Annotated in this window: 48 protein-coding genes and 1 tRNA gene (2 of these 49 running past the window's edge); 28 read left to right on the top strand and 21 right to left on the bottom strand. The window is 38.7% G+C overall.

Annotated features, from left to right (window positions below; genetic code table 11):
• On the bottom strand, positions 1–1,260 hold the 5' portion of the coding sequence (locus B4Z90_RS04425) for a GMC family oxidoreductase (RefSeq protein WP_070569252.1). The gene continues 477 nt to the left of window position 1, outside the view; only the first 1,260 of its 1,737 coding nucleotides appear in the window; the start codon lies at positions 1,258–1,260; its stop codon lies off the left edge, out of view.
• 288 nt (positions 1,261–1,548) lie between these two features.
• Entirely contained in the window at positions 1,549–3,144 is a 1,596-nt protein-coding gene (locus B4Z90_RS04430) for an ABC-F family ATP-binding cassette domain-containing protein (RefSeq protein ID WP_070569254.1), read from the bottom strand.
• Between the two features lie 228 nt (positions 3,145–3,372).
• On the opposite strand from B4Z90_RS04430, the gene B4Z90_RS04435 reads away from it, so the two are divergent.
• Positions 3,373–4,710, top strand: a complete 1,338-nt coding sequence (locus tag B4Z90_RS04435; protein ID WP_112374412.1) for a sigma-54-dependent transcriptional regulator — start codon at positions 3,373–3,375, stop codon at positions 4,708–4,710.
• Complete coding sequence (locus B4Z90_RS04440; RefSeq protein ID WP_286801460.1) at positions 4,707–6,452, top strand: sensor histidine kinase; 1,746 nt, start codon at positions 4,707–4,709, stop codon at positions 6,450–6,452. Before B4Z90_RS04435 ends, B4Z90_RS04440 begins: the two co-directional genes overlap by 4 nt.
• Before the next feature lie 99 nt (positions 6,453–6,551).
• Here the strand turns inward: B4Z90_RS04440 and yiaA are convergent, their stop codons facing one another.
• Entirely contained in the window at positions 6,552–7,019 is a 468-nt protein-coding gene (gene yiaA / locus B4Z90_RS04445; protein ID WP_046675653.1) for an inner membrane protein YiaA, read from the bottom strand.
• A gap of 141 nt (positions 7,020–7,160) precedes the next feature.
• On the opposite strand from yiaA, the gene B4Z90_RS04450 reads away from it, so the two are divergent.
• Positions 7,161–8,663 (top strand): hypothetical protein, encoded by a 1,503-nt coding sequence (locus B4Z90_RS04450; RefSeq protein ID WP_115047854.1) that lies wholly within the window; start codon positions 7,161–7,163, stop codon positions 8,661–8,663.
• Here B4Z90_RS04450 and B4Z90_RS04455 read toward each other — a convergent pair whose 3' ends face one another.
• Together B4Z90_RS04455 and B4Z90_RS04460 are read right to left on the bottom strand one after the other, a co-directional pair.
• Positions 8,664–9,287 (bottom strand): murein L,D-transpeptidase catalytic domain-containing protein, encoded by a 624-nt coding sequence (locus B4Z90_RS04455; RefSeq protein ID WP_201639462.1) that lies wholly within the window; start codon positions 9,285–9,287, stop codon positions 8,664–8,666.
• Between the two features lie 61 nt (positions 9,288–9,348).
• Complete coding sequence (locus tag B4Z90_RS04460) at positions 9,349–10,452, bottom strand: DUF695 domain-containing protein (RefSeq protein WP_286801461.1); 1,104 nt, start codon at positions 10,450–10,452, stop codon at positions 9,349–9,351.
• 235 nt (positions 10,453–10,687) lie between these two features.
• Between B4Z90_RS04460 and B4Z90_RS04465 the strand changes: the two genes are divergently transcribed.
• From B4Z90_RS04465 to B4Z90_RS04485, 5 genes are all read left to right on the top strand, one after another.
• A complete protein-coding gene (locus B4Z90_RS04465) occupies positions 10,688–11,194 on the top strand; it encodes a BON domain-containing protein (RefSeq protein ID WP_112374389.1) in 507 nt (168 codons plus the stop codon).
• A 12-nt stretch (positions 11,195–11,206) separates the two neighbouring features.
• Complete coding sequence (locus B4Z90_RS04470; protein WP_112374388.1) at positions 11,207–11,626, top strand: SH3 domain-containing protein; 420 nt, start codon at positions 11,207–11,209, stop codon at positions 11,624–11,626.
• A gap of 228 nt (positions 11,627–11,854) precedes the next feature.
• Positions 11,855–12,694, top strand: a complete 840-nt coding sequence (locus B4Z90_RS04475; RefSeq protein WP_112374387.1) for a hypothetical protein — start codon at positions 11,855–11,857, stop codon at positions 12,692–12,694.
• Between the two features lie 239 nt (positions 12,695–12,933).
• The gene (tyrS, locus tag B4Z90_RS04480; RefSeq protein ID WP_286801463.1) at positions 12,934–14,133 is read left to right on the top strand and encodes a tyrosine--tRNA ligase; all 1,200 of its coding nucleotides are present in this window, start codon (positions 12,934–12,936) and stop codon (positions 14,131–14,133) included.
• 133 nt (positions 14,134–14,266) lie between these two features.
• Positions 14,267–16,024 (top strand): aromatic amino acid hydroxylase, encoded by a 1,758-nt coding sequence (locus tag B4Z90_RS04485; RefSeq protein WP_286801465.1) that lies wholly within the window; start codon positions 14,267–14,269, stop codon positions 16,022–16,024.
• 105 nt (positions 16,025–16,129) lie between these two features.
• On the opposite strand, the gene B4Z90_RS04490 is transcribed toward B4Z90_RS04485, so the two are convergent.
• Both B4Z90_RS04490 and B4Z90_RS04495 read right to left on the bottom strand, forming a co-directional pair.
• Positions 16,130–17,029 carry a flavin reductase family protein gene (locus B4Z90_RS04490; protein ID WP_070569284.1) on the bottom strand — a complete coding sequence of 300 codons (900 nt, stop codon included), beginning with the start codon at positions 17,027–17,029 and terminating at the stop codon, positions 16,130–16,132.
• Between the two features lie 10 nt (positions 17,030–17,039).
• A complete protein-coding gene (locus tag B4Z90_RS04495; RefSeq protein WP_286801467.1) occupies positions 17,040–18,014 on the bottom strand; it encodes a fumarylacetoacetate hydrolase family protein in 975 nt (324 codons plus the stop codon).
• A gap of 317 nt (positions 18,015–18,331) precedes the next feature.
• Between B4Z90_RS04495 and B4Z90_RS04500 the strand changes: the two genes are divergently transcribed.
• From B4Z90_RS04500 to B4Z90_RS04535, 8 genes are all read left to right on the top strand, one after another.
• Complete coding sequence (locus B4Z90_RS04500; RefSeq protein WP_070569289.1) at positions 18,332–19,489, top strand: homogentisate 1,2-dioxygenase; 1,158 nt, start codon at positions 18,332–18,334, stop codon at positions 19,487–19,489.
• A gap of 30 nt (positions 19,490–19,519) precedes the next feature.
• Positions 19,520–20,647, top strand: coding sequence for a 4-hydroxyphenylpyruvate dioxygenase (hppD, locus tag B4Z90_RS04505; protein WP_070569291.1), 1,128 nt, complete (start codon positions 19,520–19,522; stop codon positions 20,645–20,647).
• Positions 20,619–21,899, top strand: coding sequence for a Glu/Leu/Phe/Val dehydrogenase dimerization domain-containing protein (locus tag B4Z90_RS04510; protein WP_236586100.1), 1,281 nt, complete (start codon positions 20,619–20,621; stop codon positions 21,897–21,899). Before hppD ends, B4Z90_RS04510 begins: the two co-directional genes overlap by 29 nt.
• 825 nt (positions 21,900–22,724) lie before the next feature.
• On the top strand, positions 22,725–23,504 hold the full coding sequence (locus tag B4Z90_RS04515; RefSeq protein WP_201639456.1) for an N-formylglutamate amidohydrolase: 780 nt from the start codon (positions 22,725–22,727) through the stop codon (positions 23,502–23,504).
• Positions 23,494–25,326: a flavohemoglobin expression-modulating QEGLA motif protein gene (locus B4Z90_RS04520; protein ID WP_053003900.1), complete on the top strand. Its 1,833-nt coding sequence runs from the start codon at positions 23,494–23,496 to the stop codon at positions 25,324–25,326. Before B4Z90_RS04515 ends, B4Z90_RS04520 begins: the two co-directional genes overlap by 11 nt.
• Before the next feature lie 13 nt (positions 25,327–25,339).
• On the top strand, positions 25,340–26,344 hold the full coding sequence (locus B4Z90_RS04525) for a glutathione synthase (RefSeq protein WP_201639455.1): 1,005 nt from the start codon (positions 25,340–25,342) through the stop codon (positions 26,342–26,344).
• Between the two features lie 129 nt (positions 26,345–26,473).
• Positions 26,474–27,457 (top strand): lipoate--protein ligase, encoded by a 984-nt coding sequence (locus B4Z90_RS04530; RefSeq protein ID WP_201639454.1) that lies wholly within the window; start codon positions 26,474–26,476, stop codon positions 27,455–27,457.
• Positions 27,458–27,499: 42 nt separating this feature from the next.
• Positions 27,500–28,267, top strand: a complete 768-nt coding sequence (locus tag B4Z90_RS04535; RefSeq protein WP_286768303.1) for a methyltransferase domain-containing protein — start codon at positions 27,500–27,502, stop codon at positions 28,265–28,267.
• 1 nt (position 28,268) lies between these two features.
• Here B4Z90_RS04535 and ybaK read toward each other — a convergent pair whose 3' ends face one another.
• Together ybaK and B4Z90_RS04545 are read right to left on the bottom strand one after the other, a co-directional pair.
• Positions 28,269–28,745, bottom strand: a complete 477-nt coding sequence (gene ybaK, locus B4Z90_RS04540; RefSeq protein WP_286801469.1) for a Cys-tRNA(Pro) deacylase — start codon at positions 28,743–28,745, stop codon at positions 28,269–28,271.
• 12 nt (positions 28,746–28,757) lie between these two features.
• Positions 28,758–30,410, bottom strand: a complete 1,653-nt coding sequence (locus tag B4Z90_RS04545; protein WP_286801471.1) for a DNA polymerase/3'-5' exonuclease PolX — start codon at positions 30,408–30,410, stop codon at positions 28,758–28,760.
• 261 nt (positions 30,411–30,671) lie between these two features.
• On the opposite strand from B4Z90_RS04545, the gene B4Z90_RS04550 reads away from it, so the two are divergent.
• Positions 30,672–31,796: a lipid II:glycine glycyltransferase FemX gene (locus B4Z90_RS04550; RefSeq protein WP_286710309.1), complete on the top strand. Its 1,125-nt coding sequence runs from the start codon at positions 30,672–30,674 to the stop codon at positions 31,794–31,796.
• 3 nt (positions 31,797–31,799) lie between these two features.
• On the opposite strand, the gene B4Z90_RS04555 is transcribed toward B4Z90_RS04550, so the two are convergent.
• Complete coding sequence (locus tag B4Z90_RS04555) at positions 31,800–33,002, bottom strand: hypothetical protein (RefSeq protein WP_236586181.1); 1,203 nt, start codon at positions 33,000–33,002, stop codon at positions 31,800–31,802.
• A 342-nt stretch (positions 33,003–33,344) separates the two neighbouring features.
• On the opposite strand from B4Z90_RS04555, the gene B4Z90_RS04560 reads away from it, so the two are divergent.
• Positions 33,345–33,773 carry a nuclear transport factor 2 family protein gene (locus tag B4Z90_RS04560; protein WP_083296087.1) on the top strand — a complete coding sequence of 143 codons (429 nt, stop codon included), beginning with the start codon at positions 33,345–33,347 and terminating at the stop codon, positions 33,771–33,773.
• A gap of 63 nt (positions 33,774–33,836) precedes the next feature.
• Here B4Z90_RS04560 and B4Z90_RS04565 read toward each other — a convergent pair.
• From B4Z90_RS04565 to B4Z90_RS04575, 3 genes are all read right to left on the bottom strand, one after another.
• Positions 33,837–33,910: transfer RNA gene (locus B4Z90_RS04565), tRNA-Ala, on the bottom strand.
• Between the two features lie 220 nt (positions 33,911–34,130).
• Positions 34,131–34,859: a BlaB/IND/MUS family subclass B1 metallo-beta-lactamase gene (gene bla, locus B4Z90_RS04570; protein WP_070569933.1), complete on the bottom strand. Its 729-nt coding sequence runs from the start codon at positions 34,857–34,859 to the stop codon at positions 34,131–34,133.
• A 96-nt stretch (positions 34,860–34,955) separates the two neighbouring features.
• Positions 34,956–35,294, bottom strand: a complete 339-nt coding sequence (locus B4Z90_RS04575; RefSeq protein ID WP_070569321.1) for a cupin domain-containing protein — start codon at positions 35,292–35,294, stop codon at positions 34,956–34,958.
• 215 nt (positions 35,295–35,509) lie between these two features.
• Here B4Z90_RS04575 and B4Z90_RS04580 point away from each other — a divergent pair, with 215 nt between their 5' ends.
• Positions 35,510–37,423 (top strand): AAA domain-containing protein, encoded by a 1,914-nt coding sequence (locus B4Z90_RS04580; protein WP_070569327.1) that lies wholly within the window; start codon positions 35,510–35,512, stop codon positions 37,421–37,423.
• An 82-nt stretch (positions 37,424–37,505) separates the two neighbouring features.
• Here B4Z90_RS04580 and B4Z90_RS04585 read toward each other — a convergent pair whose 3' ends face one another.
• Positions 37,506–39,026 carry an acyl-CoA dehydrogenase family protein gene (locus tag B4Z90_RS04585; RefSeq protein ID WP_201639451.1) on the bottom strand — a complete coding sequence of 507 codons (1,521 nt, stop codon included), beginning with the start codon at positions 39,024–39,026 and terminating at the stop codon, positions 37,506–37,508.
• Between the two features lie 176 nt (positions 39,027–39,202).
• Positions 39,203–40,069, bottom strand: coding sequence for a helix-turn-helix domain-containing protein (locus B4Z90_RS04590; RefSeq protein WP_172462352.1), 867 nt, complete (start codon positions 40,067–40,069; stop codon positions 39,203–39,205).
• Between the two features lie 224 nt (positions 40,070–40,293).
• On the opposite strand from B4Z90_RS04590, the gene B4Z90_RS04595 reads away from it, so the two are divergent.
• Both B4Z90_RS04595 and B4Z90_RS04600 read left to right on the top strand, forming a co-directional pair.
• Positions 40,294–41,508, top strand: a complete 1,215-nt coding sequence (locus B4Z90_RS04595) for an exo-beta-N-acetylmuramidase NamZ family protein (protein ID WP_286801473.1) — start codon at positions 40,294–40,296, stop codon at positions 41,506–41,508.
• A gap of 24 nt (positions 41,509–41,532) precedes the next feature.
• Entirely contained in the window at positions 41,533–42,786 is a 1,254-nt protein-coding gene (locus B4Z90_RS04600) for a PQQ-binding-like beta-propeller repeat protein (protein ID WP_070569336.1), read from the top strand.
• A 33-nt stretch (positions 42,787–42,819) separates the two neighbouring features.
• On the opposite strand, the gene B4Z90_RS04605 is transcribed toward B4Z90_RS04600, so the two are convergent.
• Positions 42,820–43,170, bottom strand: coding sequence for a DUF2200 domain-containing protein (locus B4Z90_RS04605; protein WP_070569339.1), 351 nt, complete (start codon positions 43,168–43,170; stop codon positions 42,820–42,822).
• 190 nt (positions 43,171–43,360) lie between these two features.
• Between B4Z90_RS04605 and B4Z90_RS04610 the strand changes: the two genes are divergently transcribed.
• Together B4Z90_RS04610 and B4Z90_RS04615 are read left to right on the top strand one after the other, a co-directional pair.
• Positions 43,361–44,110 carry a ThiF family adenylyltransferase gene (locus B4Z90_RS04610; protein ID WP_070569344.1) on the top strand — a complete coding sequence of 250 codons (750 nt, stop codon included), beginning with the start codon at positions 43,361–43,363 and terminating at the stop codon, positions 44,108–44,110.
• A 118-nt stretch (positions 44,111–44,228) separates the two neighbouring features.
• Positions 44,229–44,921 (top strand): hypothetical protein, encoded by a 693-nt coding sequence (locus B4Z90_RS04615; protein ID WP_070569347.1) that lies wholly within the window; start codon positions 44,229–44,231, stop codon positions 44,919–44,921.
• Positions 44,922–44,923: 2 nt separating this feature from the next.
• Here the strand turns inward: B4Z90_RS04615 and B4Z90_RS04620 are convergent, their stop codons facing one another.
• Positions 44,924–45,685 carry a response regulator transcription factor gene (locus B4Z90_RS04620; protein WP_070569349.1) on the bottom strand — a complete coding sequence of 254 codons (762 nt, stop codon included), beginning with the start codon at positions 45,683–45,685 and terminating at the stop codon, positions 44,924–44,926.
• Between the two features lie 799 nt (positions 45,686–46,484).
• Here B4Z90_RS04620 and B4Z90_RS04625 point away from each other — a divergent pair.
• From B4Z90_RS04625 to B4Z90_RS04635, 3 genes are all read left to right on the top strand, one after another.
• A complete protein-coding gene (locus tag B4Z90_RS04625) occupies positions 46,485–49,622 on the top strand; it encodes a GH92 family glycosyl hydrolase (protein ID WP_115047891.1) in 3,138 nt (1,045 codons plus the stop codon).
• Positions 49,623–49,978: 356 nt separating this feature from the next.
• Positions 49,979–52,264, top strand: coding sequence for a GH92 family glycosyl hydrolase (locus B4Z90_RS04630; protein ID WP_201303499.1), 2,286 nt, complete (start codon positions 49,979–49,981; stop codon positions 52,262–52,264).
• A 34-nt stretch (positions 52,265–52,298) separates the two neighbouring features.
• Positions 52,299–54,545: a GH92 family glycosyl hydrolase gene (locus tag B4Z90_RS04635; protein WP_115047893.1), complete on the top strand. Its 2,247-nt coding sequence runs from the start codon at positions 52,299–52,301 to the stop codon at positions 54,543–54,545.
• 87 nt (positions 54,546–54,632) lie between these two features.
• On the opposite strand, the gene B4Z90_RS04640 is transcribed toward B4Z90_RS04635, so the two are convergent.
• The 3 genes from B4Z90_RS04640 to B4Z90_RS04650 form a co-directional block, all read right to left on the bottom strand.
• A complete protein-coding gene (locus tag B4Z90_RS04640; protein WP_083296089.1) occupies positions 54,633–55,193 on the bottom strand; it encodes a GNAT family N-acetyltransferase in 561 nt (186 codons plus the stop codon).
• Positions 55,194–55,307: 114 nt separating this feature from the next.
• The gene (locus tag B4Z90_RS04645; RefSeq protein ID WP_197084131.1) at positions 55,308–55,538 is read right to left on the bottom strand and encodes a hypothetical protein; all 231 of its coding nucleotides are present in this window, start codon (positions 55,536–55,538) and stop codon (positions 55,308–55,310) included.
• A gap of 7 nt (positions 55,539–55,545) precedes the next feature.
• Entirely contained in the window at positions 55,546–55,794 is a 249-nt protein-coding gene (locus tag B4Z90_RS04650; protein WP_046675688.1) for a hypothetical protein, read from the bottom strand.
• 387 nt (positions 55,795–56,181) lie between these two features.
• Between B4Z90_RS04650 and B4Z90_RS04655 the strand changes: the two genes are divergently transcribed.
• Together B4Z90_RS04655 and B4Z90_RS04660 are read left to right on the top strand one after the other, a co-directional pair.
• Positions 56,182–56,682 carry a hypothetical protein gene (locus tag B4Z90_RS04655; protein ID WP_070569355.1) on the top strand — a complete coding sequence of 167 codons (501 nt, stop codon included), beginning with the start codon at positions 56,182–56,184 and terminating at the stop codon, positions 56,680–56,682.
• Between the two features lie 26 nt (positions 56,683–56,708).
• Positions 56,709–57,584, top strand: a complete 876-nt coding sequence (locus tag B4Z90_RS04660) for a hypothetical protein (RefSeq protein ID WP_139145081.1) — start codon at positions 56,709–56,711, stop codon at positions 57,582–57,584.
• Positions 57,585–57,649: 65 nt separating this feature from the next.
• On the opposite strand, the gene B4Z90_RS04665 is transcribed toward B4Z90_RS04660, so the two are convergent.
• On the bottom strand, positions 57,650–57,671 hold the end of the coding sequence (locus B4Z90_RS04665) for a glutaminyl-peptide cyclotransferase (protein ID WP_070569358.1). The gene runs 1,088 nt beyond the window's last position; only the last 22 of its 1,110 coding nucleotides appear in the window; its start codon lies beyond the right edge, outside the window; the stop codon is at positions 57,650–57,652.

The following is a 57,671-nucleotide window of genomic DNA, read 5'->3' on the forward strand; positions in this document are numbered from 1 at the left end:
GCTGCGGAAATCTTCTTTTAATGCAGTACCATAACCGCCTTTGGCCTTTGACTTTCCAGCTGAATTTTTTGCATGGTCATTTACTTTCGGTACCCAATTCAAAAATCCATAAGATGGCATATGTAAACCACCGCCGTATTCGATGTGGTAACCTCTAGGGAAGTTCAATTTGGCATTATCTTCCCACCATGGTGAATAAATATGGACACTTCCAACGCCATCTTCATTATAACGCTTCCGGTCGAGTAGCTGTGGTAAAAAGCCCGATAAGCTGGCTCCCGTAGAATCGTGGAGATATTTTCCGACTAAACCGCTGCTATTACCAACACCACCAGGATGTGATTTTGATTTGGAGTTTAACATGATCCGCGCACTTTCACAGGCACTAGCACCCAAAATAACGGTTTTCCCCTTAACGGTATATTCCTGCAAATCCTTGGTGTTAACATAAGAAACACCAACTGCAATTCCTTCATCATTTGTAATGACTTCTCTTACCATTGCATTGTCTATCACCTTCAGGTTACCCGTTTTCATCGCTGGAATAACCAGACAAGATGAAGAGGAAAAGTCTCCATAAACTTTACATGCACGACCACATTGCCCACAGTAGAAACAGGTACCTCGATCTTTAATATCTTTTGATACTTCGGTTAATACCGCCCCTCTTCCGGGAATCACTGGAACTCCAGCTTTTTTTGCACCTTTTGCAATATATAGTTCGTTTAAGCGTGGCTTAGGTGGTTTCATAAAAATACCATCGGGTTCGTTATGAATACCTTCTGCCGTGCCATATATTCCGATCATTCGATCTACACGGTCATAAAATGGCTTAACCTCTTCATAAGTAATAGGCCATTCATCCGTTACTCCATCCTTTGGCTTGAAATCGTCAGGTCCCATACGCAATGAAATTCGACCCCAGTGGTTGGTTCTGCCGCCCAGCATGCGTGCTCTAAACCATTCAAATTCAGTTCCCGCTACTTTGCTGTAGGGTTCGCCTTCGATTTGCCAACCACCAAAGGCTGCGTCAAAATCCCCGAATGGTCTTGTGGTACCCGCACCTCTTCTTGGGGATTCCCAAGGCCAGCGTAGTTGTAACGAATCTTTTGCTGGGTCATAAAAAGGACCTGCTTCCAGCATCAATACTTTAAGCCCCGCATGTGCAAGTATATAACCTGCCATACCACCACCTGCGCCGGAACCAACTACGATGGCGTCAAATAATTCGGGATTTTCTTTAATTTGATAATCTGACATAATTAAATGAAGTAATTAATTGAGAGGCCTGTGCGATACATTTGCCTGAAGGCTTACTATGTAAATGTGGAGGTTCAATTAATTTAATGGTTATTGTTTCATGTTTAAAATCATCGTGAATATATCGATAAAAATTTGTTTTTTTTAATTTAATTTATCGATTTAGCAGATTTTAAATAAAGAATATGGGATTGTTACAAAAAATACCCTGTTTTATTAAAATTTTATGGCGAGCGATACTTAAATATTCCGTGTATTTCGTTGCAGCGAAATACACGGCGTTATCTTTTAGAGGTTTTTTAATTTGATGACTTTGTTTATATGGATTTCTTGTAGAAACACTTCATCGTGTGAAATGACGAGTAGGGTACCTTTATAAAGCTGAATCGCTCTGGTTAGCATCAGTATATTTTGAAGATCTAAATTGTTTGTAGGCTCATCAAGGATAATCAAATCGGGAGACTGTTGCTGGATGGTGAGACAGCATACTATCAGACGCATTTTTTCACCGCCACTCAATAGTTGGCAGGGCTTGTCCCAATCGTCTTTTCCAAATAAGAACCGATTGAGTCTAATTTTGATTTCATGTTCAGGTAGCGCGGCGGTATTGAATTGCTGCGCTTGCTCATAAATACTTAAATGTGGAGATAAGATGGAATACGTCTGATCTAAATAGATTGCGCGAAATGATTGCCGCTCAATTTTTCCTTGTTCAGGCATTAGTTGGTTGAGAAGGAGTTTAACTAATGTTGTTTTCCCAGATCCGTTCGGGCCTTGGAGTGCGATACGATCCCCACTGAATAATTGAACGTTTATATTATCTTTCCAAAGCTGTTTTGCGCCATAGCTGAAATTGATGTTTTCGGCCTTGATCATACTTTTTCCTGTTGGAAAATTACTGTTTCCCAAATCTATTTTAATTTCATCCAATGCGGATTGTGAACCACGAAGTTCTTGTAGATCCGATCTGATATCTCCAATTTTGTCCTGGTGTACATTTTTAATTTTGGCGGTACTCTTTTCAGCATTATTACGTAGCGTATTCATCATTATGCGAGCTACACCTGCCTTCTCCTGCTTTTTTTGACCACGGTTGTTTAGTCTGTTTTGGCGCTCGATTGTTTCTCTTTCTTTCTCTTTTGCGATTTTGATCGCTCTTTCCTTGTGGTGGATATCGTGTTGCAACGCATGGCGTTCGATCTCCTTTTGAGCCTCGTAAAAGGTATAATTACCCCCATATCGCTTGATGCCATTTGGGGCCATTTCAGCCATGTCATCCAGTAAATTAAGCAGGGTTCTATCGTGGCTGACAACGACTATAGTGTTTTTGCTTGATTGAATCCAATCGTATAGTTGTGTTCTGCTGTCCATATCCAAATGGTTGCTCGGTTCATCAAGAAGAATAAGCTCGGATCGATGAATCTGGATTCCGGACAATAAAACTTTCGTTTTTTGTCCACCACTAAGGGAAGACATTTGCTGAGCCAATTGTATGTTGGGCAGATCCCATTGTTTGAAAGCCTCTTGGCAACGTTCTTCCAAAGCCCAGTCATCTTGAAGTCTATTGAAATTTTCCTCAGACGCATCACCGGCCAATATGGCATAAAGAGCATTCAATTTTTTATCGATTCTAAGTGCTTCAGCCACCGTCTTATGCTCGAATTGTCCAACAACCTGAGGGACATAATAGGTGCTAGCGCTATTATGTATGCTCCCACTGGTCGGCGATAATTCTTTGGCAATCAGTTGTAGTGCCGTTGATTTTCCAACGCCGTTATGACCGATCAGTGCGATTTTCTCTTGCGCGTTTATGTGCAGATTTATGTTCTCAAACAATAAATCTTTATTTGGATGTATATAGGAAAGTTGTTGTAATGAAAGCATGTTGAAATTCTTTAAATGTTAGAAAAGACCATTTGGACAGGTATCGTCAATGGATGGTATTTATTTCGTTCTAAAGAATTTTAATCTTACATGCAGTTTTAACGATGTTGAGCGCTACAAATATAGCGTTTTTATTTTGATGTCGGGAAATTTTTTGAGGAATAGTCAAATTGTTTATTTTTCTACTATTTGCTTGGGACAAATTGTACTTTTGAAAAAACGAATATTGTGAATAGAGTTCTACTTATAGATGACGAAGAGAAGCTTCGGAAATTGCTGGCCAAAATTATTAGCCTGGAAGGTTTTGATGTGATCGAGGCTGCTGACATTAAATCGGGGTTAAAAAAGCTTGAAGTCAGTGATGTAGATGTTGTACTTTGTGATGTGAAGCTACCTGATGGTAATGGAGTTGAAACGGCTAAATTAATTAAAGAGCGGTATCCAATTGTAGAGATTATCTTATTGACGGCATACGGGAATATTCCGGATGGCGTTCGGGCGATAAAAAATGGTGCTTTTGAATACATTACGAAAGGAGATGACAATAATCGCATTATACCGTTGCTTTATAAAGCCTGTGAAAAGGTTGCATTAGCTAGAAGGGTGGAGCAGTTAGAAAAACGATTAGGCGACCGACTTTCTTTTGATAAGATTATTGGGAAATCCAGTGCAATAAAAGCGGCCATCGGCATGGCACAAAAAGTTGCTGTTACAAATACAACGGTCTTGCTAACGGGCGAGACCGGCACAGGTAAGGAGGTTTTTGCACAGGCAATCCATCAGGCGAGTTCAAGAAGAGATCGTAGTTTTGTGGCGATTAATTGTGCCGCATTTACAAAAGATTTGCTGGAAAATGAGTTGTTTGGCCATAAATCCGGTGCTTTCACTGGTGCGACTAAGGATCAACGTGGTTTGTTTGAAGAAGCGCATTTGGGGACTATTTTTCTGGATGAAGTCGGGGAGATGGCTTTGGAACTTCAAGCTAAAATTCTTCGTGTTTTGGAAACTGGCGAGTTTTTAAAAGTTGGGGACTCCAAACCAACGAAAGTGGATGTGCGCATCATAGCAGCAACCAACAGAAATCTCGAAACCGAAATTGCATCAGACCATTTCAGGAGTGATCTATTTTATAGGCTTTCTGTTTTCACGATTGAATTACCGCCATTGCGCGAGCGCATTGAAGATATAGCGACATTGGCGCAATACTACGCTGATATCTTTGCTTTAAAATCCAACTTGAAACCGTTGCAGATGACCCCTGAGTTTGTGCAGGCTTTGGAAGGCAACTTATGGCGGGGAAATATCCGTGAACTGAAAAATGTGATTGAACGCAGTGTGATTTTGAGTGAGGGTGGCGTATTAGGTGTGGAGAGCCTTCCTTTTGGTGAACGTGAGTATAGGGAAGGGGCAAACGTCTTGTCAAACTTTGCAATGTCCAACATGGAGAGGCAGCATATACAACGTGTATTAAAACATACGAATGGAAATAAAGCTGAAGCAGCTCGATTGTTAGAAATCGGCATCGCTACTTTGTATCGAAAAATTGAAGAATATCGAATCCAATGAAACTTAAAGCAAAGCTGACATTCGGGGTAGGATTTTTATTTTCTATGATCTTGCTGCTTGCGATAGTGAGTGGGTATTATGTTTATCGATTAAAAAAAGATACCAATAATATTTTAGTCGACAATTATAATACGCTGCATTATTCCAGAAATATGTTGCTGGCTTTGGAAGACCTTCATACGAATGGGAAGAGCATGGCGCTATTTGAAGATAATTTAAGACTCCAGAAGCGCAATGTAACCGAGCCTGGAGAACGGGCGGTGACCGAACGTATAGATCAACACTTTTTGAGTTTAAAGAAACAGGTGAAAGATGCAACAATTGCTGCTGACCTGCACAAAGATATATTTCAGTTAATGTATCTTAATATGCAGGCGATTGAACACAAAAATAATATTGCCAATGCAACAGCTGAAAAAGCAATTTTGGCCATCTCCATTGTAGGTTCGCTTTGTTTTATGATGGCATTTGTATTGCTTGTGAACCTCCCTCTAGCCATTGCTGGCCCAATTGTACAATTAACTGATAGTATTAAACAAATTGCTGCTGGGAACTATAAAAGGAGACTTCACTTTAAGCGAAAGGATGAATTTGGAGAAGTGGCGCATTCGTTCAATACAATGGCTCAAAAGCTCGAGGAATATACAGAAAGTAAATTGGGTAAGATCTTGCAGCATAAAAAGAGAATTGAAGCGCTTATTGATAATATGCATGATGCCGTTATAGGGATAGATGAGGAAAAAAGAGTGCTTTTTGCAAATGAACCCGCTTGTTTGCTCTCGGGGTTAAAACACGCAGAATTTGAAGGGCAAAAATTAGCGGAAATAGCATCTTCCAATGATTTACTTAATAAGCTTCTCGATAAGATTGACTCTTTAAATCAGAAATCTGAGCGTCTGGATTTAGTTCAGATCTTTGCCTATGGAAAAGATAACTACTTTGAACTGGAGGTTATCGACATTAATGTTGTACCAACGGGAGAGGAGAGTTCGCAGTTTATTGGACAATTTATTTTGTTGAAGAACGTGACAAGTTTTAAGGAACGTGATGTCGCAAAAACAAATTTTATTGGAACGGTATCTCATGAACTGAAGACTCCAATCGCATCAATACGCATGGGGATCCAATTGCTCGAGAATAAGCGGATTGGAGCGTTGAATGAAGAACAAAAAGACTTGCTTGAAGGAATTGCTGATGATACAGAGCGACTTCTGAAAATTACGGGAGAACTTTTGGATATTGCACAAGTGGAGAGTGGTACCATTCAGATGAAGCTGAATCCGGCGACAATCGGACCGATTATAGATTATGCCCTGTTAGCCAATCGTTCAATGCTTGACCAAAAGAAAATTCGACTACAGGTTGAACTGGAAGAGGAACTGCCGATGGTTTTTATTGATAACGAGAAGACCGCATGGGTATTGACGAATCTACTGTCCAATGCAATTCGTTATTCCGATGAAGGGGGGGCGATTTGTCTTGCTGTCAAAAGAATGGGCGCCAGGGTGCTTTTGCGTGTTGAAGATCAGGGGCAAGGAATCCCGGTACAATATTTAGCGAAGATTTTTGATCGGTATTTCCGTGTTCCGGGGGGTACAAAGGAAGGAACAGGCTTGGGGTTAAGCATAAGCAAGGAATTTATCGAAAGCATGGGGGGAGAGATTGATGTGCAAAGTGTTTTTGGTACTGGAAGTGCATTTTTCGTTTACCTTCCTATTGCACCGCTTAAACAATCCACTTAAAAAAAGGAAGAGCTCCATGAGAAGCTCTTCCTTTTTTGCTTTACGAGAGATTGAAAGATCCTGCAGCTTGCTACGCAGAGGCTGCAGGATCGGCACCCGCTAAAGTTTTATTTCATTGTCATCGATAAGTTTTGCATCACGTGTATTTTTTTGTACTGCGATAGCTGAAAAAATACTCAATGAGAAGGACATGGCATAGAATCCTTTTTCACTTAACAGCAGATCCGCGTTCCATAGGCCTACAGTTAATAGCACGACCGCAGCAATTGTTGCAAACCAGCTTAAACCATAGTACAATTCGGTAACAGCTAGTCCTTCTGCTTTATCTCTTACACTTTTTTGAACGGAGATAACCGCAAATAGCGCAAATAGTAAAATTGTAAAATAATACCCTTTTTCATTTAATGCCATTGTTGCATTCCATAAACCTACACAATAGCCAACGGTACCAACCAATAATGCAGTCCAGGAGGCTCCGATAAATGCTCCTGTTGGTTTAAATGGGTTTCTTTTGTCTAAATTTCTTTCAGCCTTTTTTTCTTCAATCATGTTTTTTAGCGGTTCCATAATTTTCTTGTTTTAGTTTTAATTTGTTGTTGTTTTATGATTCAAATATCGATAGGAACTAATTATTTTAAAACTTGAATTTATAAGAATACTGACGATATAATTTTGTTTAATATATTTGTTTAATTCTAAATTTTAGCTATGGCGGACGCGATATCGGATCTCCTATTATTATTGAATAAAGATGATATTAGGGATTTTAAAACCTTTTTGAAACAAAAGAATAAGCGAAATGATGTGAAAAATATCAAGTTACTTGATATTATAGAAACTGATGATATAAATAAGCTAAAAAAGTTATATGATCCCATTAAAAACCGGGATGCTTATCACGCATTGAGGAAAAGACTTCATGATAGTCTTTTGTTTTTTCTTTCAAATAAGGTTTTTGAACGAGACAACAGTGAAGCCCACGAAGCGTTGAGATTATTTGTTGTGGGCCGTTTTCTATTGGAAAGTCAGTTCATTAAGATTGGATTCAAATGCCTTCAACGGGCTGAGGACAAGGCTCTTGTTCTGGAGCAGTTTAGTTTGCTGAACGAAATCTTGCAAATCAGACTACAATATGCACATTTAGATTTGAATGTCAATTTGGAATTGCTTATCGATCGTTTTACCGAAAATCAGCAAAAACTGCAGCAAGAAGCAAAATTTCAGATTGCTTATGCGCTATTGCGTTCAGCATTGCAGGATATTCATTTGAAAGCAAAAATAATTGATATCAATAAGTTGATTTTGAGTGTACTGAGTAAATACAGTATTTCTTTGGATGATCTCTTATCATTTAAATCACTCTATCAACTTCTGTATATTGCAAATGAGTATGCCGCAATACATCAAAACTATACACTGGTTCATTCTTTTTTAAAAACAGCAGATAATTTTTTGATGAAGTACGATGAACCATCGGCGCATCAGCTATTTTACTATCTTCATATTTTGTATTATCTGGCCAATTTTAATTTGAGGAACGGATTCTTTAACGAGAGCATCGGGTATTTAGAACGCTTGAATGAAGTTTTATCTCAAGGAAATACGGTTTTTCGAGTCCAGTTTCAGCTGCGGTGCCATTTGTTGATGGCATTGAATTTCCATTACCTTGGCGATGGAGTAAAAGGTCTTTCCGTGTTAAGGGCGGGGATTAAGCAAGCCTCACCAAAATCAAGTGAGGTTGATCTTGCGGATTTACAGTTGTGTTTAGTGATGTTTTTAACGCAATTTGAAGATAAAACAGCATTGATTGAGCTTCGGCAGTTGATTCGAACAGATGCTTGGTACGAGAAGAAAATGGGCATGTTGTGGACGATTCGGAAGAGTCTGCTTGAAATTCTGATCCATATTCAATTCGATCACATCGATTTGGCAACCTTGAAATTAAAAAGCTTTGTCGGTAGGTATAAAAAATACTTGCTGAATGTCAAGGAAAACAGAGTGATTGATTTTGCCAAATTGGTAGAGAAATATCTTTTAAATCCAGCAGTTATTCAAGGGAAATCCTTTCGGGCAGCTGTTCAAACTATGGCGGAGGACAAAGAAAATAAAGATTTATTTATTATGGGATTTATTGCTTGGTTGAAAGCTCTTATTGTATCTCAAAGTCCGTATCAGGTTTTATTGAATTTGATCAAAGAGGATAGCCGGTGATCAATAATAAATATGTAAGACGATTTGTTTCTTTGAGGAGTCAATCAGGTTCTGTAGTCTTTTGTAGAATTCGACGTTTACCATAGGACAGCCTTCACTGAGACATATTGGATCTACTTGTTCATCGTAAGGCATGCGGTCATATTTGTGTAGAACGATGTTTCTAGCATATGCATTGCTATTGGAGCTATCTAAGCCATATAATTTATATGCTTTTCCAAATTTACCGTTATACGAGCTGCCGATAGCATAACTACCTAGCGATGTCGCATGAGAGTTATCCGTATTACTAAATTGCAAAAGATTCTTTTTTCCGGTTTCGGAGCCGGATCCATGTGCCACTAGCCCTTGATCTAGAATCCGATCTGTTTTTAGATCGACGACAAAAAAACGATTTCTTCCCGAGGGTCTTTTCATATCCAAGAGAAAGGATATGTCACTATTATACTTTTTGTTGTTTATGATGCGTTTTTTTACGTTCGTTATTGCCATCGTATAGCGAAAGGCGTCTGAAGGAGCATTTTCTTCCTTATCAACAACGGCTAAAAGCGTGTTTTTTTGAATGGTTTTGTATGTGATAAGGCCAATTCCAAGGATAATAACCAAAAGAATGATTTTATTCATGTAAATAAAGCATAATTCATCAAGTACTTTTAGTAGAACTTATGGCAGTTGTACGGGAGACCTATTCTATTTGTTTATAAAATCGTTCGAAGGTTTTCCAGTATTTATCTTTGTAGATGCTATAATCAATTTGAAGAATTTCCCTGTATTGTTCAATTAATCGATCGATCACTTGTGAGGCTTTTCGGAATTCTGTACAAGCCAGGTAAATTTCCCTTAGGCTATCGGCAGTTTCTCGACCGATATTAAGAAATCCAATATCATTTGGAAGACTATTCATTAATTCTTCTTCATATTTATCCATTAAATCGTAGGTCTCCTGATCGGGCATACCATTGGTTGTTGTTCCGTCATAACTAATCTTTAATGTAACTATCCAGGGGTGAGAAGCTTTTCCATCCCAGTCTAATAAGGTCGTATTTATGATGGCAAATATGGGTAAGTCATTCTCCAGGGTGCCCTCAAAAGCGGTGTATGTATCATCTGCAGTTAGGTGTCTAACGTCGGTATATTTTTCCACAAATTCCTTTTCCCGCCAGATCAAATAGTCTTTTAATTTAATTAGTGGAATCAGCTCTTCTGTTGCAAGCTCTTTTGAGGTTACATTCAGGTTGTCTATGGCTATGATCGAGTTCAATTCACCAATGTAATTTTCGAGAAATATTTCTATACCATGGGAAATATTGGCCTTATGCTCTTCCGTATAATCGGGGTGAACAATAACAATATCAACTTCATCCGGATGGTATCTATGTTGAATGGGATAAAAGAACATATCCTTGATGTCAAAAGTGAAGCCATACATCGTGATTTTGAATTTTTCCATATCCGCAATAGCGGGTTTTAATGCGGTAAATTTCCAATGCGCTAATGCTGGAGCAGAAGCGATCAGATGTTCTACGAACGCAATGTTTTTGATGACACCGTCAGGGGTGATTACAAGTTCTGCGGTGTTATCATCGTACATTCCCGTTAAAAAATACAGCTCCTTGCGAAGAGCATCGATCTTCGGCGAAAGTTTGCTGAAAAAATGCTGATCAATTTGTTCTCCAGCCTTGACGATTTGAAAAAATGCCTGTTCGTTTTTTTTAAACCAATCCCAAAACTCCGTTATACTGTCCTTTTTATTTTCTTTTTTACCAAAAATAGTGTTCAAAAATCCCATAATTAATAGCTGTTTGATTGAATAATCAACGTGCGTATCTGTTACTCAAAGCGTTTTTTATAACCGTAGCGGAGAAAATGATCCGAATGAAACCATCATGAATACCTCTGCTCCTAAATTTAATTATATAATTACGATCCGGCAAGGGAATTTAAGTTTAAAAAAAAATGAACAAACAATTGTGTAGGGAGTTTGTTAGGATTATTGTTGGAATTAATAAATTAAAATTGGTCTTATGAAATTGAGCAAATTAACATTTTGTCTATTGGCAACCACGGTTGTACTTTCCTTCACGGCATGCAAATCAGGTTTGTCTGATGATAAGTTGGAAGAAAAGATCGAAAATGCACTCACGGGGCGTAAAACAGTCGACGTTGAAGTTGAAAAAGGGAAAGTTATCTTAAGTGGTACAGTTGCTTCCGAAGAAGAAAAGCAACAAGTGGAATCGATTGCTAAAACAGCAGGTGATAAAGACGTCAAGTCTATTCAAAACAATATTATCGTTAGCGCACCAGTGTCTTCAACGCCAGCTCCTATTGAGGTATCCAATAATGATGCGGTACTTGGCGCAGCAGTGAATACGTTTATGAAGGATTTTCCTACAGTACAGGCCAGTGTAAAGGACGGTGTGATCGCAGTTACAGGTACTATGGAGCAAGCTAAGATAATTACTTTAAAACAAGGTTTGGATAACTTAAATCCCAAAAAAGTAGATTTAAGCGGTATTGTTGTCAAAAAATAAACTAGTGAAATTATGTCATTGCAGGAAAAATATAAGGTTCTTTTAGATACGGCACAGTCTTCAGGTGTAAATGACTTGAACTATGCCGAAATGGATGGCGTATTACAAATTCGTGGTACCGCACCAACAGCAGATGTGAAAAATAAGCTCTGGGAAATCTACGGTAATATAGATCGTAATTTCCAAACCGGAGATGTGGTCTTAAATGTAGATGTGGCTACAGAAGTGCCCGGAAGCCAGGTGAAAGTTATAACAGAAAATAGCAATTTGAACATTCGAAAAGGTCCCGGTACAGACCAGCCTATCGTGGGAAAAGCTGCTAAAGGAGAAATCATCACATTGATTAGTAAGGCTAATGATCAATGGTGGTTGGTCAGAACCAAAGATAATGAAGAAGGGTATTGTTATGCACAATATTTAGAGTCTGTTTAGTTCTCGAATGTTATTCATACGATGGGTACCAGTACCAATTGGCTTTGAAAAAAGGGGAGTTATTGATAAATAACTCCCCTTTTTTCATTTCACGATTAAGCTTGTCTGTTCTGCAATATGAGGGTACTACAGCATCTATCGTATTGGGGAATTGTTTGGAAAATCAACTGTACTTTAATTTTTGGTGTAATAATTGTATTACTATGATTGCAACAATTTTATTACATTATGTCGAAATCACGCTTTATCCTATTATTATGCTTGTGTTTAGCTGTTCAGTTGGGAGTTGCGCAAGAGTATGTTCGCTTGGACAAAGATCGTTATCAATTGCATTTGTCGGAATATCCAAAGGATACCATCCGGATACTAGAAAAAGGTAAGGAGACGAAATTGAAACAGGGTAAATATATTCTGCAGAAGAATCAATTTATGGGACTTTCCAATGCATTTATTACCATTAATCAGGATGGCATTGTCGACGGTGATTTTAAAATTGAAAAAGATGGGCGTACCGGTGATGTTATCGTACGGCATGGTGTGCTGGAGCAAATGAATGTGAGATCTGCTGCCTTGCCAGACTTTCAATATATGATAACGGATAGTTCAAGTGTGCAGCGTAATTTTAAGAATGGGAAAATCAGTCAGGAAAAGACGGTATTCTACCGAGCTGCCAATAGGGGTAAAAAAGTGACAAAAGTCTTTTTTGATAATTATTACACGGTTGAAAATGATTTTGACCATACCAGAGCCGACTATCGATTAGACAATACGTTGATGTACAGTGCCAAATTGAATTGTGGTGGTCAGGTACAGGAATCAAAGTCATTTGATGCCAATGGTCAATTACTAAAACATACCTATCGGAAAGCTAAAATTGATTACACGGATCTATATCAGAATAATAATCTTGTTGAGCGGAAATATAGCGTTAATAACTGCTTTTACCATGAGTATTTTAAGAATTCATTGTTAGTGCAAAAGGTCGTGGAGAAAAAGGATAAAGGGAATACAGAAAAGTATGTTTATAATGGAGCGGGAAAATTGACGGGTAAAAATACGGGTGGATAATCTAAAAATGCATATCCAAGCAAGTGTGGATGCGAATATTTTTGAATTTAAAAAATATAGCGCTACCTTTGTCAAACAATGAAGAAAATGAACAACATATTACGTCTTCCATTTTTCTTTAATTATTATCGCCCGATAATCGTTCGGGACCCCTATGCCTATTAAATTAAGAAATTCAATTATTATTTATAGCTAAGCCCGAACATAACGTTCGGGCTTTTTTTATTTTATATCACACCATGTTAAAAGAGTTAGCAGAAAATATCGAGATTATTTTACCGAAGGAGGGACTTGCATCGAAGTTGAAGGAGGCTGAAGAAAAGAACCGACCACTGATTATAAAACTTGGTTTTGATCCAACAGCTCCGGATCTTCATTTAGGGCACGCTGTTGTGTTAAAGAAACTACGGCAGTTTCAGGAACTGGGGCACGAAATCGTGATCCTCGTTGGTAGTTTTACAGCCCGTATCGGCGATCCTACAGGAAAAAATAAAGCCCGTAAGCCTTTGCGCCAGGATGCGATCGCTCACAATGCGGCAACCTACATTGCGCAACTGTCTAAAATTATTGATGTTTCAAAAGCGAAAATTGTTTTTAATGGAGACTGTTTGGATCAATTAAATTTTGCAGCTGTTATCCAGCTGGTATCGAAAGTCACTGTTGCACAGTTGATGCAACGACATGATTTTAATAAGCGTTTTAACGAAAACCAATCAATAGCCATTCATGAATTGCTTTACCCGATATTGCAGGGCTTTGACTCCGTACATGTCAATAGCGATATCGAAATGGGGGGAACGGACCAGCTATTCAATTGCGCGATGGGCCGGCAGCTGCAGGAATCATTTGGACAGGATCCGCAAATCGTGCTGTGTATGCCGTTATTGCGCGGGCTGGATGGAAAAGAAAAAATGAGTAAATCATTAAACAATACGATCGGTCTTTTGGATGAACCGAATGAAATGTTTGGTAAAACCATGTCTATTCCTGATCATTTAATTCCGGAATATATTGACTTGACTACTGATTTCAATCAGGAAACCAAACTTAGCATGAAAACCCGTATTGAAATGGGGGAAAATCCAATGGAAATTAAGAAACTTATTGCACAGAATCTAGTTGCTCAATACCATGGCGACGAGTTTGCGACCAGTGCTGTTGATTATTTTGTCAGGCAATTTCAGCGCAAGAAATTGGAAGAAAAGGTCTTTGAGGAGGTATCGGGTCAACTATTGCGCGACCAGTTTGGTGAACAAGTTAAGCTGGTCGATCTATGTCATTTCCTAAAGGGGGGAACAAAGTCAGCTATGCGAAGATTGATTATGGGCGGTGCGGTGCAGATTGATACGATAAAACAGCTGAATGCGGAGCTAATGGTTGACTTGAATGTGTGTTTTAAAATTAAATTAGGAAAAAGAACTTATTTTAAAGTTATTTAGTAAGGTTTGTGAGGGTATACTTTTGTAATATTTTGCTAAAAGCCGTAAATTAACGTAAAGATTCTTTCTTAAACCATAAATAATTTCTACCTTCATATAGGAGTCTCATACTTTATTTTCATACCAATTATAGATGGAAACATATAATAATATTGTTTTGGAGCGGTTGCCCAAACATTTGAAACGCTATGTAGTAGCCCAACGATATGAACGTTACACCGCGCTGGATCAAGCATTGTGGCGTTATGTCATGCGTCAGAATTATTCTTTTTTAAAAGATGTAGCCTATTACCCCTATATTCCTGGATTGAAGAAAGCGGGATTATCCATTGCGACCATCCCGAACCTACAGGACATGAACGATAGTCTAAAATTAATTGGCTGGGGGGCAGTGACAGTGGATGGATTTATTCCGCCGGCTGCTTTTATGGAATTTCAGGCACATCGCGTACTTGTTATTGCTGCAGACATACGTCAATTGGAACATATCGAATATACACCGGCACCAGACATTATCCACGAATCTTCGGGACATGCACCTATAATCGGTGAGCCAGATTATGCGACATATTTGCAGTATTTTGGGGAGGTTGGCACGAAAGCACTTTCTTCGGGCAAAGATTTTGAACTCTACGAAGCTATTCGTCACCTATCTATTTTAAAAGAACACGCTACAACAACGGCGGCTGAGTTGGCGGAAGCAGAGAAAAATTTGCAGATCATTCAAGATAATATGGGCGAGCCTTCGGAGATGGCATTGTTGAGCAGGTTGCATTGGTGGACTGTGGAATACGGACTTATTGGAGATCTTCATAACCCCAAAATTTATGGAGCTGGTTTACTGTCTTCCATTGGAGAAAGCGCAAGCTGCATGCAGAAAGATGTGCCTAAGTTGGCGTATGGTTTAAATGCAATCGAATATCCTTATGATATTACCAAACCACAACCACAGCTATTTGTTACACCGGATTTTGAACACCTAAAGCTCGTATTGGATAAATTTGCTGATACCATGGCTTTTCGCGTAGGGGGCAAACAGAGCCTTGACAAGGCAATAGACTGTAAAGCTGTTTGCACTGTGGAATATAGTTCCGGTTTGCAGGTGTCGGGCGTTTTTAAGTTGGCCAACGCGGATAAAAATCTCTCTTATATTCAAACACAAGGACCTACAGCTTTGGCTGTAGCGGGTAAACAACTTGAAGGCCATAGTATAAATTATCATAGTGAAGGGTTTGGCTCTCCGGTGGGACACTTGCTAGGTGCCGATCGTAACTTAGCCGATTTTGATGAAACAACATTGATTCAATATGGTATAGCGGAAGGGCGGCAGTGTTCGTTAAACTTTGCTTCTGGGATTATTGTATCAGGAATTGTTCAAGGAGTTGTACGTCATTTGAGTAAGATTGTTTTGATTTCATTTACCGGATGTGAGGTATACCGTAGCAATGGGGAAGAGGTGTATTTTAAACCTGAATGGGGAACATACGATATGGCTGTCGGAGCAGAAATTGTATCTGTATTTGCGGGCGCTGCAGATAAAGATGCCTATGATTTGGTTGAGGAGCATTTGGATCAGGCTCTATCTTCAGTACCTACCGAAACGGAAGATGTTAAACTAGTGAAGTGTCATGCTGCGATACGGAATTTGCGGGACAACGGATTTAATCAAAAGATCTGGCTGGAAATTTTCAGTCAATTGGGGCCGGAAAATGCAGATAATTGGTTAGGTTTGGTTGAATTATTTGAAATTGCCTGGGCTAATGATGAAGCGCAATTATCTACTCAGGCCGAACAGAGGCTCTTGGAATTTATTACCCTATATCCAAATTTGAAAAAACTGATTCGCGATGGACTGCGTGTTGCTAAAGAGGAGGCTTTAAATAATCACTAAAATATCAGCTGAGCAATAGGAAAACTAATTGGCCTTTAGCATTGAGTTCTAGAAAATAGGACGGTCTAAGAGTTTGAACGTACTATTTTCTGGAACTTAATTATACTAGCCCCTTAATAAAATTTGCCACGCTTCATGAAGTTTGCCCGCATCTAATAGTTGGGCAGCGTATTCATGAACTTTTTGCGTGAATTTTGATGGGCTATCTTCGAAATTTAGCTTCAGATAGTTGAAGTATTTATCTTCTTGCTGTGGGTCTTTTATTGTTGGTTGTGTTTCAACATTAGCCAGCAAGCCCAGGTGATTTCCAGTTAGTACATTCGAAAATCTAATTTTTTCTGGAAGTTGATCTATGCCAATTCCCAAGCTACGGAGGGGCTTCGGGACAATAAATAAGTTCTCGTCGGTTACACGACAATACCAATCACCACCGAGCCTTGCTACCAAATCCAAATCTTTTTGTTGAATGGTATTGTTCTCGCCCAATAAGTGTTTATGAACATGCATATAGAGGATCTCGGCGATAACGAGATTGCCAGCTCCTGGCTCATTGCTTAATGCGACAACCTCTCTGACCTGGCATTCCAGCTGGACTGGCGATTCGGCTACACGCGGTGGTGCCACCTGAATAGAGGGGATAGGCGTAAAACCCGACTTATCAAATTCATTTATTTCCTTGGCATATTCGGTGCTGGCAAGGGATTGTTGCTGGACCATAGCGTAGTTAACGATATTGATGACAACTTCATTAACCTCCTGGATATTATCCAATGTATGTTTGGTACTACCATCACGCATCCTTCGCAATGGAGAGAAAACACAGATGGGCGGCTGATGGGACATCAGGTTGAAATAGCTGAAGGGGCTTAAATTTATGTTTCCATTGCTATCGATCGTGCTTGCAAAACAAATTGGCCGCGGTGCAACAGCGTATTTAATTAAATTATCTATAATCGCTTTGTCTTTAACAGATTCAAAGGTGATGGTTTCAAAGGAAGAGGTCATATCCGTATATTTATGAATGGTATAATACAATAGAATTGGAAAGTTTTCCGAGCGCCGTGATTTCTAGCTCAATCTCATCGCCAAGGTTGAGCCATTGGTCTTTATGATTAGGGTCGGCTATGCGTGCCGTACCATTGAGCTCAAGAAAGCAACCTGTTCCGACTGTCCCAGAGCCGATTATATCACCGGGGTAAAGTTGTACACCATAGGAAACCCGCTCAATAATTTCTGCAAAAGTCCAATGCATGCTCGCAAAATTGCCCGCTGAGACTTGCGCGCCGTTTACTTTACAAGTCATATTGAGCGAATAACAGTCGCCAATATGTCCTGCTGCAGGTTGAACCTTATAAGGTTCCAATTCATCCTTTGTCACCAAGTAAGGTCCAATTGCTGTTGCAAAATCTTTGCCCTTGGCAGGGCCCAAATTCAATTTCATTTCCTCCATTTGAAGTTTTCTGGCACTAAAATCATTCATAATCATATAGCCAGCAATATACTCATCCGCCTGCGCAGCGGGAATATTGATTCCTGGTTTATTGATAACTATTGCGATTTCTAGTTCGAAATCCAGTTGATTTAAATGCAGGGGCATGCATTGAACGGGGCCAGGTCCCTGTATAGACTGATGGTTGGAGAAATAGAAAACAGGAAATTCATCAAATTCAGGGATCATATCTAATCCGCGGTTTCTTCTCGAGGTTGCGACATGCTGTCGAAAAGCGTAAGCATCACGAAAAGATGTTGGCTGTGGCACAGGGGCGATAAGTTGGATATCGTCTAGTAGGCGATAGGGCCTGTTCATAGCGCCGCGACGCAAAGCTGTTTCAAGGATTTGTAGCTGATTCATGGTCTCTCCACCACCCTTGAGGAAGTCCGACATCGTTGTGGGAAGGTTTTGATCGATGACTGAGCAACTATAAAAGCGGTCGTCTATAACAATGCCCAATTCTTGTTGACCATTTTTAGTGCTAGTGACAATTCTCATATATGAAGTGTTCTATTTGGTTATTCAATGTTGTTAGCATTCGACACAAATATATTGTATAAGATTTGAAAAAAATATTTCTTCTCTTGAAAATAGAAAAATATTATTACCTTTATTAAAGCATTATAAACTATAAAAAATGATCAATCGTGGTGTACATCGCTTTGCGTCCTCCATGCCCTATGTTGCTTTTAATAAAGCAATCATAGCTGATATCGTTTTTGCACAATACTAATCTTCCCTTTTACTACTTGCCGATCATTCTATTGGCAATTTGGATATTCATTTAATTTTATAACCGTTTAAATCGTAGAATTATGCCATTTTATGTTAAACAAGGGCAAATTCCAATGCAGCGACATACTGTTTTTAGAAAGCCCGATAACACGCTTTATGCCGAGGAATTAGTATCCACACATGGTTTTTCCAGTCTTTATTCCTTAGTGTACCATTGTCATCCACCCACACTCGTTAAACAAATCAGCGAGCCTTATGATGTGTCTCCCCGGATTGCCCGCGACAAACATCTTAAACATACCAGTCTAAAGGGATTTCAGGTACAGGCAAAAGATGACTACCTCGAAAGCAGGACCCCTGTGTTGGTTAATCAGGACTTACATATATCCTTAGCAGCTCCCCGTCGGTCGATGGATGACTATTTTTATAAAAATAGCCAGGCAGATGAGATTGTCTTCATCCATCAGGGGATGGGAAAACTCAGGACTGGATATGGGAGTATCTCCTTCAAGTATGGAGATTATTTGGTAATCCCCCGAGGAACGATTTATCAAATGGAATTTGAACAGGAAGATAATCGGCTGTTTATTGTTGAATCATTTTCTCCTGTACGTACGCCCAAACGTTATCGCAATGAATTTGGTCAATTGATGGAACATGCGCCCTTTTTTGAGCGGGACATTCGGGTACCTCAAAATTTGGAAACTTTTGATGAACTGGGTGACTTTGAAGTGAAGATCAAGAAGCAGGGTATGATTTATCCGTATGTTTATGGGAGCCATCCATTTGATTTTGTTGGTTGGGATGGCTATCATTTTCCATGGGCATTTTCGATTCATGATTTCATGCCGATAACAGGCAAATTGCATCAGCCACCACCCGTTCACCAGACCTTTGAAACAGACAATTTTGTATTATGCAGTTTTTGCCCTCGTATGTATGATTACCATCCGCATTCGATTCCAGCACCATATAACCATAGTAATGTAGATTCAGATGAAGTCCTATATTATGTGGATGGCGATTTTATGAGTCGAAAATCTGTGGAAAGGGGACAGATAACGTTACATCCAGGTGGTATACCACATGGACCTCATCCAGGGACGGTGGAAAAAAGCATTGGGCAAGTGAAAACCGAGGAGTTGGCCGTGATGATCGATCCTTTTCGACCACTGATGTTGACCCAAGAAGCACTCGATATAGAAGATCCAGATTATTATAAATCTTGGATGAGTTAGGAAAATAAACGAATAACCTTTATATAAATTATGGCAAATACATTTGCAGAAAAAATTGCCCAAGCGCAAGATTTTCTACCGATTAATGGCACAGATTATATTGAATTTTATGTTGGCAATGCCAAACAGGCCGCACATTATTACAAAACAGCTTTTGGATTCCAGTCGGATGCGTATGCCGGACCGGAGACAGGTGTTCGAGACCGTGTATCCTACGTGTTAAAACAAAATAAAATACGTTTAGTGCTTACCACGGCATTGAAATCTGACCATCCTATAACAGCGCATGTTAAAAAACATGGTGATGGTGTCAAAATATTGGCTCTTTGGGTCGATGATGCACGAAAATCATTTGAAGAAACAACAAATAGAGGAGCGAAAGTCTATCAGGAACCACAACTTCTGAAGGATGAAAATGGAGAAGTTTGGACAGCAGGCATTTATACCTATGGCGAAACCGTTCACATGTTTGTTGAACGCCGCAATTATTCTGGTCCATTTATGCCAGGATATGAAAAATGGGAAAGCGATTACAATCCAACGGAAACCGGACTGCTTTATGTTGATCATTGCGTAGGTAATGTCGGATGGAATAAGATGAATGAAACCGTAAAATGGTATCAGGATGTAATGGGCTTTGTCAATATTTTATCTTTTGATGACAAGCAGATTAATACAGAATATTCTGCTTTGATGAGTAAAGTGATGAGCAACGGAAATGGCTTTGTGAAGTTTCCGATCAATGAGCCTGCCGAAGGAAAGAAAAAATCGCAGATAGAAGAATACCTTGAGTTTTATGAGGGTGAAGGTGTACAACATGCGGCTCTGGCAACCAAAGATATCGTGGCAACCGTGCGGGAACTTAAAGCAAGGGGAGTAGAATTTTTGGGTGCTCCTCCCGAAGCATACTACGATATGTTGCCCGAGCGAGTTGGAAAAATTGATGAAGAGATACGGATCATCCAAGAACTGGGCATTCTAGTTGATCGTGATGAAGAAGGTTATTTGCTACAAATTTTTACAAAACCGGTAGAGGATAGACCAACTTTATTTTATGAAATCATCCAACGTAAGGGGGCACAAAGTTTTGGCGCAGGAAATTTTAAGGCTCTTTTTGAAGCAATTGAACGTGAACAAGAACGCCGAGGAAACTTATAGCAGTATGGAAGGGATGAAGGAATTATTGGGCGCTTTTGAGCATAAAAGCCCTGAAATTGTTTTCGAATGGAAAGATAGTGAAACTGATGCCAGGGGATGGATTGTTATTAATTCCTTACGTGGAGGTGCCGCCGGCGGAGGTACCCGAATGCGGGCTGGATTGGACAGGCATGAGGTAGAATCTTTGGCAAAAACAATGGAGGTCAAATTTACGGTATCTGGACCTGCAATAGGGGGCGCAAAATCTGGAATTGATTTCGATCCACACGACCCAAGGAAAAATGAAGTGTTGGAACGTTGGTTTAAAGTTGTCACACCGCTATTGAAAAACTACTATGGAACCGGTGGAGATCTAAATATCGATGAAATTCATGATGTCATTCCGTTAACGGAAGAATATGGACTATGGCACCCTCAAGAAGGGATTTTGAATGGTCACTTTAAGGTGAATGAAAGCAACCGTATTCATCAAATTGGGCAATTGCGTTATGGGGTCTCCAAAGTATTGGAGGATAGTTCCTACAGTCCGGATCTGAAGCGTAAGTACAAAGTGGCAGATATGATCACGGGTTATGGGGTGTCAGAGTCAATTCGTCATTATTATCAACTTTTTGGTGAAAATTGCTTTGGGAAGCGAGCGGTAATTCAAGGTTGGGGTAATGTTGCTGCCGCAGCGGCATTTTATCTGTCTAAACTTGGTGTAAAAATAGTTGGTATAATTGATCGCGTCGGCGGACTTATCAATCCGGAAGGATTTGGAGAGGAAGAGATTACCCGTTTGCTTTTAGAACGCAAAGGCAATGAGCTTTGTTCTCCGGATTTGATTTCTTTCGATCAGATACAGAAAGAAATATGGAGTCTGGAAACGGATATTTTTGTGCCTGCTGCGGCCTCCCGTTTAGTGTCAAAAGATCAGATCCAACAGCTGATAAATCATGGGCTTGAGGTGATCGCGTCAGGTGCCAATGTACCATTTGCAGATCAGGAGATATTTTATGGTCCTGTGATGGAATTCGCAGATCAGCATGTTGCGGTTATACCAGACTTTATTGCCAATTGTGGTATGGCGAGAGTATTTGCTTATTTAATGCAACGGAATATCGAAATCAGTGATGATGCAATTTTTTCGGATGTTTCCAGCGTAATTTTTGAAGCACTAAAGAAAATTAGGTCGGTTTCTTCTAAAAAGACTCATATTTCATCGAGAGCATACGAAATTGCATTAAAACAGTTGGTAGAAGCCGGAAATTAACCGTAAGAGGCTAAATTCTAATTTGCTTTTGCCGCAACACTATAAAAAAAACACTTGAAGCGGGGAACTTCAAGTGTTTTAACTAACCAATTATTAACCTAAATTTATGAATGCTTAAAACAGTGCAATACCTATGCCAAAACTTATTTTCTTAGCATGAACATATTGTCATTTTTTTGTTATTAAAATTTCTGCCTGAAATTCGATTTTTTTGAAGTTTAGTTGAGAGATCAAAACAGCGTAGACTAAAAAAAACTCGTTGTACAGTTTTCAAAAACTGATGCTCTGAATGATTTTTTTTGTTTTGTATTTGTCTTAACGTGTTGATAAACAAAAACTCCTGAAGCGGGGAGCAACAGGAGTCTTCCTAACCAATTATTAACCTAAATTTATGAAAAGTACCTATATAACGTAGTAAGTTCAAAAAATGTTTCAGCTGATTGTGTATTTTTTTAATTTTTAACATTTTTTGACTATTTACTGTTGAATTTCAATAAAGTGTACTACTATTTATTTTGTTTTCTTTTTAGGGGAAATAAAAAACCTGTTAGCGGGGACTAACAGGTTTTTTATAAACTAACTAAATTATTAACCTAAATTTATGAAACTATTGAACAATATTCAAGAAAGATGCCAATGTGCTGGATCCGTTGGCTGTTTAACGATTTTTAACAGCTGCTTTTCCGACAAGAAGGGGAGCCTCTAATTCTGCAGGACAATCCATTTAATTTTCAAACCTTTTATTGCTCATAAGCGTTTATCTAAGCAAAAGGGGCAGCAATCCATGCTGTCTATTTGACACAAACTGTTTAAAAAAAAAGGTACATGTCTTTAACATATCGCTATCAATTTGAAAATGACGATAGCCCATTTTGGGCTTTTGCCATTCATGATGGCCATCAGGTCGATGCGCATTTGATGCCCTACATGAATATTGCAGAAGAGGAACGATTACGCGAAGAGGATCCTTATACAGCTATTTTGGCGGAATTACCTTGTAATCGATTTGTATCTGGAACTTCCAGGTTTCAATTGGATCTTAATCGAAAACGAGAAGATGCTATTTATCTTTTGCCTGAGCAATCTTGGGGGATACAGGTATGGCGAAGAGATCTACCCAATGAACTAAAAGATCAGCTGTATGCTGCCTATGATAGCATGTATGAGGAAATAAGCCAAGCGATTCAGCGTACGATTGATCGTTATGGTTATTTTATCGTGTATGATATTCATAGTTATAATATGCGTCGCGGGGGACCTCAAACTAGTGTGAATAATGCCGCCGACCCTCAAATCAACATTGGGACACAACATAATCACGAAAAATGGCGAATGCTGACTGATCAGGTACTGGAAGTACTACAGACTGGAAAAGATGGACAAGTTTACGACGTACGCGAGAATGTGAAATTTAAAGGCGGATTCCTTTCTGCGTATTTGAATGATAAGTTTGGCGATAAGGGCTGTATTTTTTCTATCGAATTTCGGAAAGACTTCATGGACGAATGGACCGGAGAAGTATTTCCGCAAAAGCTTCAGGAGTATAAGCAACTTCTCTTGCACAGCATTGGAACACTGGAAAATTATTTTGCCTATGAAAGATAATGCGAAACAACTTGCTGGCATTTTAAAAATGATCAAAAATAAGGAGGTTTTCCACGTACAGATTCCCCCAAAAAACAAACTGGTCTTTAATCAAGTTGTTCCTTATCTGTTTTTATACAGACAGTTTTTCAGTCAAGACCCTATGCTGGCAGAGTTGGTTAAATCAGAACCAGCTTATTTTAGGGTAAGAGATCCGCAGATGAATGTTTCTGAATGGATCGCTCCAATCCTCAATCAACTTGTCGAAGAGTTTGGTGCTTGTTTGATTATTGAAGCTTGGGCCGCAGATCCGGCACAGGAGGAAGATATCCAAATTCATATTGCGCGGAAAAATGTACAGGCTATCGCTCAGTATCTAGGCAAGCAACTGCTCACAGAAGAATCGATTTCCAACGTGGAAATACTGACAGATTCCAAAACAAATGCAACGCAAAGTTTATCTCCTTCGAGCGTACAGTTGGATAACCTGAACACCAATATATTTTATATGGGGCTGGAGATAAAACCGAAATACCTTTTAGGGATAAATCAGCAAATTTTACCGATTGATCTGCGTCATTTCCGTGAGGCCATATCCAGGAGTCTGTCGAAAACATTCTTTGAATTCATTCGCATACATACCTTATCTAAACCTACAGCATTTAAAATAAGCCAGCCTAAAAAGATGCTTCCTTTAGCTTGGGAGATTGATCAGAAATTAGCACGGGAAAGCCAACGATTTGATTTTTTATTATTGGTTACGCCAACAAATTCGTATGATGCCTGGCAGCAATTCAAGAAAGGAAATTACCGAAAAACCCCTGTTTTTCGATATAGACCCATGCCCATTGATCCAGATATTATCAAGAGAAACCTCTATAACTTGCATATCGAAGATTTATTTGATCCTTCCATTGCTTATTTGTTTCGTGATAAACGCAAGGAGCTTGATCAGATGATGACCATGCTGAGTGAGCGGGGAAAAGAAGGATTTTTGTTGGGCAGCATGCAGGTCTTTGGTACTGTCAATGAAAAATTACTAGAAAAGGCACAAGCAATTTTGACAATTACAACAACGGATCGAGAAGTGAGAACGAAAGAAGAGGACATTGTCTATGCCGAGGAATTTGCCAAGCTTGCCCAGGAAGAATTCGATTATCTGAAAAACCAAGATCCAAGCTTTGGCACCACAGTGAGGCTACGGGATGATATTTATGGTGTGATGGTCAATCAAGGTGTACTCAATATAAGTAAGCAGTATAGTTTGCCGCGGAATAGGGTCAAGGCACTGATTCAACATGAGGTCGGTACACATATCGTTACGTACTATAACGGCAAGCAACAGCCGTTCAGTCTCTTTCGATTAGGAGTTCCCGGTTATGAAAAACTTCAGGAAGGCCTCGCCGTACTTGCTGAATATTTGGTAGGGGGCCTGACAAATAATAGACTACGTATTCTGGCAGGCCGAGTTATCGCTGTCCATCAGATGCAGCAAGGCGGTTCATTTATTGATACATTTTCCGTCTTGGTAGACAAGTATCAATTTTTGCCAGAAACAGCTTTTCAAATGACGATGAGGGTCTATCGAAGTGGCGGGCTTACCAAAGATGCATTATACTTGAGTGGTTTAATCGAATTGACCAATTATATCAAGAGTGGACGAGATCTATCCCTATTGACGATGGGTAAAATCCGCGAAGATTATATACCAATCGTAGAAGAACTTATGTTAAAGGGGGTATTGAAAGCCCCGACCCTAATCCCAAGGTATCTAATGGATCCATACAAGGATGCCTTGTTACATCTCAAAAAAAGTAATGGAATATTTCAAATGATTCAGTAATCAGATATTTTATATGAAGATAGCATTCGTGATCAACCAAACCCATAAAGAAACTGCTCGTTTCACGACAACCCTTTTGGCGTTGAAGGCCCATCAAATGGGGCATGAAATTTATTATATTGGCTTGGCCGATTTCTACTATGAGTCAGCCTATATTGCCGCCCATGTACGAAAAGTACTTCCTGATCAGATGCTTACTTCTGCTAATCAACTCATGGAGGTATTGCGCACAACGGAAAAAACTAAAATGATTTTGGAAGATATGGATGTGGTCTGGCTACGATTTGACCCAGTCCTGGATATGGTTAACCGACCTTGGGCTGCAGCATCGGCCCTACAATTTGCCGCTCTCCTAAAAGAAAAAGGTGTATGGGTTATCAATGATCCCGATAGCCTTAGTCGGGCTAGTAATAAGTTGTATCTTGAGGGATTTGATGAATCTATTCGACCGAAAACAATTGTAACCCGAAATTATACCGATGTCATTGAGTTTTTTGAACAACAGAATAAACTTATTATTTTAAAACCCTTGAAGGGCTCCGGCGGTAAAAACGTGTTTTTAATCAATAAAGATAATCAGCAAAACCTCAAGCAAACGGTAGAGGCTATTGCCCGGGATGGTTATGTGATTGGCCAGGAATATCTTCCGGAAGCTTCCCGCGGTGATATCAGATTCTTTTTATTAAATGGAGAACCTATTTCGATCAATGGTAAATATGCTGCTGTTCATCGTGTACAACAAGGGGACGAGATTCGGAGCAATGTGCATCAAGGCGCAAAGACCCAAGCAGCCATTATTTCACCGGAGTTATTGGTTATGGTCGATAAGATCCGAGATAAATTAGTTCAAGACGGAATGTATTTTGTCGGTTTGGATGTGGTGGGAGATCGTATTATGGAAATCAATGTGTTTAGTCCGGGGGCATTATGCCAGACGGAAGAAATTGTAAAAGAGGATTTTTCGGCGCTTATTATAAAAAAAATAGCGGAGAGGGTTGCTTTCAGGGAACGAGGTTGATGAGAGTTGACTTTAGGAAGACTGTGTTGTAGAAATCCGATGGAGTATTGTAATGGCGATTTTCAGTAATTATGAATTTGAAATGAATTACATGGATTAAATTCTTGTTATTTTTGAAAAAAGAAAAATATGCTGATTATCGATTCTCCATCCCACAACGCCTATTTTAACATCGCTTCAGAGGAATATTTATTGGGTAAATTTCCTAAAGAGGATATTTTTTTACTCTATGTAAATGACCCTTCAATTATCGTGGGTAAATTTCAGAATACCCTGGCCGAAATCAATCTTGATTATGTCAACGAGCATCAGATTAAGGTCGTGCGACGAATGTCTGGGGGTGGTGCCGTTTATCATGATGCTGGGAACTTAAATTTTTCTTTTCATACCTTATTGGGAGATCATGATTTTATGGATTTTTCAACCTTTACACAGCCGATTGTAACTATTTTGAACAAATTAGATATCCCTGCAAAATTAGAAGGAAGAAATGACCTCCTGGTAGATGGGAAGAAGTTTAGTGGAAATGCCAAGCTTGCAAAAAATGGGAAGATGATCCAACATGGTACGATATTGATTGATTCGCAGATGCAGGTATTAAGCGATGCTTTAAAGGTCAATCCATTGAAGTTTGTAGATAAGGCGGTAAGATCGAATCGCGCACGTGTCACAAACTTAATTGAATATCTACCTGCTGGTTTTACGACTGGATATTTTAAGGAATTGTTGATTAAAGAAATAAAATTTGAGAATCCGACAGCCAAAATGATTGAGTTTACCGCTTTGGATATTAAAAATATAGAAAAATTGGTCGAAGAGAAGTATGAAACATGGGATTGGAACTTCGGTTTTTCACCAAATTATAACTTTAAAAAAGCAATTAAGATCCCAGCAGGATTCATCGAGTTGCATTTGGATGTACATAAAGGATACATTGAAAGGGCTAAAATTTTCGGTGATTTTTTTGCATCCCGATCAATTCATGAACTTGAAAATTTATTGATTGGTGAAAAGCATGAAGTAGGAGAAATTGATAGCTTACTGAAATCAATTGATTTGACGGCGTATTTTGGTAAAGTTGAACCCGCAGAAATTCTTACCTTGTTTAAATAGAAAATGTAGTATTGCCCGATACGGGTGTTAATTAATAAATATATGCCTTGGAATCCAGTTGTATACAATCAATTTAAAGATATCCGTTTTAAACCGTTTTATGATTTATCTGAGCTAATTACTGCCGATAAAATGGAGCATGCAGTCGATTTAGGTTGCGGTACAGGTGAACAGACAGCTATCTTAAGCGAACAATTTTCTCAAGCGACCTTTCTTGGGGTAGATTCTTCTGCGGAAATGCTTTCTAAAAGTCATAAGTTGGAAACGGAACGTCTAAAATTTAGGCAAAGTTCCGTTGAGAACTTCATTGCAGAGCCAAAAACATGGGATCTTATATTCAGTAATGCTGCTTTACAATGGCTGGAAGATCATCAGGTTCTTTTCCCTCAAATTATTTCTAAGCTTAATGTTGGCGGGCAATTGGCGATACAAATGCCTTATCAGCCCGAAAATATACTCAATAAAATTTTATTCGAATTGGCGACGGAAGAACCCTATCGATCCTATTTAAGGGGCTGGAATAGGCCTTCTTCGGTATTGGATATTGATACTTATGCGCAATTGTTATTTGATAATGGCCTGGATCAATTAAACCTTTCTCTTCGTGTATATCCGCTCATTGCTGCTGATGCAGATATGCTTTACAATTTTATCGCTGGGTCTGCTTTGATTCCTTACATGGAACAATTGGAGGAAGATAAGAAGCCTATGTTTGTAACTGAATTTAAAACACGCATCAAAAAACATTTTACTAAATTTCCAGCGATCTATTCTTTCAAGCGCATTTTATTATATGGGCGTAAAGGGTAATTCACATATCGATCAGATCGGACCAATGGGCAGCTGTGATCGTAGCCAAGTCTGTTGGGGCTAAAATAATCTGAAGCCCCCTTTTTCCTGCGCTTACCGAAATCGCTGTCTCCAATTGTGCGGCCTCTTCAATAAAGGTTGGGAACCGTTTTTTCATGCCAATAGGTGAACAGCCACCACGAATATAGCCGGTCACCGTTAAAAGGTCTTTCATCGGGAGCATTTCGCAGTTTTTATTCCCAGAGGCCCTCGCTATTTTTTTTAGGTCGAGTTGTGCATTTCCGGGAACTACGGCGACAATGTATGGATCTTTGTTACCTTTTAATACCAAGGTTTTATAAAGGGTCTCGGGCGACAAACCTAGGGTTTCGGCGACATGCGCAGCGCTGACGTCCTGTTCGTCAACCTCATATGCTCTGAGTTCATACGTTATTTTTGCTGTGTCCAACAGGCGAACAGCATTTGTTTTACTCGACATTCCCTAGCCTTCTTATTTCTTATTAAAATAGTTCGTTATAGCATCTAGCGCGTATGCATTCAAACAGTTACTTGCTTGCAGACCACCCTTTTGCGCCACCAATACACCATATTGCATATCGTGTAATCCCTCGGTACGATGGGCATCGGGATTGATGGAAAGTAAAACTCCTTTTTCCACTGCATAACGGTGCCATCTCCAATCCAGATCTAATCGTAAAGGATTTGCATTTATCTCAATGACAACGCCATTTGCCGCACAAGCATCGATTACCCGTTTAAAATCTAAGGGATATCCGGCTCTACTTAATAATAGTCTTCCTGTTGGATGGCCTAAGATTGTTGTATACGGATTTTCGATCGCTTTGATTAGTCTTGTTGTGGCTTTGTCTTCGTCCATTTTCAGATTGGAGTGTACGGAGGCGACAACGAAGTCAAACTTAGCCAATACCTCATCGGGATAGTCTAATGAACCGTCACCTAGAATATCAGATTCAATTCCCCTGAAAATCTTGAATGGAGCCAATTTTTCGTTTAAGGTAGCAATCTCATTCCATTGTTGTTCCAATCGCTCAATGGAAAGGCCGTTGGCATAGACTGCAGTTCGCGAGTGATCGCATATACCCAAATATTCTAGCCCCAGGACATCTTTACAATGCACGGCCATTTGCTCGAGGCTATGTACGCCGTCACTATAGGTGGAGTGATTGTGGAGTGTTCCCCTGAGATCTTTGTATTGAATCAGTTTTGGCAATGTATGATTTTGGGCCTGCGCTATTTCATTCAGTCCCTCCCGCAATTCGGGCTCAATATAATCTAAACCTAAGTTGCGGTAAATTGCTTCCTCACTGGAAAGTGAAGGGAGATCTGGTAGAATATTAAATAGGAGGTCGAGATGTGCAGTGGATCCGGTACTAAGAATCAGGTCGCGATAAAAATCATTGATATTACTACTGAATACTTTGAAAGTAAAACCCAATTCATCGGTCAGTTCTATGGAGTTTTCTGTTTTTTCCACTAAAGTAAATCCATCGAGGAATTTTTCGACGTTGTCTATACTTTCCGATATTAAAAGATCTACGGTACTCAAAACCTCGCATTTTCTTCTGAAATCTCCTGTAAATGACAGCAGCGAAGAAGGGAAATGCAATTTCAATTCGTTGAAAAATTTTTCTGCCAGTGGAAGTACTTTCGCATATAAAAACCATCCTTTGTTGGAAATAGAAAACTCAATGGATTTTTTGATGTCTTCCTGCGTTTTAAGACCAAACCCTTTTGCTTCTACGAGACGGTTTTCATTACAGGCGTAAAGTAATTCGCCGACACTTTCAATCTCGAGTTCTTTCCAGATAATTTGAATCTTTTTAGGGCCAAGGCCCTTAATATTTAACATTTCAATAATACCGGATGGTGTGTTTTCAATAAGATCCTCAAGCTCTTTGAAAGTTCCCGTAGCAGCGACTTCTTTGGCTTTTTCAGCAGTGCTTTTTCCTATTCCAGGTTGTGCACTCAATTCTTCAAGACTGGCCTCTTCAATACGGAAAGGTAGCTTGTCCAACTTAAAAGATGCACTTGCAATGGATTTTGTTCGAAAAGGATTTTCGTTGTGAAGCTCCATCAATTGGCTACATAATTTGAAAATTTTTGAGATCGCTTTATTGTCCATCGTATTTGAATTGTTAAGCTACAAATATCTTAAATTTTAGGTCAAAATAACAATTCAAACGCGGATATTATAGCGTTAAATAATGTAAAAAAGCGACTTTGAATGCCTGTTTTTCTCTATTTCTTGAAATTAACAACAAAGTGACAAATGCATGTGCGCTTAACCAAACATTTTGGCTATGTTTGCCGTTTTTGGGTGTTAAAATTGGAGTTATTTTGTGACTATCCTTTAAAAAACATCCCTATTCAATAGTAAATTAACATGATAGCAGACATTAGTGACAAAGAAATCAGTGGACTTTATAAAACAGGTATTATTCAACAAACGGCTTATTGGTCTGCAGTAAAAAAAATGCAAGGTATACAATCGAAGGCATTTAATTTTAAATCCAAACAATCCGATCTGTATGTCGGAGTCGACGACGATACCTATTTTATCGGTGATCTATTAATTATTATACAAGCCATAGATCAGGAACATAGCATAGCCTATGTACCTTATGGACCTGAGATTGAACCTTCAGATGAAAACCAGGGCTATTTTTTAGAACAGTTGTCGGAAAGTTTACGTTCCCATCTGCCACCAAATTGTATAATGATACGCTATGATTTATCTTGGGAATCACATTGGGCTAAAGAGGATGATTGTTACGATCTTCATGGTAACTGGCTAGGGGTGCCGGAGAAACGGATTCAGGAAATGCGCTTTAATTTTAACACAGAAAACTGGAACTTTCATAAAGCCAATACGGACATACTTCCTTCAAACACGATTTTTATGGATCTTAGAAAAGGGGAGGACATCTTGCTTGGAAATATGAAATCTAAGACACGGTATAATATCAATTTAGCAGAACGAAAAGGCGTACGTGTGCGTTCGCTGGGGCTTGAAAGTTTGGCGGTTTGGTATGAGCTTTATCGGCAGACAGCTCTTCGAAATAACTTTTTCTTACATGATATAAGCTATTTTAAGATCGTTCTTTCTGCAAGGGCAAGTGATACATTATCTCCCGCAGATGTCTATCTTTTAGTGGCTGAAGTGGATAACCAGCCTTTGGCCGCTATGTTTTTGGTGATTGCGGCAAATCGGGGGACTTATCTATATGGAGCTTCTGCTTCCGAAAATCGTAATTATATGGCGACCTATGCTTTGCAATGGCGTGCTATGCAGCTTGCGAAAGAAAAAGGTTGTACAGAATATGATTTTTTTGGGGTATCGCCACAGGCAGATCCTTCACATCCTTTATATGGGCTTTATCGTTTCAAAACAGGATTTGGTGGTGAAATCTACCACCGTATGGGCTGTTGGGATTATCCCTTGGACAATAGGAAATATCAGTATTATGCTTCAATGGAGTTTAAAAATCAGCGCTATCATTTGAGTTAGTAATTAAAATACCTCACCCAAGGTGAGTCTAACACCGCGGTGGTTCTTACTGATACCATAGTCGATGCCGATGTTGGTGCCCGAGTTTTTATTAAACTTAATTCGCGCACCTGCACCAGTGCCGACGTTCCAGTCCTCGAACATGGAATTCTTTGGTCCATTTAATGTCGTAAAATTCATAAATGCTACGAATCCAAATAAGCCGTTTTGAGTGATATCACGACGATATTCCGTTTCTAAGTAATAAAGTGATTTGCCACGAAAACGGCTGACTGGAAAGCCTCTTCCCGAACTATTGTATGGATCCCATCCCAAATTAGGAAGATCGAGATAGGGTGCTTTACTATTAAATACGGTCCAGAAGAAACTCCTTATGGCAATCATATTTTGTCGGTTTCGGTCTTGGGTGAGCCTATGGTATCGTCTAACTTCAAGAAATAGCGATTTCCAATTCTGATCACTACCTAAAAATGTCGGATTTATACGGAACTGTAAATTGGCATAGTTACCCGACCAAGTATTGATCGAATTGGCCCGTGTATCGTAAATTAAATTGAAGCTTACTCCCGAAGACATGGTATTGTCTTTTAAATCTGTTCCATAAGGGTAGGACGTGTAGTCTTCGAGCTTGGTGTTGCTCGTAGACTTAATATTCATTCTATAATCTAAATCATAACCGATTCCCATAAAAAGTCCCCCATGAATTCTTTTTAATGCGTGTTGGTATAAACGAAAGTAGGTGTAGTCTAAATTAATCTGCTGATCGCCATAATGCTCTTTGCCAATTCCCCAAGTTTCGTGCGGGTATTTTAGTAGTCGGATATCGCCATCGATCACCCATGTATTCTCTTTTAACCAGATGTAAGAACGTATTGGCAGACCAAATCGTTTACCAAAATTTGTGTAAGGGGTAAATGTCATCTTGGACATATAGGTATCGGAACGATCTCCTAAATAAAATCCTGCTGTGGTACTTGTAATTAAGGCGTGTCCTCCTCCGGGAACATTTGTCGAAAACGGTAAAAAGGAAAAATAGATTTTCTTTCCTGTACTATCGACTGTTTGGGGTGGCTTGATATGTAATATTTCTTTTCCAATATCAATCAGGTCCCGTTGTCTACTTGTATCGGCGAGATGTTTGGTGGTTTCTATTTCATTGACAGGACGTTGTGCATATACAGTGTCGCCAAGTACAAGTAAAACCATCAAAATAGAACATTTAATATAAAAAAAATATACGCTATCGTAGTGTGTCATGAAAGAATGCAATCTAGCAGGAAATAGACAGAATAACAATATTCAAACCAATAATTTATTTATTCTGTCACGTTTTGGCTATACAGCGAATTGATTGGAAATTTCATTCGCCTAGAAAAAAATAGCATTTACCGATTTTAATGTAATGTTAATCTAAATGTAATGAAATCAATATATGAGTTGTCTTAACTTTGAATCAGAAAATAAATAAAAAAAGTACGCAACAAATTTATAGAGTAAGCGACAGTAAAATAAGAAAATATACTAATACATTATAAAATTGAAAAAGATATGAAAACTTTAGTAAAAACATTTGTAGCAGCGGCAATGATTGCAATCTCTACTTGCTCGATGGCTTCAGTTAAGCCAGAAGAACGCAATTTAATTACTGCTGATTTAGCCATCGATGAATACGTTGGTGCAATGACCGAAGGTCAAGTAGCTAATTTAGACAAGCTTTTTACAGCTGATTTTGATCAAAAGGTTTGTGGTAAACAAGATTTGAAACATAGCCGTCATGAGATGATTGAATTTTTGAAAAAACAAAAAGGAATTAAGATGAACTGCAGAACAACAACACAGATCGTTGAAGAATTACCTGATTATGCCATTGCGAAAGTTACGATGCAATTTGATGGTTTTGCTAAAACAGATCTGATCACACTGGTTAAAGAAAACGGAACCTGGAAAATTTCTAAATCTGTAAACTCTTATAAATAAGAATTTGCTGTCAAAATTGGTCGATTAAAAATAAGAAAAGGGTACTTAAGTACCCTTTTTTTGTGGAGCATATCAGATTCGAACTGATCACCTCTTCACTGCCAGCGAAGCGCTCTAGCCAAATGAGCTAATGCCCCTGCTTTATTTGGTGTCGCTAAGATAGTACTTTTTTGGATAAACAAAGCCTCTTTTTTATTTTTCTACTGTTTTTTGTAGGTCTGTTATCTAGTTGCTTCTTTTTTGACGACCTAAATGCATTATAATCAATGGTTTTATCTATTTGGTTCCTTACAGATATTTTTATCCTATTGAAAAACAAGAGAGTTTACCGGCATCCTTGGGGATAAAAGAAATGTATTAGTGTCCTTCAGTAAGCAGAGCTTCGGTTCGCTTTATCTGACCTTTATCTTTCCAGGCATCATGTCCAGGAATAACCATATTAATTTCGGGATATTTTGCCAATAACCTCGCTAGGGATGGCTTCCAGGATTTTATATCCCCATCTGCCGTAAATCCTAGATCTTGGGCTTCGGAGCTTTTTATAAAACAACCACCGTCTAGAATCTTATATTCAGGAAACCAGACAACAACATTGTCCATGGAGTGTCCGGCACCAAAAAAGTTCAGAACAAAAGATTGTCCGCCGACGCTGTAGGTTTTATTGGTGGAAACAAGATGAGTGGCCTGGGCTTTGTGATTTGCCTTTAGTAGGTCGTTCGTCATTTTCGTTGCGTAGGTTGGAATTCCAATACGGTTGTAATACGCAAAACCACCCGCACGGTCTTCGTGCCAGTGTGTTGCGTACACCGCAATGACGGGTAAATTATGTTTCTGTTTGATACTGTCCAATAAGGGTTGATATTGTGTGGAATCCCATGGTGTATCAAATAGAATAACGCCTTTTTTTGTTATTAAATAGACCGCATTAGCAGCATATTTGGTGCCTTCAAAATTATTAAAGGTGGTATAGAGGTATAGTTGCGAATTTATCTTCTCTATTAAAAGAGGTTTTTCTTGCGCTTGTAGAGATGGGGAAAGACCGAGTAAACCAATGCTCAGGCATACACCAGCAAATGTTGCGCGCATATGAGGAGAAAGAAGTGAGATCATATTTTTGAATGTTATTGCATTAACGTTAGAACAAAATGATTATTATTTTTTCAAGACCTTATCAATGCATTTTTACGTATACTGAACAAAGTCTTCGCGATAAGGAGTGAATGAATCGATCAGTTCACCCTCCTCGAGACATTCACATCCATGAACCAATTGCGAATAGATGATACAAGAGTCTCCTGCAGTTAGGATGCGATCAACACCGTCAATATGGTATCTGAATGTTCCAGCACTAACATAAGAAATCTGTGTATGGGGGTGTTGATGAAGTGCACCGATGGCCCCTTTTTTAAAACGAACTTTCATGAGCATGAGTTCATCATTAAAAACAAGTATTTTTCGCATCACACCTTCGCCCAAGTCTGTCCATTGCTGTTCGCTGTCGTGTAAGAATATTTCGCTCATCTAATTGTTGATTTATGGATGTTTCGATTGGAAAACGCTCTGTTTTTCAATTATAACAAAAAAAAATGAATTTACGGCTACATCCATTGCTTCCTTAGAAGGATATCGATTTGCTTTACAAAATTTGGCAAAGGATGAGATGAAATTAAAAACCAAATGGTCCAAATACGTGAAAAAACAGTTATTTTGTGCCTGAGCAATATATATATGACACGATGAATTATTTCGACGAGCTTATTACTTTATTACAAGAAGAGCAGCAATTTGATAAATTACAACATGAAAATTTGTTGTTGAAAAGTAGTTTGAATGAACGAAGAATGCAAGGTGTCACCTGGTTTCCGATTCAGATAACGGATATGGAGCTTGGAAGAGGAGACTATTTGTCCGTTAACTTAAACCGAACAAATCATTATGAGGTCGAACATAAGTTTCGCTTTGGTATGCCAGTTTGTCTGTTTTCAAATCACGATCCCGACCGAGATCGAATAGAGGGCATCATATCTTCGATCAATAGGGATGGGATGCGAATTTCATTTCGTGTCGATGAACTTCCAGAATGGAGCAGAAGAGGGAAGCTTGGTGTTGATTTGTTATTTGATGAGTATTCCTATCGGGAGATGTTTAATGCATTGGAGAAAGGAAAGGAATTGAGCCGTGATGCAAAGCAGGGTAGTTTAGTGAGAAGATTAATCGGTGAAGAGGTCATTCCGATTGCTTCTATTGGAGAATTCTTTGAGCATCCCAGCTTAAATATGGGGCAAAATAAAGCGATCCAACAGCTATTGGAAGCAAGTACCGTGGCTCTTTTGCATGGGCCGCCGGGGACAGGGAAAACAACAACATTGGTTCAGGCCGTGCAGGCACTCCTAAAACAATACAACAAGCAAGTATTGGTTGTTGCCCCGAGCAATACGGCCGTTGATCTGCTAACCGAACGTTTAGACGCTGCTGGCATTACAGTAACAAGAATAGGTAATCCTGTTAAGGTTTCGGAACATCTTCAAGAATTGACACTCGATGCAAAGATTGATCGACATCCCGCAAATAAGGATATTAAAACACTTCAAAAACAAGTGCGGACGTATACAGAGATGGCTCAAAAATATAAACGTAATTTTGGAAAGGCTGAGCGGGAGCAAAGAAAAGCATTGTTTGATGAGGCCCATCGAATCAGAAAAGATGTCGATAAAATTCAAGATTTTATCAGTGCAGATGTTTTGGATAAATCGCAGGTAATCACTGCAACTTTGGTTGGATCAAATCATGAGGTTATCCGCAATCGTAGCTATGAAACAGTCATTATTGATGAGGCCGCACAAGCATTAGAGCCTGCTTGCTGGATACCGATATTAAAGGCACATCGGCTTATTTTGGCCGGTGATCATAATCAATTACCTCCAACAGTAAAATCGAGTAAGGGATCTAACCATGGCCTGAGTCATACATTATTTGAAAAATTGGTAGACCGTAATCCACAATTAGTTTCTTTGCTAGATGTGCAGTATCGCATGAATGAACAAATTATGCATTACCCATCTGTAGCCTTATATAATGGTTCGTTAAGAGCAGATAGTACCGTGGCACAGTGGAGCTTAGCAGTGGATACTGAACCGGTGTTATTTATTGATACAGCAGGAGCGGGATTTGAAGAAACGGAAAGTGACGGCGCAATCTTCAATATGGGCGAAGCTCATTTTATTAAAGCTCATCTAAACGACCATATTGGGGCTTGGAAAGCTTCCTCGACCCTAAATGAAAGCCTGAGCATCGGGGTGATTGCACCTTATCGGAAACAGGCTACTTTCCTGAAGGAAGTATTGGAAGGGGAAGACGAGCTGCGACCTTTTAATGACTTGATTAAAATACAGACAATAGACAGTTTTCAGGGACAAGAGAAGGATGTTATTTATATCAGTTTGACCAGAAGTAACGCTGAACAGCAGATTGGTTTTTTGTCTGATGTCCGCCGGATGAATGTGGCAATGACTAGGGCTAAGAAGAAATTGGTTGTTATTGGAGATAGTGCTACAATAGGTTCACATCCGTTTTACCGAGAATTTATTGCCTATACCGAGTCGATAGGGCACTATCATAGTGTTTGGGAATGGGATATTTCAGCAATATAACGCAGGAGGCCACTTCATAGGAAGTGGCCTCTTGCGTTTATTGAAACTTACTGACTAGTTTGATTCCTGTAATCTCTCCTGATTAAGAAGTGAACTTCATCCAATCCGTGTTCTCGTCATAGTTCATAAGTGGTTCGGCATTATTGTTATTTGATAATTGGCCTACCAACATATAAATATCCATACTTACGTGTTGACGTGTTATTTCAGTCATCTTATCATTGAACCCGGCATTGTTAATTTCTAAAACATACTGAAAACAAATGACGCGGGCGATTACCTTTCCAAGTGTAACCAGTTCACGTTGTTTCGGCTGTAGCGGAAAGTCAAAATTCAAGATTGATGAGAAAAATGGTGCTGCAAATTCAGTTGAGCTATATTTTTTTAAGAAAGATAATAAGTTGCTTTCTTTGGTTTTGCGCATAAGTTTACCGATCGCTTCAGCAACTTGAGAATATAGCATTTCATTTGATCCCTCAAAGATTTGAAAAGGTCTACTGTCTATGAGGCCACGACCGGCAACATGGTCTAACCTGTAGCCATTTGCACCGGATAATTGCACACATATTTGCGCGGCTTCATGCATTAAGTCTGTCACAAATGCTTTCACACTATTGGCATCTACACCATAGGCTGAAAGGTCATTATGGATAGAGCTGATCGAGACACTGTATGAACACATTGCAGAACACAAGGTAAATGCAGCCTGTATGCGCGACAACTGAAATTTAACAGCGTCTAATTCAGTTAAACTAATACCTGCTACACGGCGTTCGGAACAATGTGTCATGGCCTCATCCAACATTCGTTTTATAAAACCCATGCCCATTCCTGGGAACTGTAATCTGCTGCGGTGGAGGGTATCTAACATCAATTTAATTCCTGTACTTTCCGGATTTAGTTTATGATCCGCGGGAACATTGATATCAATGTTGTTGACACCATAAGGAATTGCATAGAGACCGAGGCTATTGTATTTCTTTGTTACAACAATCTTTTGTTCTTCGACGGCGTTCTCTGTGACAAAGAAATCTATATCCCGCACCAGTTCTCCATTTTCATTTTTCTTGCGTGCCGTCACGAGCCAAAAGTCTGCAGCTCCAGTAAGACCTTGCCAGTGTTTTTCACCTTTTATATAGTACTTATCGTCCCTTTGTTCGTAAGATGTTCGCATATTGAGTGCGTCACTGCCGTAAGCCTGTTCGGTAATCATTAGTCCTCCCATTGCCTGATTTTCCAAAAATTGATGGAATACCCTCTCTTGAAGTAAGGTGTTGCCGTATTTGGCAAAAGGTTCCAAAAATAGTGCAATATTAATCCCGAAGATTAGCGATAACGATAGTGATTCATAAGAAGCTGCCGCCAGTACACCCAAACATTCTTTTACATGAAGACCACGACCACCGTGATGTTCGGGGATAGCAACCGACAATGGTTGCATTTTCATGATCTCTTTTAAAAACTCAGGCGGAAGCCCACGCGTTAAACTGAGCGAGTTGTAATCGTATTCCTTATTAAATAAGCTTGACAGCCTAGTTTTAAAATCTGCAATAAACAAATCGAAATCCTGGGTTATATTGTTGTCTTCTGAAACCTTAAGCATCTTTAAATATGTAATTAAATGATGGAACAATGTAAATTGAAACATCGAGAATAAAGAGTGCTACCGAACTGAAATTCTCTTTTGCTTCAATGACTTATACAAAAATAACTGCAATCAATTTGATTTTCTTGTGTACTTCAGTATAAAAGATAGGACAAATCGTGCATGTTGAAAATTTAAGTTGCTCTGTTTCGATAAGAAGTAGGAGAGACGCCAACTATTTTTTTGAAAAGTCGTGAGAAGTAAGACGGGTCAGAAAAATCCAATTCATAACAGATATCTGCAATGCTTTTAGTGGATTCAAACAGCAGAAATTGACTGTGCATAATCAGTACTTCTAGAATAAGTTCTTTGGAAGATTTTTTAAATACTGAAAATACACAGCGATTAAGGTAGTTTGTAGATACTGCAAGTTTGTCGGCGTAGAATGAAATATTTTTTTGCTTTTTGAAGTTTTTGTGCACAAGCTGTTTGAACATCATTGCAATTTCCTGCCGACGATTGAGGGCTTGATTGGAGGACGAAAGTTTGATGATTTTTAAAATTGCCGATTTTAACAAATTTTCAAACAGTTCTCGATAAGGGAATTCCGAAAGTAGTTCATTATAAAGTAATCTAAAAAGCTCCTGAAGATCACTACTATCTTGTGCAGTTAAGTTAAGTAAGGGCGAGATGTTAAAGATATTCAAAATCTCCTGTTCCCTGAATATGGACGTCATCGCATTGTCGTTGATCAAGACGCAATGCCCTTTCGAAGATTTATCGACAGACTTTATTGTTGAAATATTACCATAATTGCTGATAAGAATTGCTGGAGCCTGAACGACATATTCTTTGGCACCGATCTGATGTTTAAAATAACCTTCAGTTATATGGACGAGGAGGTTATAGCCCAAGAAAATAGGCGGAGTAGGGAATTTAATGTAAGGGGCGATTTCACTGAGCTGAAATATCTTGATCGGCGATTGCTGGTAGCGAAGGTGCTCCAAACTACCTGTCATAAAACGATCTACAAATTCGCCCGCATTTACCTGCTTTTCCATTATCAATTATTAGTATAAAATTTAGTATGCCACAGCTTCTGAATGTCATCTATTGTTTCATGTGCAAATCACGCTCCCAATAATATTCCAAAGGTAGCTGGATAAAACTTGTTTATCAATTTTAACAAATGATTTGCTAAAATAAAGCTTTATCCTTAGTTTAGTTTTTGCAATCGGATAAATAGCTTGATGCTCAGGGGCTATATTTTAATAGTATAAACCAAATGAATATGAAACCAGTGCTTATTTCTATCTTGATTCTATTCCTATTCACAAATGCAACTGCACAGATCTCGTTGAATTATTGTAATGATCGTATACAAACTGGAGCAGAACAAACCGAGCGTTACCTTCCTTATTTAATGAATAAACGCATTGCGATATTGGGCAATCCATCTACGGTTATTAAAGGGCGGCACCTTGTTGATAGTCTGCTTGCGCGCGGGGTTCAGATTGTGAGAATCTTTGGGCCTGAGCATGGATTTCGAGGGAATGCAAGTAATGGAACTGAAGTGGGGGATGAAGTCGATCCGACAACTAAAATTCCTATTGTCTCTTTATACGGGAATAAGAAAAAGCCAACAGCGAAGGATCTAAAAGATATCGATCTGTTTATTTATGATGTGCAGGATATGGGGGTGAGGTTTTATACCAACATTAATACCCTTCGGGATATTATGGAAGCTTGCGCCGAAAATGATAAGGAGCTCTTGATCTTAGATAGGCCCAATCCCAATGCTTATCTAATTGACGGTCCTATTTTGGAGGAAGAATATAAGTCGGGTATTGGGCAATTCCCTGTTCCTATTGCGCATGGGATGACTACTGCTGAATTTGCCCAGATGATCAACGGAGAAGGTTGGATGAATACTAAAAAGAAGTGTAAATTGAAGATTATTCCTGTAGCAGATTATGATCATAGTATGCTTTATAAGCTGCCAGTCAATCCTTCGCCCAATTTAAATACGGAACAAAGCATACTCATATATCCAAGTACCTGTCTTTTTGAAGGTGTAAAAGTAAATCATGGTAGAGGCACCGATTATCCCTTTGTTGTGATCGGTAGCCCAATCTATAAGGGTACATATGATTTCTCATTTGTCCCCGTCAGTAAAAAAGGGATGAGTGAATCGCCTCTCTTTATGAATGAAGAATGTTATGGAATAGACCTGCGTAAATATGATCTGCAGCAGCTTGTCGATAGCAAAAAAATAAACCTATCCTGGATGATAGCGCTTTATCGGAATTCTCCGGAAAAAGATAAGTTTTTTGATCAATCATTTTCGAAACAGATTGGCAGTATCGAAAAGCTCGTCGGCGTAGGTTTATTTCGGAAGCAAATTGAAGCCGGTGTTTCGGAAGAAGAAATCCGAAAAAGCTGGGAGCCGGGCCTAAGTAATTATAGAAAAACTAGGGAAAAATACCTTATCTATCAATAATATAACCTGAATAGAAGTACAGCGATGTTTGGACTAAAATATGATTGGCGCCCAATTATTATCCTATTTATTGCAGTGGGATGTTTTTGTCAATTACGGGCGCAGCATCTGGCTAGAGACCTAGATCGCCAAAATTATACAGCACAATCCAATATTAGGTTAAATCCCGCGTTGAAATGGAAATTCAAAACAGAGGGAAGGCTGTTTTCTTCGCCCGTCGTTTGGAAGGATATCGTTTTTGTCGGGTCTTGCGACAGTAATCTTTACGCATTGAATAAAACGAGCGGTAATATACTTTGGAAGTATAAAACTACCGGCGAAATTCGGTCGACGGTTGCTCTTGATGGCGGAAAAGTGTATTTTTTAAGCACTGATGGCTACTTGTATGCCCTGGATGCCCAAACAGGTCGAAAATTATGGCAGTTTTCAACCGATGGTGAAAAGAGTTATGATATATGGGACTATTTCCTCTCATCTCCTGCGGTTGCAGATGGTGTAGTTTATTTTGGATCTGGGGATCATCATGTCTATGCCGTAGATGCTAAATCGGGAAAACTTGTTTGGAAATTCCTGACTGGGGGCATTGTGCATGCAGCCCCAACGCTGACACAAGAACGTGTTTTCATTGGTAGTTTTGATGGTTATTTTTATTGTTTGAAAAAAGATGGTACCCTACATTGGAAGTTTAAAACGGTTGGTGAACGTTATTTTCCAAAAGGCGAGATTCAGTTCCATGCAGCAGTCGCCGACAGTACAGTCTATTTTGGTGCTCGTGACTTTAATGTATATGCGCTTAATGCCGCGAATGGAAGTGGCTTTTGGGTATATCATCAACCAGGGAGCTGGACGAGTGTTCCTAGTATTTTTGACGATAAGCTTGTCGTAACCATGTCGGATTCCTATAGTATACTTGTTTTAAATAGAATGGACGGCGTGAAAATAGTTGAACCTAAAGTGCCTTTAAATACATTTAGCAGTGCCACTATCGTAAGTAATGAGGCCTTTTTTGGAACGCTGGATGGTGTAATTTATAGATTGGATATAAAAAACGGAGGGGTTGTGCCTATTTTTCAAACGGAGTCAAGTAAAAAGAATAGGCAATTGTTTATAAATGATGAAAATGTGCTGCGAGCCGATCTGCAACAAAAATATGAGGATGATATTACAAGACTGTTTGCAGACTACCTGCAGATGGGAAGTATCTTTTCAACAATATGGATCGATGAAAATCGGCTTTATTTTAGCTCCGCAGATGGTGCCATCTATGCATTGGAATAGTAAGTACGCGCTATTTACGAATCGTAGCAGAGTTTACTTTCTCAAAATTTTTTCCATGGGTTTCCCTTTGGCCAGTTCATCAATTAATTTATCGAGATAGCGAACTTTCTGAACCAGCGGATCTTCAATATCTTCAATGCGATAGCCACAGATTACACCCGTGATCTTCGAAACATTCGGGTTTAAACTTGGTGCTTGTTTAAAGAAATGTTCAAAGTCAGTTTTATTTTCAACTACTTGCTGTAGCGATATGGGACTATAGCCGGTAAGCCAGAAAATGATTTCGTCAACCTCTTCTTTTGTACGTCCTTTTCTTTCGGCTTTTTGTATATAAAGCGGGTATACACCAGCAAATGACATGCGATATATTCTTGTATTATCCATTTTTACACGTTGATTTTATTAAAGGTATTCATTTTGAATCAAAATAAAAACAAAAGATAGGTGGCTAAATTAAGCAAAATCGCCGCTAATTTGTACTACGCAACTATGAAATTTACTTAGCAATTTCTTTAATAATAATATAAATTATAATTCTATCTTTATGTGATACAAAATTATTGAGAGATTATATATGGATTTGAGGTATATTCGAAATAACATACATATTAAAGAAGAGGATCAACAACATATCAAAGACTTTCCGGTGTTAATAGGAGGTTGTGGAATAGGAAGTTACATTGCCGAGTGCTTATTGCGTATGGGTTTCGAAAATTTGACAATTGCCGATGGAGATGTTGTCGAATTGACAAATTTAAACAGACAAAATTATACAAACAAGGATATTGGTATTAAGAAAGTATTTGCTTTGCAGGAACGTTTGCATTCAATTAACCCGCAAGCCAAAATAACAGTGTTTTCTGAATTTATTAACCAAGATAATTTATATAATATCGATATTAATCATAAGGTTGCCATTAATGCGTTGGATTTTTCTTCTGATATTCCTTTTGTCTTTGACCAGTATATGGCAAAACGAAATATACCGGTAGTACATCCTTATAATTTGGGCTGGGCAGGATTTTTAACGGTTCTTCCTCCTGAAGGCCTTAATCTTCATTCATTGGAAAAGGCCCACAAGACATTTGAATTAAATGTCGGTAAATTTATTGTTGACAGTTTAAAAACAAAAGGAATGGAAACGAAATGGTTTGAGGAATTTTTGGCAGAATATGGTAAAATCGCGCTGACGTCTTCTCCTCCGCAATTATCATTAGGTTTGTATTTATTATCGGGTATGGTTAGTCATATTGTATTTAATTTAGCGACATCTAAACCTGTAAAATTCTTTCCAGATTCCTATTATTTATCAATGATTGGTTGAACTTAATATAGTTGAAAAAAACATCCGTTTCATTACACTTTTGTGTAGTAAATTTGTCTCTGTGGGAATTTAAACGAAAAGTCTTTATTTTTATAATTGCATATCGAATAACATTTGCATGAACTGGACGCCTGAAAACCATTATTTTACCAAGCTTAATAAAAACGAACTTCCTGAACTTATTCATTTTTATTTAGTAACGACTCAGCAGCATTACAAACTGGATAGTTATTCCGAAGAGGAATATGCGTTTGACTTTGAGTCATTGATAGGAGAGGATCAGATTTTTTTTGATCGTTCCATTTATTATGTGCTTCGAAGTAAGCTTGATAACTGTATTCAGGCATCCATTAGAATTACATTTTGGGATAAGGAAACGAGTTTGCCGATTCAAAAATTATTTGATATCGAGACAGAAAGTTTGTTAATTCCAGATGTAAAGAATTTTTGGCACATTGGACGTTTCGTAATTTCTGGAAAGATAATAGGTAATCGCATTAATATTCTGAAAAAGATGCTTTTTGACGCATTCTATGGTCCGTACAGCCTTGGTAGTGGATTGGTTATAGCTGAATGTGATCGAAAAGTGGTCAATACGCTTCGAAAATTGGAGATAGAATCTTTTCAACTTGGTGATCCAATCATCTACCTCTATTCTGAGACATTACCGATCTATATTAAATCGGAATGGCTGGAGACTTTTATTGAAAAAAATAAATATTCCCAGTTTAGTATAGGAAATCATGCCGATATTCAAAAATTTGTTGAGATGTCAAAACTAATGCTATTATGTTCAAAAAATAATGAATAAGATTAAAAAAGAGATAGTTCAATGGCTAATGCTGTAGCCTCTGTAATACTTTTGACTTTCAGTTTTGAAAATATCTGTTTTTTATGAAATTTTACCGTATCAATCGATACATAAAGTCGATCTGCTATTTGATCCATAGTAAGACCCTGTGCGGAAAAAAGAAGAATGTCCTTTTCACGGGGTTTCAATTTAATTCGCGGAGTTTCTACCCAAATATCTTTATCCAAGTCATATTCAAACTGTTTTCCGTCCTCATCAGATTTAAATCTAATGTTTCCTGAGTTAGCATGTGAGGACATGGAAACTAAGCATAGGGCGATCCAGGGGTTAGAAAATTTATCCAGGAGCAGAGGTTTTAGTTTATGGTTTACTAACAGTGGCTTATTTCCCGGTTGTTTTAAATGAAAATCATAAGATATGGAGTATTTTAAGCGATCTTCGGCATCTAAATTTCCAAAAAAGTCAAAACCAACGTCATTGATCTTTTTTAATAAATGTAAATCACTCTCAGGTACATTATTAACATAGTGATAATACCCTTCTCGCATGACTTCCCCAGGCGTGCTTCCACACAGAAAGATTGGATTATCAGACACAAATAGAAAGCTTTTCTTTGAATAGTCAATTAAATATATACTCTGATAGGTTAATCTGCTTAAGGACTTGGCAAAATTTATAAAGGCTTCGACAATCTCATAATCATCTTTGCTAAAGTCGTCTTTAACTTGTACCGGCTTGAAAAAATCTTCAATCTTAATTTTCATAGTGTAAAATACAAAGATGATCCGCAATCGCTTTTGAATACCACGTAAAATCGATGTTGTCCTGGCGTGCAAGTTACAAAAATAAGGACGTAATCTCAATTTATACGCTAATAATAGACTTTTTTTACCTTCCTATCCTTACCTCGTAATCATTGTCAACGTTTATAGTTGAACTTGTTCAAACATTGCATCTCTATCCAGCAATGAAATAAGTTTCTACACAAATGGGTAGAATATCGTTTATAATGATAATACAAAAGATAATACTCTTATCTTTAAGGTTTCAAAGCAAATAATTGTATAAATATAACTTATTAGATCCAAATAGCCAATAGTAATTATTGCTTTACTTGAGTTTTGACAAAGTTTTAATCCTAAAATAATGGACTCTAGGCAAATATTGCAATGAGAAAACTTCTATTAAGTTTTTTTATCATAAATAATCTGTAGAAACACTTTTCTAAGTAAAGGCAATTTTTCCCCGAAAACTGGAAAATGCGGTGGATATTGCGCAAACTACAAATTGATATAACTTTCCTCTCTAAGAATCAAAACCTTTCATTTTCGCTAACTTGTGTCAATAAATTCATTTTGTTTCTTTCTTTTTATATGTATATACATTTTGCTGTTTTTCATTTGATATTTGTTTTTTTTGTAGTAATATTGTGCATAAAGTTTTGCTTTTAAACGTTTTTGTAAGTTATTAATGTATGTACAATGTAATGTGTTTTGTGAATTGTTTTGTGCAGTTTATGAGGAAAGCAACTGATGTAATTAAAAATTATAAAATCTGATACTTATGAAATTACGTTTCTCACTTTCTTTTGTCGCCGGTCTGTTGTTCATGTGTGCTCAGTCTGTTGTTGGCCAGGAGCACACAATATGGCAATTGGGAAATTCAGACGGTTCAAGCAGCGAATTTGCCTTGTCCCCGAATGGATATAAGAAATTTTTGGAACATGATTTCGGTTATGAAGACAATGCGTTTATTATCGGCCAATCTTCTTTAACAAGGGATTTACCCTATGTATTGCCCGGTCCGGCCAATGAATGGGGCGGGACTGGAGGAACCTCTGGTCTGAGAACACATTTTTTGAATTTATACTATGTGTTAAACAATAGTATAAAAAATGGTCAGTGTACACTTCAGGTTAAATTGGCCAATAGTGACCCTAAAAATAAACCTACACTACAGATCGTAATCAATGGCAAGCCCTATAATTTTGAGGTGGAGGGGGGAGCAGGAAATGGTGAGCCGTTAGAGAATCCTTTAAAATCTGGAAATTCTACGATAAATATACCATTACCAGCTGATCTCATTAAGAAAGGCGGAAATCAGATTACAATGACTGTCATAAAGGGAGGATGGGTAGAATTTGATTCCTTTAAACTGCTGGGGCCACAGCAAGTAAAGCTAATAGCCAATCGTTCTGTAATTGTTAAAAATGTACAGCAAGCTGAATTTGAGATCTTAAATGCAGGGAAACCCGTCCAAAATATGCTGGTTGATCTCTTGAAATTGAAAGATGATGAACAATTGAAAGTAGTCTTAGATGGAAAGAAAATTTATGAGAAAACACTTGAAAAAGGTGCAGCGAAATTGGAAATACCAATGCCTTATGTCGCTAAGGATATATGGAGTAAGTATGAAATTTATAGTAATGGGCAATTAATACAGTCTTCAACAATCAAGCGGGGCCCAAAAAGACTAGGTGGAGTTTCAGATTATGTGAACACGATGATGGGGGCAGCACATTCCAGATGGATGATAGCCCCGGGACCATGGATGCCTTTTGGCATGGTAAAGATAAGTCCAGATAACCAAAATATTGGCTGGCAGGCAGGTTATGAACCTTCTATCGAATCTATTGGTACTTTTAGCCATATCCATGAATGGACAATGGCTGGATTGGGTACATTTCCGACAGCAGGTCAATTGAAGACTCGGGTCGGAGATCAGTACAGTAAAAATTCAGGATATCGATCAGCGATAGATAAAACCAGTGAAAAGGCACCATTGGGATATTATGCTGTTCATCTGCTTGATCACGATATCGATGTGAAATTGACGGCTGGTACACGTTCCAGTTTTCAACAATATACCTACCATAAGTCGGACACAGGACGTATTATGATTGATCTTAAGGTTAACGGAGAATATGATTATAAAATTAAAGTCTTCTCGCTAAAAAAGGTTTCTGACTATAAGGTCGTAGGATATAGTAATCAATTATCTGAAAACGTTTGGTCCACGGATGCAAAACAGGATTATGTCGTATACTTTGTGATGGAGTTTGACAAACCTATCATAAACTATGGCACATGGCATAACGATCGGTTGACTGAACGGGCTGATTTGGTTGCTGATAGCGCTCAATTTGCGGGAATGTACGTGGAATTTGATGTGCATAAAGATAAGGCTGTACAACTGCGCACAGGGATTTCTTATGTGAGCTTAGCCAATGCGGAGGAGAATCTAAAAACGGAACTGTCGGAGCCATTCGGATGGTCGATTGATCGGGTCGTGGAAAACCAACATAAAGTTTGGGATGAACTTTTAAGTAGATTGGCGATAAAGTCTTCAGACTATTTTGAAAAAGAGAAATTCTATACAAATATGTATCGCACTTTGGCAAGCCGAAACACATTTAGTGATGTGAATGGTCAATGGAGATCTTCGGATGAAGTGATACGAACTTTAGCCCATAAAGGGGATCTCGCTTTAGGCTGTGATGCTTTCTGGAATACCTTTTGGAATTTAAATCAGTTTTGGAACTTGGTTACGCCGGAATGGTCCAATAAATGGGTCAGATCGCAACTTGCGATGTATGACGCAAATGGCTGGTTGGCGAAAGGACCGGCTGGAATGGAGTATATTCCCGTCATGGTTGCAGAACATGAAATACCGTTAATTGTTGGGGCATACCAGATGGGGATTAGAGACTACGATACTGAAAAGGCATTTGAAGCTGTTAAAAAAATGCAGACAACAAGTCCATTGAAATTTGAAGGTGGTTTTGCAGGTAATCGTGATTTGGATGTCTATTTAAAATATAAGTACGTTCCTTATGATTTGGGCCGGTTTTCCAATTCAATGGAATATAGTTTTGACGACTGGACAGTTGGGCAGTTCGCAAAATCGTTAGGAAAGGAGCAGGAGTACAACTATTTCAATGATCGCGGAAAATGGTGGAGAAACGCGATAGATGTCAGTAGTGGCTATGCCCGGATGAAGGATTCAAAAGGAGAATGGTATAAAGATTTTGATCCTTTTAAATCGGGAGCTAACCATCATTATGTAGAAGGAAATGCATGGCAACTGACCTTTTTTGTGCCACAGGATATTCCTGGGTTAGCTAAAATGATCGGACAGGATGTGTTTTTAAAACGATTGGAATGGGGATTTCCGGAAAGTGAGAAATGGCGCTACAATGGTCCCAATGATCAATATTGGGATTATCCTGTTGTTCAGGGAAATCAGCAATCGATGCATTTTGCCTATATTTTTAATTGGTTGAATAAGCCTTGGTTGACGCAAAAATGGAGTCGCTCCATAGGTGAACGCTATTATGGCCAAGGGGTTTCAAATGCTTATTTGGGAGATGAAGACCAAGGGCAAATGAGTGCTTGGTATATTATGAATGCTATTGGTTTATTTCAGATAGATGGCGGGACAAGAGTCAAGCCAATTTATGAAATTGGAAGCCCTCTCTTTGAGGAAGTGAAGATTAAATTGGGCGGTAAATACGGTAGAGGTGAACAATTTATTATCATAGCGAAAAATGCAAATAAGAAAAATATGTATATACAACGTGCTACATTAAATGGAAAACCGCTTAATACGTTTTATTTTGATGCTTCGGAACTTCTGAAAGGAGGTGAGCTTGTTTTAGAAATGGGCGCTACACCGAATAAGCAATGGGGACTGTATCAATAAAATATATTTATTGCTGGACCAAACCTGATGCGCATTGAATGATAACAACGATTTGTTAAAATTTGGTTAAACCATTCGGCCTAACATAAGAAACTCGTTTTTGATGACGTTATATCAGTAGTTTCATAATTTAGGTTAATAATTGGTTAGTTAGTAAAAGCCTGAAGTTCCCCACTTCAGGCTTTTGTTGTTATTGACCATCATAAATCTCTTTGCTTAATATGTATAGTTTTGCTAAATCCTATTAACAAACGTAAAATCATCGATATAACGACAAGTACGATTTGTAAATCTTTGCGATTATCTGTAGTATTGTAGGTACACGCTAAAATGCGCGGCCTATGGTGTTTGCTTGAATGAAAGCAATTAACAATGTCGTCTATCAAGATTATATGATCAAATCTATTCGTTTTTTACTTTTAGGATTATTTCTTTGGGAGAACGTTTCTGCCCAAAAGCTTCCTACAGACTATGTCAACCCGTTTATTGGTACCAGTAATTATGGAACAACTAATCCGGGTGCTCAGGTTCCCAACGGCTTGATGAATGTTTCTCCGTTTAATGTAATGGGATCATCACTTAATGCATTTGATAAGGATGCAAGATGGTGGTCTACTCCCTATGAACATAGCAATAGTTATTTTACAGGTTTTTCTCATGTTAATTTAAGTGGGGTAGGATGTCCAGATATGGGAAGTCTGTTGTTGATGCCAACTTCGGGGAAATTGGAGGTTGATTATCATCAATATGGGAGTACCTATACACAAGAGGTTGCCCATCCGGGATATTATAGCAATATATTAAAGAAATACGGTATCAAGACAGAAGTTTCAGCGACAACCCGTGTAGGTGTGTCGAAATTTACTTTTCCAAAAGGACAGGCAAATATCCTACTTAATCTAGGCGAAGGGTTAACAAATGAAACGGGAGCAACAGTTCGTTATGTAAGTGACACCGAAATAGAAGGATCTAAATTGTTGGGCTCTTTCTGTTACACGAACAATCAGGCTGTTTATCCCATCTTCTTTGTTATGCGTGTCAATAAAAAACCGTCAAAAAGAGGATATTGGAAATTCCAGCGTGCCGGAGAAAAATGGGAAAACGATTGGAATAAAGATGCCGGAAAATATAAAATTTTTACGGACTATACCGATCAGCTTTCAGGCGATGATCTTGGTGCGTATTTTAGTTTTGACGTCAAAGAAAATGAAAGCTTAGAAGTACAGCTGGCCGTATCATTTGTGAGTGTTGAAAATGCGCGTAAAAATCTAGACGCTGAGCAAGCAGACTTTAGCTTTGAAAAAACGCAAAAGCACGCAGCTTCACTTTGGAATAATGCATTGTCAAAGATACAGGTCGAAGGTGGTACAGAGGACCAAAAAACAGTGTTCTATACGGCATTATATCATGCTATGATTCATCCAAATATCTTGCAGGATGTAAATGGAGAATATCCGGCAATGGAAACCCGGAAGACGCTCGTTGCAGATCACAATCGTTACACCGTGTTTTCGCTATGGGATACGTACCGAAATGTTCAGCCTCTAATGTCACTGGTTTATCCTGATAAGCAGGTGGGTATGATACGTTCCATGATCGATATTTATAAGGAAAGCGGTTGGATGCCCAAATGGGAGTTGTATAGTCGAGAAAGCTATACCATGGATGGCGATCCGGCAGTTCCAGTGATCGTTGATGCATGGATGAAAGGCATTCGGGATTTTGACGTTAATACAGCTTACAAAGCGTTTCTGAAATCGGCTACGACTACGGATTCGACAAATAAAATTAGACCAGACAATGCGGACTATGTGAAGTATGGGTATGTTCCACTGCGCGATTCATTCGATAATTCGGTATCTCATGCCATTGAATATTATGTTGCCGATTGGAACCTAGCCCAACTGGCCGCCTCATTGGGGAAAACTAAAGATGCTCAGCTTTTTGCTAAGCGAGCACAGGGGTATAAACACTATTATTCTTCGGAGTATGGGACTTTCAGGCCTATTCTTCCTAACGGCGAGTTTTTAAGTCCATTTAGCCCATTGATGGGCGCCAATTTTGAACCAAATCATGGTTTCCATGAAGGTAACGCTTGGAACTATAGCTTTGCCATACCATTTGATATACCTGGTTTGGTGAAGTTGATGGGCGGAAAGCAAAAATTTGTGGATAGACTGCAGGCAACGTTTGATAAAGGGTATTTTGATGTTACCAACGAACCAGATATGCTGTATCCACATGTGTTTTCGGAAATCAAAGGAGAAGAATGGCGTACCCAAAAGCTGGTTAAGGAAATTTTAGAAAAACATTTTACGAATAGCCCTGGGGGTATACCGGGAAATGACGATACGGGAACAATGTCCACATGGGCTTTAATGAACATGATCGGCATCTATCCTTTTTGTCCAGGTAGACCAGATTATACTGTTGTAACACCTGTTTTCGACAAAGTGACCATTCAACTCGATAAAAAATATTATCCAAATGGCGACAAAGTGACAATAAGACGTCAAAAAGAGGGTGCCGGAGATTATATAAAAAAGATCTTTATCGATGGAAAACCATTCAATGGATTTAAAATCAACCATCAGACTTTGGTCAATAGCAAGGATATTCTAATCGTTACTGGAAATAGATAATTAGGCAAACTAAATTGAAAAACTGATCTACACGATGAAATATATTAATTACGCGGTCTGTGCAGGCCTTTTGTCCTTAATGGGTTGCGCTTCACTAAAAAACTCCGATGAGACTTCTTATGCTGGGTATGTAAATCCTTTTATCGGAACGGATTTTATGGGGAATACATATCCTGGAGCACAGTCACCTTTTGGAATGGTACAGCTTAGCCCAGATAATGGACTGCCTGGCTGGGACCGTATTTCCGGATACTTTTATCCTGACAGTACGATTGCTGGTTTTAGCCATACACATTTAAGTGGAACCGGAGCCGGCGACTTGTACGACATATCTTATATGCCGGTTACCTTACCTTATCATGAAGCCCCGGCTCCCTTAGGTATACATTCTAAATTTTCGCATAAAGACGAAAAGGCTCACGCCGGATACTATCAGGTAAAACTTACTGATTACGATATAAATGTAGAGCTGACAGCAACGGCACGCTGCGGTATTCAACGTTATACGTTTCCAAAAGCCGAGTCTGCAGTATTTTTAGACTTAAAGAAAGCAATGAATTGGGATGCTACAACAGATTCACACATCGAAGTGGTTGATTCTGTTACTATCCGTGGTTACCGTTTTTCGGAGGGCTGGGCAAGAGGCCAACGCGTTTATTTTGAAACTCGGTTTTCTAAGCCTTTTATGGCCGTTCATATCGATAGTTCAGCAATATTATCCAGTGCTGATACAACGGCAAAAAGTGCAAAACGTATTGGTACAGCATTCAAAGCACGTTTTGATTTCAAGACAGCAGCTGGAGAACAAGTGACTTTAAGTACGGCCCTTTCGGGAGTAAGTATGGAAGGCGCTTCAAAGAACTTAAAAGCAGAAGTTCCAAATGATGATTTTGATTATTATTTAAAAGAGGCCGAACAAAATTGGAACCATGAATTGGGGCGGGTAGCAATCGAGACCAAAGACAAAGAGGAACAGGTTAAATTCTATACAGCACTATACCATTCGATGTTGGCACCGACAATTTTCAGTGATGTTGATGGTGCTTACATGGGGGCGGACCGGAAGGTACATCAGGCTGAAGGTTGGACCAATTATAGCACGTTCTCACTTTGGGACACCTATAGAGCTTCGCATCCATTATTTACCTATATAGACCCTAGTCGAGTAAATGATATGATTAAGTCCTTCATTGCCTTTTATGAACAGCATGGCCGACTACCGGTATGGAATATTTATGGGAGTGAAACGGATATGATGATTGGCAATCATGCCATTCCTGTCATTGTAGATGCATATTTAAAAGGAATTGGTGATTTTGATGCAATAAAAGCGTTAGAAGCCTGTGTTGCCACAGCTAATATTGATAATTACCGGGGTATAGGTCTTTATAAAAAATTAGGCTATGTGCCCTATGACGTAAAAGATGAATACAATGCCGAAAACTGGTCCTTATCACGAACACTTGAATATGCCTATGACGATCATTGTATCGCAATGATGGCCGATAAGATGGAAAGGAAAGATATTGCAGGAGCGTTTTTTGCGAGAGCTCAAAATTATAAAAATGTGTATAATCCGGCTACTTCATTTATGCAACCTCGAGATAGCCATGGTAAATTTATTACCCCGTTTGATGCGGAGGAATATAGTGCACATATCTGTGAAAGTAATGCATGGCAATATTTTTGGTCTGTACAACATGATATTCCTGGATTGATTAAACTTGTTGGTGGGCAAGAGCGCTTTGGACAGAAGCTAGATAGCATGTTTACATTTCATCCTTCCGACACCAGCAAGCTGCCAATTTTTAGTACAGGAATGATTGGGCAGTATGCACATGGTAACGAGCCGAGCCATCATGCACTCTATTTATTTAATGCGGTTGGACAGCCTTGGAAAACGCAGCAATATGCAGCCGAGGTAATGAACAAACTTTACTTGAATACACCTTCGGGATTAAGTGGAAATGATGACTGCGGGCAGATGTCGGCTTGGTATGTATTCAGCGCATTGGGATTTTATCCTGTAGATCCCATAAGTGGAAAATACGAAATCGGTACACCTTTATTTGAAAAAGCTGAATTGAAGTTGTCCAATGGAAAGAAATTTACCGTGAAAGCTAACCATGTCAGTAAAGCCAATATTTATATCCAAGCCATTACGATTGATGGTAAGCCTCTTGAAACAAGTTATATCACACACGAACAAATTATGTCCGGAGCGACATTGGTGTTAGAAATGGGCGAAAAACCGGGACCGATATGGTACAAAAATAAATAGGATCTATAAGTATATGGAGATTCATATGTGAAGCTCCCAAATAATTAAGAGAAGCCTCCAAATGAATATTAATCGATTTGGGGGCTTTTATTTTATTGGCAGAATTAAGTTTTTGTAGAAATATGTCGTGCTACACAATGTTCCATTCGGGAAGAGCGCATAATTTGGGATATCGCCGACTTTCGTCCAGCCACATTTTTGATACATAATATAAGCCGGGCTATCGGTTACAGTATCTAGTACCAATAGTGTCTTATTTAGATCAATAGCTATATTTTCAATGTGTTGAAGTAAATTTTGTGCAATGCCCATTCTTCGAAAGTCAGTATGGACTAACATTTTGGCTACATCTGCACGATGTATTTGATTTGAGGGGAGGTCGATTTGGAGTTGAACGGTTCCTGCGATTCGATGCGTAGAAGCATCTTTTGCAATAATCAATATTGTTTTTTGCTGCTTGACCTTGTTCAGTACTTCAGTCCAAAATCTTTTTGCCTGCTCAACTGTTAGATCTTCCATAAAGCCTACAGAGGCACCTCCTTGGACAATATTAAAAGTCAGGTCTACTAATTCAGAAATTAAGGTAATGCTGGATTCGTTGACTTCTTCAACGACAAAATCTGTATTGGAAATAGGTGAGGAACTCATGTGTTTGATTGCGGATGAGATATAGAAAAGGAATTGATCGCTGTGTTATGTAAGAAAAGACATTCTGCTAATGATCGGCTTGGCTCTTCTGGTGAGAATTATAGTTAAAAATCGTTACTCGTTGCGGGTGAATGCATAATAGATGACGTATAACCAACCGAGTATCCCATGAATTAAAGCCCATAGTATGGATTTGTTGCGATCCCATGAGGTGACAACGGCAATGACAGAACCCAGCCCAATACCCGATTGGGTGATCGTCTGTGTCGTTGATTTACTTATCTCTTGGCCAAATACAATATCCGAGATGAAAAGAAAGAATATGAATAATGCGAGGTGTTTCATGATGGGTTTATTGAGCTCCTCTTATTTTGAGTTCTTCATTGATTTCTTTTATTCTTTTAAAATTGAGAATAACAATAGGAGATAAGGCGAAGGGAATCGCCATTAGTGCGCTGAATCCTTTGTTAATTGAAGTATAGATCCCCATGCCTAATAGAATAAAGAGCATGGTGGTGAGCATCCATGTAATTACCAGCGCATTTTTTTTGTTGGTTTGAAGCTCTTCGTCAGTCATTCCGTTTAAAGGTCTGTTATTCATATTTCGGTGGTTTATAGTCTCTAAGTTCCGTAATTTTTTTTAAGAAACAAAGAATTTTGCCTTAAATGATGTGTGATTCTTAAATAAATATAGCTTTTTTTTCTGATTTTTTAAAAAATGATTAATTAAATGGCTAATATAGTAGGTTTCGAAGGACCTTTTTTACAATAATGCAGTATAAGGTGATTTTTATGGATTCCCTGTTTAGAAGAGTAGGCTTTTCATCTCTCAAAGAAATAAATAGTTTGTGCAAAGTAAGGATAAGCGTATTGCTTTTTAGCGAGCAGGTTGTACGGAAAATAACGAATCTTAAAACAACGACCACGAATATTAAACGAGACGGATAGGCTGGTTTAAAAAACTGTTATTTGTAAAAAAAATTAAGAAATGAGAATGCTAGCTTTAATCTTTATGCTATTTACCATGTGTTCCTGTAGGGGTAATTTGGATTTGGGGTACAATGAGAAAATGGCTAAGCTCTTTCATAGCTGTCGAGAAAAAATGGATGAGAGCTATGGAAAATTGCTAGAAGGGGAATATGATGTCGATAAATCAGACTATTCCTATCACATGAAATTGAATGAGGCACGCGCTTTGAGTAGTTACATCAAAGGATTAAAATGCGAAGCCTCTCAACTGAAATACAGTAAAACTGCCGAAAGTTTTCACATCGCTTCAGTTGGTTACATGACAGAGATCGTTGATGGATATGGTATTTTATTAATTAAATATATTGATGAACAGAAAAAAGGGACTCGGAAAAGTCTGTTGCGGGAGATTACTGATGAAAAAGAGAAAATTGAAGCCTTAGCTGAGTCGTGTTTAGGACATCAAATAGCCTTCATGAATCAAGCTGGAATAAAAGTAGATAGTCAAACAGGAAAGTAGTTGAAATATATTTTAATTTTATAACCATGTTAATACGAAAAAATATGTGGTATTTGCTTATCATTTTACCTATGATGGCATTGTCCTGTAAGAGCAAAATAGCAGCGCATCAGTCAATACCCCCGTATTCATTAGCTGATACTGTGAAACCCGATTGGTATCGTGAATACTATGGTCGGGTTGTAATGATCGACAATGATTTTGTAACGCAGAAAGATGGCAATTATTTAGTAGATCTTCCTTTGCAGATCGTTCCGGATTCCACTTACGTTTTCTTTTTGAGTACTAAAATTCCAGTGGAGTTACTAAAAAAATCCAATGAATTCTATCCCGATCTTCAACATTTTGTACTGATTGTTCCCGATTGGAAGTTTTATGGTGAAGTCGCCGAAGAAGCTTCGAAAAATGGGATGTGTATAGAACCTGCGACAACCAATTTTTATTATTCCATAAAAAGAGAGGACGGTATGGTTAAAGTCGACAGTCTCCGGCTTTCTGGTCTTGATAACCCTAGATTAGATTTTGTTAAACCAATTTCAGCTAAAGGCATGCTTACAATTTATCGAAGAGACAGTTACGGATCGGTTTGTTGCCCGCGTGACCCGAAATGGGATAATGCAGACAAGGATGAGCTTTTCCTACGTGATTTTGAACACCGCAGTCACCTGAAAGTAACTAAAGGGCGGTATGTGCAGATGGAAGGTAAAGAAGGCGAAAAAAGTATCTATTATACCTTACCGGGATTATCTTCAGCACAGCGATTGGAATTTTTAGCAAATAAATATGCGCAATGGATTGCCAATAAGGATACGGGGACAAGGACGATTATACCACAGTTATTTGCACCACAAATTATACCGATGGTAACTGAGGGCTTTAACAAAATGAAAGAATTACCATAAAGTCAAAAATAGTGCGATTTGGTTCTTTCCGGAACAGCATGTTGTTTTTTTTGATGGAGATAAAGCTATTCTGTTAGCTTTATCTCG

The sequence above is a fragment of the Sphingobacterium sp. UBA5639 genome (assembly GCF_002421245.1).
Lineage (GTDB): Bacteria > Bacteroidota > Bacteroidia > Sphingobacteriales > Sphingobacteriaceae > Sphingobacterium > Sphingobacterium multivorum.

Excerpts from the sequence above, each read along its gene's own strand:
- B4Z90_RS04550 (WP_286710309.1), top strand. The coding sequence starts at position 30,672 with ATGATAGCAGACATTAGTGACAAAGAAATCAGTGGACTTTATAAAACA.
- B4Z90_RS04545 (WP_286801471.1), bottom strand. The coding sequence starts at position 30,410 with ATGGACAATAAAGCGATCTCAAAAATTTTCAAATTATGTAGCCAATTG.
- B4Z90_RS04625 (WP_115047891.1), top strand. The coding sequence starts at position 46,485 with ATGAAATTACGTTTCTCACTTTCTTTTGTCGCCGGTCTGTTGTTCATG.
- tyrS (WP_286801463.1), top strand. The coding sequence starts at position 12,934 with ATGTTAAAAGAGTTAGCAGAAAATATCGAGATTATTTTACCGAAGGAG.
- B4Z90_RS04515 (WP_201639456.1), top strand. The coding sequence starts at position 22,725 with ATGTCTTTAACATATCGCTATCAATTTGAAAATGACGATAGCCCATTT.
- B4Z90_RS04630 (WP_201303499.1), top strand. The coding sequence starts at position 49,979 with ATGAAAGCAATTAACAATGTCGTCTATCAAGATTATATGATCAAATCT.
- B4Z90_RS04555 (WP_236586181.1), bottom strand. The coding sequence starts at position 33,002 with ATGGTTTTACTTGTACTTGGCGACACTGTATATGCACAACGTCCTGTC.
- B4Z90_RS04495 (WP_286801467.1), bottom strand. The coding sequence starts at position 18,014 with ATGAGAATTGTCACTAGCACTAAAAATGGTCAACAAGAATTGGGCATT.
- B4Z90_RS04605 (WP_070569339.1), bottom strand. The coding sequence starts at position 43,170 with ATGGATAATACAAGAATATATCGCATGTCATTTGCTGGTGTATACCCG.
- B4Z90_RS04610 (WP_070569344.1), top strand. The coding sequence starts at position 43,361 with ATGGATTTGAGGTATATTCGAAATAACATACATATTAAAGAAGAGGAT.
- B4Z90_RS04475 (WP_112374387.1), top strand. The coding sequence starts at position 11,855 with ATGTCGAAATCACGCTTTATCCTATTATTATGCTTGTGTTTAGCTGTT.
- B4Z90_RS04430 (WP_070569254.1), bottom strand. The coding sequence starts at position 3,144 with ATGCTTTCATTACAACAACTTTCCTATATACATCCAAATAAAGATTTA.
- hppD (WP_070569291.1), top strand. The coding sequence starts at position 19,520 with ATGGCAAATACATTTGCAGAAAAAATTGCCCAAGCGCAAGATTTTCTA.
- B4Z90_RS04460 (WP_286801461.1), bottom strand. The coding sequence starts at position 10,452 with ATGGGATTTTTGAACACTATTTTTGGTAAAAAAGAAAATAAAAAGGAC.
- B4Z90_RS04465 (WP_112374389.1), top strand. The coding sequence starts at position 10,688 with ATGAAATTGAGCAAATTAACATTTTGTCTATTGGCAACCACGGTTGTA.
- B4Z90_RS04560 (WP_083296087.1), top strand. The coding sequence starts at position 33,345 with ATGAAAACTTTAGTAAAAACATTTGTAGCAGCGGCAATGATTGCAATC.
- B4Z90_RS04600 (WP_070569336.1), top strand. The coding sequence starts at position 41,533 with ATGTTTGGACTAAAATATGATTGGCGCCCAATTATTATCCTATTTATT.
- B4Z90_RS04440 (WP_286801460.1), top strand. The coding sequence starts at position 4,707 with ATGAAACTTAAAGCAAAGCTGACATTCGGGGTAGGATTTTTATTTTCT.
- B4Z90_RS04535 (WP_286768303.1), top strand. The coding sequence starts at position 27,500 with ATGCCTTGGAATCCAGTTGTATACAATCAATTTAAAGATATCCGTTTT.
- B4Z90_RS04635 (WP_115047893.1), top strand. The coding sequence starts at position 52,299 with ATGAAATATATTAATTACGCGGTCTGTGCAGGCCTTTTGTCCTTAATG.
- B4Z90_RS04525 (WP_201639455.1), top strand. The coding sequence starts at position 25,340 with ATGAAGATAGCATTCGTGATCAACCAAACCCATAAAGAAACTGCTCGT.
- B4Z90_RS04490 (WP_070569284.1), bottom strand. The coding sequence starts at position 17,029 with ATGACCTCTTCCTTTGAAACCATCACCTTTGAATCTGTTAAAGACAAA.
- B4Z90_RS04660 (WP_139145081.1), top strand. The coding sequence starts at position 56,709 with ATGTTAATACGAAAAAATATGTGGTATTTGCTTATCATTTTACCTATG.
- B4Z90_RS04520 (WP_053003900.1), top strand. The coding sequence starts at position 23,494 with ATGAAAGATAATGCGAAACAACTTGCTGGCATTTTAAAAATGATCAAA.
- B4Z90_RS04595 (WP_286801473.1), top strand. The coding sequence starts at position 40,294 with ATGAATATGAAACCAGTGCTTATTTCTATCTTGATTCTATTCCTATTC.
- yiaA (WP_046675653.1), bottom strand. The coding sequence starts at position 7,019 with ATGGAACCGCTAAAAAACATGATTGAAGAAAAAAAGGCTGAAAGAAAT.
- B4Z90_RS04650 (WP_046675688.1), bottom strand. The coding sequence starts at position 55,794 with ATGAATAACAGACCTTTAAACGGAATGACTGACGAAGAGCTTCAAACC.
- B4Z90_RS04640 (WP_083296089.1), bottom strand. The coding sequence starts at position 55,193 with ATGAGTTCCTCACCTATTTCCAATACAGATTTTGTCGTTGAAGAAGTC.
- B4Z90_RS04575 (WP_070569321.1), bottom strand. The coding sequence starts at position 35,294 with ATGAGCGAAATATTCTTACACGACAGCGAACAGCAATGGACAGACTTG.
- bla (WP_070569933.1), bottom strand. The coding sequence starts at position 34,859 with ATGCGCGCAACATTTGCTGGTGTATGCCTGAGCATTGGTTTACTCGGT.
- B4Z90_RS04645 (WP_197084131.1), bottom strand. The coding sequence starts at position 55,538 with ATGAAACACCTCGCATTATTCATATTCTTTCTTTTCATCTCGGATATT.
- B4Z90_RS04655 (WP_070569355.1), top strand. The coding sequence starts at position 56,182 with ATGAGAATGCTAGCTTTAATCTTTATGCTATTTACCATGTGTTCCTGT.
- B4Z90_RS04485 (WP_286801465.1), top strand. The coding sequence starts at position 14,267 with ATGGAAACATATAATAATATTGTTTTGGAGCGGTTGCCCAAACATTTG.
- B4Z90_RS04470 (WP_112374388.1), top strand. The coding sequence starts at position 11,207 with ATGTCATTGCAGGAAAAATATAAGGTTCTTTTAGATACGGCACAGTCT.
- B4Z90_RS04585 (WP_201639451.1), bottom strand. The coding sequence starts at position 39,026 with ATGCTTAAGGTTTCAGAAGACAACAATATAACCCAGGATTTCGATTTG.
- B4Z90_RS04580 (WP_070569327.1), top strand. The coding sequence starts at position 35,510 with ATGAATTATTTCGACGAGCTTATTACTTTATTACAAGAAGAGCAGCAA.
- B4Z90_RS04455 (WP_201639462.1), bottom strand. The coding sequence starts at position 9,287 with ATGAATAAAATCATTCTTTTGGTTATTATCCTTGGAATTGGCCTTATC.
- B4Z90_RS04620 (WP_070569349.1), bottom strand. The coding sequence starts at position 45,685 with ATGAAAATTAAGATTGAAGATTTTTTCAAGCCGGTACAAGTTAAAGAC.
- B4Z90_RS04615 (WP_070569347.1), top strand. The coding sequence starts at position 44,229 with ATGAACTGGACGCCTGAAAACCATTATTTTACCAAGCTTAATAAAAAC.
- B4Z90_RS04500 (WP_070569289.1), top strand. The coding sequence starts at position 18,332 with ATGCCATTTTATGTTAAACAAGGGCAAATTCCAATGCAGCGACATACT.
- B4Z90_RS04590 (WP_172462352.1), bottom strand. The coding sequence starts at position 40,069 with ATGGAAAAGCAGGTAAATGCGGGCGAATTTGTAGATCGTTTTATGACA.
- B4Z90_RS04530 (WP_201639454.1), top strand. The coding sequence starts at position 26,474 with ATGCTGATTATCGATTCTCCATCCCACAACGCCTATTTTAACATCGCT.
- ybaK (WP_286801469.1), bottom strand. The coding sequence starts at position 28,745 with ATGTCGAGTAAAACAAATGCTGTTCGCCTGTTGGACACAGCAAAAATA.
- B4Z90_RS04450 (WP_115047854.1), top strand. The coding sequence starts at position 7,161 with ATGGCGGACGCGATATCGGATCTCCTATTATTATTGAATAAAGATGAT.